General features: G+C 74.5%; 56 protein-coding genes, 1 pseudogene and 1 riboswitch (2 of these 58 cut by a window edge). Of the genes and pseudogenes, 29 read left to right on the top strand and 28 right to left on the bottom strand.

What is annotated here, in order from left to right; genetic code table 11:
- The 3 genes and pseudogenes from EMA09_RS16950 to EMA09_RS16940 form a co-directional block, all read right to left on the bottom strand.
- Positions 1–308, bottom strand: the 5' portion of a protein-coding gene (locus EMA09_RS16950) for a Uma2 family endonuclease (protein WP_240796438.1). The gene continues 274 nt to the left of window position 1, outside the view; the window shows 308 of its 582 coding nt (coding positions 1–308); it begins with the start codon at positions 306–308; its stop codon lies beyond the left edge, outside the window.
- Between the two features lie 190 nt (positions 309–498).
- Entirely contained in the window at positions 499–867 is a 369-nt protein-coding gene (locus EMA09_RS16945; protein WP_129841864.1) for a holo-ACP synthase, read from the bottom strand.
- Between the two features lie 128 nt (positions 868–995).
- Positions 996–1610, bottom strand: a pseudogene (locus EMA09_RS16940) (glutamine--fructose-6-phosphate aminotransferase); the annotation flags it as partial.
- Positions 1611–1644: 34 nt separating this feature from the next.
- Between EMA09_RS16940 and coaA the strand changes: the two are divergent.
- Positions 1645–2601, top strand: a complete 957-nt coding sequence (gene coaA, locus EMA09_RS16935; RefSeq protein WP_240796437.1) for a type I pantothenate kinase — start codon at positions 1645–1647, stop codon at positions 2599–2601.
- 25 nt (positions 2602–2626) lie between these two features.
- On the opposite strand, the gene glmM is transcribed toward coaA, so the two are convergent.
- The 3 genes from glmM to rplM form a co-directional block, all read right to left on the bottom strand.
- Complete coding sequence (gene glmM / locus EMA09_RS16930) at positions 2627–3985, bottom strand: phosphoglucosamine mutase (RefSeq protein ID WP_129841861.1); 1359 nt, start codon at positions 3983–3985, stop codon at positions 2627–2629.
- Between the two features lie 102 nt (positions 3986–4087).
- Positions 4088–4597 (bottom strand): 30S ribosomal protein S9, encoded by a 510-nt coding sequence (rpsI, locus tag EMA09_RS16925; protein ID WP_129841860.1) that lies wholly within the window; start codon positions 4595–4597, stop codon positions 4088–4090.
- Between the two features lie 38 nt (positions 4598–4635).
- Positions 4636–5079 carry a 50S ribosomal protein L13 gene (rplM, locus tag EMA09_RS16920; protein ID WP_129841859.1) on the bottom strand — a complete coding sequence of 148 codons (444 nt, stop codon included), beginning with the start codon at positions 5077–5079 and terminating at the stop codon, positions 4636–4638.
- Positions 5080–5393: 314 nt separating this feature from the next.
- Between rplM and EMA09_RS16915 the strand changes: the two genes are divergently transcribed.
- Complete coding sequence (locus EMA09_RS16915; protein ID WP_129841858.1) at positions 5394–6272, top strand: hypothetical protein; 879 nt, start codon at positions 5394–5396, stop codon at positions 6270–6272.
- Positions 6273–6326: 54 nt separating this feature from the next.
- On the opposite strand, the gene EMA09_RS16910 is transcribed toward EMA09_RS16915, so the two are convergent.
- Positions 6327–6920: an NAD(P)H-dependent oxidoreductase gene (locus EMA09_RS16910; protein WP_129841857.1), complete on the bottom strand. Its 594-nt coding sequence runs from the start codon at positions 6918–6920 to the stop codon at positions 6327–6329.
- Between the two features lie 101 nt (positions 6921–7021).
- Between EMA09_RS16910 and EMA09_RS16905 the strand changes: the two genes are divergently transcribed.
- A complete protein-coding gene (locus tag EMA09_RS16905) occupies positions 7022–7858 on the top strand; it encodes a helix-turn-helix transcriptional regulator (RefSeq protein ID WP_129841856.1) in 837 nt (278 codons plus the stop codon).
- Between the two features lie 21 nt (positions 7859–7879).
- Here the strand turns inward: EMA09_RS16905 and truA are convergent, their stop codons facing one another.
- From truA to EMA09_RS16885, 4 genes are all read right to left on the bottom strand, one after another.
- Complete coding sequence (gene truA / locus EMA09_RS16900) at positions 7880–8728, bottom strand: tRNA pseudouridine(38-40) synthase TruA (RefSeq protein WP_129841855.1); 849 nt, start codon at positions 8726–8728, stop codon at positions 7880–7882.
- Positions 8729–8741: 13 nt separating this feature from the next.
- A complete protein-coding gene (locus EMA09_RS16895; protein WP_129841854.1) occupies positions 8742–9917 on the bottom strand; it encodes an MFS transporter in 1176 nt (391 codons plus the stop codon).
- An 80-nt stretch (positions 9918–9997) separates the two neighbouring features.
- Positions 9998–10582 (bottom strand): TetR/AcrR family transcriptional regulator, encoded by a 585-nt coding sequence (locus EMA09_RS16890; RefSeq protein ID WP_129841853.1) that lies wholly within the window; start codon positions 10580–10582, stop codon positions 9998–10000.
- Positions 10583–10638: 56 nt separating this feature from the next.
- Complete coding sequence (locus tag EMA09_RS16885) at positions 10639–11706, bottom strand: hypothetical protein (RefSeq protein WP_129841852.1); 1068 nt, start codon at positions 11704–11706, stop codon at positions 10639–10641.
- A 493-nt stretch (positions 11707–12199) separates the two neighbouring features.
- On the opposite strand from EMA09_RS16885, the gene EMA09_RS16880 reads away from it, so the two are divergent.
- The 5 genes from EMA09_RS16880 (at position 12200) to pstB (ending at position 17529) form a co-directional block, all read left to right on the top strand.
- The gene (locus tag EMA09_RS16880) at positions 12200–13147 is read left to right on the top strand and encodes a response regulator transcription factor (protein WP_240796436.1); all 948 of its coding nucleotides are present in this window, start codon (positions 12200–12202) and stop codon (positions 13145–13147) included.
- 258 nt (positions 13148–13405) lie between these two features.
- Positions 13406–14527, top strand: coding sequence for a phosphate ABC transporter substrate-binding protein PstS (locus EMA09_RS16875; protein WP_129841851.1), 1122 nt, complete (start codon positions 13406–13408; stop codon positions 14525–14527).
- A 139-nt stretch (positions 14528–14666) separates the two neighbouring features.
- Positions 14667–15608: a phosphate ABC transporter permease subunit PstC gene (pstC, locus tag EMA09_RS16870; RefSeq protein ID WP_129841850.1), complete on the top strand. Its 942-nt coding sequence runs from the start codon at positions 14667–14669 to the stop codon at positions 15606–15608.
- The gene (gene pstA, locus EMA09_RS16865) at positions 15608–16714 is read left to right on the top strand and encodes a phosphate ABC transporter permease PstA (protein ID WP_129841849.1); all 1107 of its coding nucleotides are present in this window, start codon (positions 15608–15610) and stop codon (positions 16712–16714) included. The genes pstC and pstA overlap by 1 nt, the downstream gene beginning before the upstream one ends.
- Before the next feature lie 35 nt (positions 16715–16749).
- Positions 16750–17529 carry a phosphate ABC transporter ATP-binding protein PstB gene (gene pstB / locus EMA09_RS16860; RefSeq protein ID WP_129841848.1) on the top strand — a complete coding sequence of 260 codons (780 nt, stop codon included), beginning with the start codon at positions 16750–16752 and terminating at the stop codon, positions 17527–17529.
- Between the two features lie 75 nt (positions 17530–17604).
- Here the strand turns inward: pstB and EMA09_RS16855 are convergent, their stop codons facing one another.
- Positions 17605–18459 carry a helix-turn-helix transcriptional regulator gene (locus EMA09_RS16855; protein ID WP_129841847.1) on the bottom strand — a complete coding sequence of 285 codons (855 nt, stop codon included), beginning with the start codon at positions 18457–18459 and terminating at the stop codon, positions 17605–17607.
- Between the two features lie 206 nt (positions 18460–18665).
- Here EMA09_RS16855 and EMA09_RS16850 point away from each other — a divergent pair, with 206 nt between their 5' ends.
- Positions 18666–21086, top strand: coding sequence for a helicase-associated domain-containing protein (locus tag EMA09_RS16850; RefSeq protein ID WP_129841846.1), 2421 nt, complete (start codon positions 18666–18668; stop codon positions 21084–21086).
- Here the strand turns inward: EMA09_RS16850 and EMA09_RS16845 are convergent.
- Positions 21076–21531: a PPOX class F420-dependent oxidoreductase gene (locus EMA09_RS16845; protein ID WP_129841845.1), complete on the bottom strand. Its 456-nt coding sequence runs from the start codon at positions 21529–21531 to the stop codon at positions 21076–21078. The two genes, EMA09_RS16850 and EMA09_RS16845, sit on opposite strands and share 11 nt — an antisense overlap.
- 142 nt (positions 21532–21673) lie before the next feature.
- Here EMA09_RS16845 and EMA09_RS16840 point away from each other — a divergent pair, with 142 nt between their 5' ends.
- The 4 genes from EMA09_RS16840 to EMA09_RS16825 all read left to right on the top strand — a co-directional run bounded on the left by EMA09_RS16840 (position 21674) and on the right by EMA09_RS16825 (position 25605).
- Positions 21674–22285 (top strand): TetR/AcrR family transcriptional regulator, encoded by a 612-nt coding sequence (locus EMA09_RS16840; protein WP_240796435.1) that lies wholly within the window; start codon positions 21674–21676, stop codon positions 22283–22285.
- Positions 22286–22310: 25 nt separating this feature from the next.
- Positions 22311–22916, top strand: coding sequence for a dihydrofolate reductase family protein (locus EMA09_RS16835; RefSeq protein WP_129841844.1), 606 nt, complete (start codon positions 22311–22313; stop codon positions 22914–22916).
- A gap of 54 nt (positions 22917–22970) precedes the next feature.
- On the top strand, positions 22971–23855 hold the full coding sequence (locus EMA09_RS16830; protein ID WP_129841843.1) for an aminoglycoside phosphotransferase family protein: 885 nt from the start codon (positions 22971–22973) through the stop codon (positions 23853–23855).
- A 70-nt stretch (positions 23856–23925) separates the two neighbouring features.
- Positions 23926–25605, top strand: a complete 1680-nt coding sequence (locus EMA09_RS16825) for a DNA repair helicase XPB (protein ID WP_129841842.1) — start codon at positions 23926–23928, stop codon at positions 25603–25605.
- A gap of 14 nt (positions 25606–25619) precedes the next feature.
- Here the strand turns inward: EMA09_RS16825 and EMA09_RS16820 are convergent, their stop codons facing one another.
- Positions 25620–25820, bottom strand: coding sequence for a hypothetical protein (locus EMA09_RS16820; RefSeq protein WP_129841841.1), 201 nt, complete (start codon positions 25818–25820; stop codon positions 25620–25622).
- 321 nt (positions 25821–26141) lie between these two features.
- On the opposite strand from EMA09_RS16820, the gene EMA09_RS16815 reads away from it, so the two are divergent.
- Positions 26142–28190 (top strand): AAA family ATPase, encoded by a 2049-nt coding sequence (locus EMA09_RS16815; protein ID WP_129841840.1) that lies wholly within the window; start codon positions 26142–26144, stop codon positions 28188–28190.
- On the opposite strand, the gene EMA09_RS16810 is transcribed toward EMA09_RS16815, so the two are convergent.
- On the bottom strand, positions 28157–29146 hold the full coding sequence (locus tag EMA09_RS16810) for a metal-dependent hydrolase (RefSeq protein ID WP_129841839.1): 990 nt from the start codon (positions 29144–29146) through the stop codon (positions 28157–28159). The two genes, EMA09_RS16815 and EMA09_RS16810, sit on opposite strands and share 34 nt — an antisense overlap.
- Entirely contained in the window at positions 29143–29310 is a 168-nt protein-coding gene (locus EMA09_RS28425) for a hypothetical protein (protein WP_168220747.1), read from the bottom strand. The genes EMA09_RS16810 and EMA09_RS28425 overlap by 4 nt, the downstream gene beginning before the upstream one ends.
- Before the next feature lie 173 nt (positions 29311–29483).
- On the opposite strand from EMA09_RS28425, the gene EMA09_RS16805 reads away from it, so the two are divergent.
- The 4 genes from EMA09_RS16805 to EMA09_RS16790 are packed head-to-tail and all read left to right on the top strand — an operon-like array spanning position 29484 to position 31948.
- The gene (locus tag EMA09_RS16805) at positions 29484–29831 is read left to right on the top strand and encodes a helix-turn-helix transcriptional regulator (RefSeq protein WP_129841838.1); all 348 of its coding nucleotides are present in this window, start codon (positions 29484–29486) and stop codon (positions 29829–29831) included.
- Positions 29828–30517 (top strand): permease prefix domain 1-containing protein, encoded by a 690-nt coding sequence (locus EMA09_RS16800; RefSeq protein WP_129841837.1) that lies wholly within the window; start codon positions 29828–29830, stop codon positions 30515–30517. Before EMA09_RS16805 ends, EMA09_RS16800 begins: the two co-directional genes overlap by 4 nt.
- A gap of 11 nt (positions 30518–30528) precedes the next feature.
- Positions 30529–31260 (top strand): YoaK family protein, encoded by a 732-nt coding sequence (locus EMA09_RS16795; RefSeq protein WP_129841836.1) that lies wholly within the window; start codon positions 30529–30531, stop codon positions 31258–31260.
- Positions 31261–31297: 37 nt separating this feature from the next.
- Entirely contained in the window at positions 31298–31948 is a 651-nt protein-coding gene (locus EMA09_RS16790; RefSeq protein WP_129841835.1) for a metal-dependent phosphohydrolase, read from the top strand.
- Here EMA09_RS16790 and EMA09_RS16785 read toward each other — a convergent pair.
- From EMA09_RS16785 to EMA09_RS28650, 3 genes are all read right to left on the bottom strand, one after another.
- Positions 31911–33140: a Cmx/CmrA family chloramphenicol efflux MFS transporter gene (locus EMA09_RS16785; RefSeq protein ID WP_240796677.1), complete on the bottom strand. Its 1230-nt coding sequence runs from the start codon at positions 33138–33140 to the stop codon at positions 31911–31913. The two genes, EMA09_RS16790 and EMA09_RS16785, sit on opposite strands and share 38 nt — an antisense overlap.
- 227 nt (positions 33141–33367) lie before the next feature.
- Positions 33368–33658: a DUF4031 domain-containing protein gene (locus EMA09_RS16780; protein WP_129841834.1), complete on the bottom strand. Its 291-nt coding sequence runs from the start codon at positions 33656–33658 to the stop codon at positions 33368–33370.
- 7 nt (positions 33659–33665) lie between these two features.
- A complete protein-coding gene (locus EMA09_RS28650) occupies positions 33666–34028 on the bottom strand; it encodes a hypothetical protein (protein WP_129841833.1) in 363 nt (120 codons plus the stop codon).
- A 143-nt stretch (positions 34029–34171) separates the two neighbouring features.
- Here EMA09_RS28650 and EMA09_RS16770 point away from each other — a divergent pair, with 143 nt between their 5' ends.
- From EMA09_RS16770 to EMA09_RS16760, 3 genes are all read left to right on the top strand, one after another.
- Positions 34172–35116, top strand: coding sequence for a MurR/RpiR family transcriptional regulator (locus EMA09_RS16770; protein WP_129841832.1), 945 nt, complete (start codon positions 34172–34174; stop codon positions 35114–35116).
- Between the two features lie 70 nt (positions 35117–35186).
- The gene (gene murQ, locus EMA09_RS16765) at positions 35187–36098 is read left to right on the top strand and encodes an N-acetylmuramic acid 6-phosphate etherase (protein WP_129841831.1); all 912 of its coding nucleotides are present in this window, start codon (positions 35187–35189) and stop codon (positions 36096–36098) included.
- Positions 36091–37071: an aminoglycoside phosphotransferase family protein gene (locus EMA09_RS16760; protein ID WP_129841830.1), complete on the top strand. Its 981-nt coding sequence runs from the start codon at positions 36091–36093 to the stop codon at positions 37069–37071. Before murQ ends, EMA09_RS16760 begins: the two co-directional genes overlap by 8 nt.
- A 91-nt stretch (positions 37072–37162) precedes the next feature.
- Here EMA09_RS16760 and groL read toward each other — a convergent pair whose 3' ends face one another.
- The 4 genes from groL to thrC form a co-directional block, all read right to left on the bottom strand.
- Entirely contained in the window at positions 37163–38791 is a 1629-nt protein-coding gene (gene groL, locus EMA09_RS16755) for a chaperonin GroEL (protein WP_129841829.1), read from the bottom strand.
- Positions 38792–39065: 274 nt separating this feature from the next.
- Entirely contained in the window at positions 39066–39269 is a 204-nt protein-coding gene (locus tag EMA09_RS16750) for a cold-shock protein (protein ID WP_010035953.1), read from the bottom strand.
- A 525-nt stretch (positions 39270–39794) separates the two neighbouring features.
- Positions 39795–40073 carry a MoaD/ThiS family protein gene (locus EMA09_RS16745; protein WP_129841828.1) on the bottom strand — a complete coding sequence of 93 codons (279 nt, stop codon included), beginning with the start codon at positions 40071–40073 and terminating at the stop codon, positions 39795–39797.
- Positions 40070–41359 (bottom strand): threonine synthase, encoded by a 1290-nt coding sequence (gene thrC, locus EMA09_RS16740; protein WP_129841827.1) that lies wholly within the window; start codon positions 41357–41359, stop codon positions 40070–40072. The genes EMA09_RS16745 and thrC overlap by 4 nt, the downstream gene beginning before the upstream one ends.
- A gap of 16 nt (positions 41360–41375) precedes the next feature.
- Positions 41376–41517, bottom strand: a riboswitch (SAM riboswitch).
- Positions 41518–41726: 209 nt separating this feature from the next.
- On the opposite strand from thrC, the gene EMA09_RS16735 reads away from it, so the two are divergent.
- The gene (locus tag EMA09_RS16735; protein WP_129841826.1) at positions 41727–42695 is read left to right on the top strand and encodes a glucosyl-3-phosphoglycerate synthase; all 969 of its coding nucleotides are present in this window, start codon (positions 41727–41729) and stop codon (positions 42693–42695) included.
- A 159-nt stretch (positions 42696–42854) separates the two neighbouring features.
- Complete coding sequence (locus tag EMA09_RS16730) at positions 42855–44285, top strand: trehalose-6-phosphate synthase (protein WP_129841825.1); 1431 nt, start codon at positions 42855–42857, stop codon at positions 44283–44285.
- A 701-nt stretch (positions 44286–44986) separates the two neighbouring features.
- Here the strand turns inward: EMA09_RS16730 and EMA09_RS16725 are convergent.
- Positions 44987–45919: an SIS domain-containing protein gene (locus tag EMA09_RS16725; RefSeq protein ID WP_129844083.1), complete on the bottom strand. Its 933-nt coding sequence runs from the start codon at positions 45917–45919 to the stop codon at positions 44987–44989.
- Between the two features lie 353 nt (positions 45920–46272).
- Here EMA09_RS16725 and EMA09_RS16720 point away from each other — a divergent pair, with 353 nt between their 5' ends.
- Both EMA09_RS16720 and otsB read left to right on the top strand, forming a co-directional pair.
- The gene (locus tag EMA09_RS16720; RefSeq protein ID WP_240796676.1) at positions 46273–46491 is read left to right on the top strand and encodes a DUF3263 domain-containing protein; all 219 of its coding nucleotides are present in this window, start codon (positions 46273–46275) and stop codon (positions 46489–46491) included.
- 22 nt (positions 46492–46513) lie between these two features.
- Positions 46514–47332: a trehalose-phosphatase gene (gene otsB / locus EMA09_RS16715; protein WP_129841823.1), complete on the top strand. Its 819-nt coding sequence runs from the start codon at positions 46514–46516 to the stop codon at positions 47330–47332.
- 142 nt (positions 47333–47474) lie between these two features.
- Here the strand turns inward: otsB and EMA09_RS16710 are convergent, their stop codons facing one another.
- A complete protein-coding gene (locus EMA09_RS16710; protein WP_240796434.1) occupies positions 47475–48761 on the bottom strand; it encodes a beta-lactamase family protein in 1287 nt (428 codons plus the stop codon).
- A gap of 180 nt (positions 48762–48941) precedes the next feature.
- On the opposite strand from EMA09_RS16710, the gene EMA09_RS16705 reads away from it, so the two are divergent.
- From EMA09_RS16705 to EMA09_RS16695, 3 genes are read left to right on the top strand one after another with little or no spacing between them, the layout of a single operon-like run.
- A complete protein-coding gene (locus tag EMA09_RS16705) occupies positions 48942–49901 on the top strand; it encodes an ROK family protein (protein ID WP_129841822.1) in 960 nt (319 codons plus the stop codon).
- The gene (gene nagA / locus EMA09_RS16700; RefSeq protein ID WP_129841821.1) at positions 49898–51061 is read left to right on the top strand and encodes an N-acetylglucosamine-6-phosphate deacetylase; all 1164 of its coding nucleotides are present in this window, start codon (positions 49898–49900) and stop codon (positions 51059–51061) included. The genes EMA09_RS16705 and nagA overlap by 4 nt, the downstream gene beginning before the upstream one ends.
- Positions 51058–51927, top strand: coding sequence for a class II fructose-bisphosphate aldolase (locus EMA09_RS16695; protein ID WP_129841820.1), 870 nt, complete (start codon positions 51058–51060; stop codon positions 51925–51927). Before nagA ends, EMA09_RS16695 begins: the two co-directional genes overlap by 4 nt.
- On the opposite strand, the gene EMA09_RS28415 is transcribed toward EMA09_RS16695, so the two are convergent.
- Together EMA09_RS28415 and cdgB are read right to left on the bottom strand one after the other, a co-directional pair.
- Entirely contained in the window at positions 51908–52855 is a 948-nt protein-coding gene (locus tag EMA09_RS28415) for a hypothetical protein (protein WP_168220745.1), read from the bottom strand. The genes EMA09_RS16695 and EMA09_RS28415 overlap by 20 nt on opposite strands.
- A 103-nt stretch (positions 52856–52958) precedes the next feature.
- The gene (gene cdgB, locus EMA09_RS16685) at positions 52959–54587 is read right to left on the bottom strand and encodes a diguanylate cyclase CdgB (RefSeq protein WP_129841819.1); all 1629 of its coding nucleotides are present in this window, start codon (positions 54585–54587) and stop codon (positions 52959–52961) included.
- Positions 54588–54904: 317 nt separating this feature from the next.
- Here cdgB and EMA09_RS16680 point away from each other — a divergent pair, with 317 nt between their 5' ends.
- Positions 54905–55405 carry a flavin reductase family protein gene (locus tag EMA09_RS16680; protein ID WP_129844081.1) on the top strand — a complete coding sequence of 167 codons (501 nt, stop codon included), beginning with the start codon at positions 54905–54907 and terminating at the stop codon, positions 55403–55405.
- Between the two features lie 18 nt (positions 55406–55423).
- Here EMA09_RS16680 and arfB read toward each other — a convergent pair whose 3' ends face one another.
- A protein-coding gene (gene arfB / locus EMA09_RS16675; RefSeq protein WP_129841818.1) for an alternative ribosome rescue aminoacyl-tRNA hydrolase ArfB crosses the window boundary here: on the bottom strand, positions 55424–55523 show its 3' portion. 341 nt of this gene lie beyond the right edge of the window; the window shows 100 of its 441 coding nt (coding positions 342–441); its start codon lies off the right edge, out of view; it ends in the stop codon at positions 55424–55426.

Genomic DNA, 55523 nt, shown 5'->3' with positions numbered 1-55523 from the left:
CCATGGGCACCGCGGTACGCCTCGTCGAGGTCCGTGAGCGGCCGGCGGAGCACGTAGAGGTCGGGGATGACGAGCGCGACCGTTCCGTCGCCCTCACCCTCCGCGAAGCGGAAACCCGTGTTGGTGCCCACCTCGTCGATCCCGGCGGAGAGCAACTGGGACCCCAGCTTGAGCAACCCCTTGTTGTGCATGTGATCCGGCGTCGGTGACACGACCGGTACCCCCTCGAGGAACTCCAATCGAACCGGCGTCGGATACGCCTTCTCGATCGCGGCCAGCAGTTCGATGGGGTCGTGTTGCTCGTTCATCGGCTCGCTCACGGGATACGAATCGCTCACGGGATGTGCGGGCATTGCCATCGCGTCCCCTCCCTCTCGCTCCGACCAGGCTACGTGCCGGGCTCATCGCCCCGGGGTCATCCTCCGACGGAACAATCGTCCGACGCGCACCCGAACGGCCCATTTCACCCGATCCGATGATCTCTGCCCCGGCGGCTCCTCATGCCTCCGCGATCACCACCGCCGACGCCACGCCCGCGTCGTGGCTCAGCGACACGTGCCACGTCCGGACGCCAAGCTCCGCCGCCCGCGCCGCCACCGTGCCGCGCACCTCCAGCAGCGGGCGGCCCGACGCCTCCTGCCGCACCTCCGCGTCCGTCCACCGCAGCCCCGCCGGCGCCCCCAGCGCCTTCGCCAGCGCCTCCTTCGCCGCGAACCGCGCCGCCAGCGACGCGGCCCCCCGCCGCTCCCCCGACGGCAGCCACAGCTCCCCCGGGACGAACAGCCGCTCCGCCAGCTCGGGCGTCCGCTCCAGCGACCGCGCGAACCGGTCGATCTCCGCCACGTCGATCCCCACCCCGACGATCACGCCCGCACCACGCCCCCCTCGGCGTCCGTGATCTCGCAGCGCGCCTCGTCACCGTCCCGCCGCAGCACGACGACCTCATCGCCGCCCGCCGCGTCGAGCCGCAGCACCTCGCCGACGGACTCGCCGGCGAACGCCGCCCCGTCCGTCGCCACGAACGACTCCCCCGCCCCCACACCCACCACCAGCGGGAGGCCCCGCCGTGCCGCGACCACCGCGTCGGGATCGTCGGCGTGCACCGCGATCAGCGCGAACGAGCCCCGCAGCGACCGGCACACCTGACGCATCGCCTCCCCCGGCTCCCCGCACGACGAGAACGACTCCGCCAGCAGGTGCGCCACCACCTCGGTGTCCGTCCCCGACTCGAACCGGTGGCCGCGCGCCGCGATCCCGGCGCGCAGCGCCGCGTGGTTCTCGACCCCGCCGTCCCGGACGACGGCGACCCGGCCCGCGGCGTCGAGGTGCGGCTGCGCGTCGGTGTCCGCGGCGGGGCCGCCGCCCGTCACGCGCCCCACATGGCCGACGCCCGTGCCCGCCGCGGGGAGGGGCCGGTCGGCGATCAGGGCGCGCAGGTCGGCGAGCGTGCCCGCGCGGCGCGCCGCCGCAAGACCCCCGTCGGCGACGAGCGCGACGCCCGCGACACCGGCGGCGTCGTGGTCCGGGTCGCGGCCCGCGAGTCTGCCGAGGCCGCCGAGCAGCACGTCGAGAGCGGACTGGACCCCTGTGTAACCCACGCACCCGGACATGCGGGCAGATTAGCCCGCCCCGGAGAATGTGCGCGTGGCCACCTCACCCCGCCGGACGACCCCGTACATCGAGCTGACGCGCGCCCAGTGGAGCGCGGCCGGCGAGCGCGCCCCGCTGCCGCTGACGGCGGCCGAGCTGACGGCGCTGCGGGGGCTCGGCGATGTCACGGACCTGACCGAGGTCCGCGAGGTCCACCTGCCGCTCGTGCGGCTGCTGCAGCTGCACATCGAGGCCGCGGCCGGGCTGCGGAGCGCGGTCGGGGCGTTCCTCCACGGCGACGCCGACCCGGGTGCCGCCGAGCGCCGGGCCGGGCCGTTCGTCATCGCCGTGGCGGGCAGCGTGGCCGTGGGCAAGTCCACGATCTCCCGCCTGCTGCGGGCGCTGCTGGAGCGCGGCCCCGGCCGCCCGTCCGTCGCGCTCGTCACGACGGACGGCTTCCTGCTGCCGACCGACGAACTGCGGCGGCGCGGACTCCTGGCGCGCAAGGGCTTCCCCGAGTCGTACGACCGGCGGGCGCTGACCCGGTTCGTCGCCGAGGTGAAGTCCGGCAGGCCGGAGGTGTCGGCGCCCGTCTACTCGCACCTCACGTACGACATCGTGCCGGGCGAGCGGCTCGTCGTGCGGCGCCCGGACATCCTGATCCTGGAGGGCCTGAACGTCCTGCAGAGCGCGCCGCCCGGCCGCGTCGGGCTCGCCGACCACTTCGACTTCTCGCTGTACGTCGACGCGCGGCCGGCGGACATCCGCGCCTGGTACCTGGACCGGTTCCTGCGGCTGCGGGCCACGGCGTTCCGCGACCCGCGCTCGTACTTCAGGAAGTACGCCGAACTGCCCGAGGAGACGGCGCTCGCCATCGCGGGCACCACCTGGCGCACCGTGAACGAGCCGAACCTCGTCGCCAACATCGCGCCGACCCGCGCCCGGGCCACCCTCGTCCTGCGGAAGGGACCCGACCATGCCGTCCGCGCGGTGCGGCTGCGGCACCCCTGACCGGGTGCCGCGCGGCGCGTGCGCGTCAGCCGAGCTGGGACTTCACGACGTCGGCCAGGGTCGCCGCGACGGTCCGCGCCTGGTCGGCGTCGGCCGCCTCCACCATGACCCGGACCAGCGGTTCGGTGCCGGAGGGACGCAGCAGGACCCGGCCGGTGGCGCCGAGCTGCCGCTCGGCCTCGGCGACGGCGTCGGACAGCTCGCGGCAGTCGGCGACGCGCGACTTGTCGACGTCCCGCACGTTGACGAGGACCTGCGGGAGCCGTTCCATCACGCCGGCGAGGTCGGCGAGGGTGCGGCGCGTGGCGGCGACGCGGGCGGCGAGCAGCAGCCCGGTGAGGGTGCCGTCGCCGGTGGTCGCGTGGTCGAGGACGATGACGTGTCCCGACTGCTCGCCGCCCAGCGCGTAGCCGCCGCGCCGCATCTCCTCCAGGACGTACCGGTCGCCCACGGCGGTCTGCCGCAGCCGCAGGCCCTCCCGCTCCATGGCGAGGGTGAAGCCGAGGTTGGACATGACGGTGGCGACGACCGTGTCGTGCGGCAGGCGGCCCGCCTCCCGCAGGGCGAGGCCGAGGACGGCGAGGATCTGGTCGCCGTCGACGTCCCGGCCGGCCGCGTCGGCTGCGAGGCAGCGGTCGGCGTCGCCGTCCACCGCGATGCCGAGGTCGGCGCCGTGCTCCAGGACGGCGGCACGCAGCGCGCCGGGGTGCGTGGAGCCGAAGCCGTCGTTGATGTTGAGGCCGTCCGGCTCGGCGCCGATGGTGACGACCCGGGCGCCGGCCCGCGCGAACGCCTCGGGGGCGACGCGCGAGGCCGCGCCGTGCGCCGTGTCGATGACGACCTTCAGGCCGTCGAGGCGGTTCGGCAGGGCGCCCACGAGGTGGCTGACGTAGGTGTCGAAGCCCTCGTCGTAGTCGGTGACCCGGCCCACGCCGGAGCCGACGGGCCGCTCCCACGGCTCGCCCGCCGCGTGCTCGCGGTAGCCGGACTCGATGCGGTCCTCCAGGTCGTCGGCCAGCTTGTGGCCGCCCCTGGCGAAGAACTTGATGCCGTTGTCGGGCATCGGGTTGTGGCTCGCGGAGAGCATCACGCCGAAGTCGGCGCCCAGCGAGCCCGTGAGGTACGCGACGGCCGGGGTCGGCAGGACACCCACCCGCAGGACGTCGACGCCCGCGCTCGCGAGCCCGGCGACGACCGCGGCCTCCAGGAACTCGCCCGATGCCCGCGGGTCCCGGCCGACCACGGCCAGGGGCCGACCGGCGCCGTCGGTGCCCGGGGAGGCGAGCACGCCGGCCGCGGCCACCGACAGGCCCAGGGCCATCTCGGCGGTGAGATCCACGTTCGCAACGCCCCGTACACCGTCCGTGCCGAAGAGTCGTCCCACAGTGTTTCCTCCGAGTTCCCGAGTGCGACCGACGGCGTAAACCCTATAAAAGGAACGCCCCGGCAGCACGGACGTGCTGCCGGGGCGCCGGGAATGACCCGATCAGCGCTTGCTGTACTGGGTCCCCTTGCGGGCCTTCTTCAGACCGGCCTTCTTCCGCTCGACCGCGCGGGCGTCGCGGGTCAGGAAGCCGGCCTTCTTGAGCGGGCCGCGGTTGTTCTCGACGTCGGCCTCGTTCAGGGCGCGGGCGACACCGAGCCGCAGCGCGCCGGCCTGGCCGGAGATGCCGCCGCCGGAGATGCGGGCGACCACGTCGTAGCGGTCGTCGAGCTCCAGGACCTTGAAGGGCTCGTTGACGGACTGCTGGTGCACCTTGTTGGGGAAGTAGCCCTCGAGGGTGCGGCCGTTGATCTTCCACTTGCCGGTGCCCGGCAGGATGCGGACGCGGGCGATCGCGTTCTTCCGGCGGCCGGTGCCGGCGCCCGGCAGCGGGTCGCCGAAGCGGGCGGTCAGGTCCTCGGCGGAGGCGAACTCCTCCGGGGTGCTCTCGGTCGTGTACTCCTCGACCTCGGGAACCTCGGCGTCCAGGGTCTCAGGGGTGGGCTCGGCCACGATTCTCCTCGGATTCTTTTCTGTGAAGGGTGGCCGGACTACTGCGCGACCTGGGTGATCTCGAACGCCACCGGCTGCTGGGCGGCGTGCGGGTGCTCGGAGCCCGCGTAGACCTTGAGCTTGGAGAACATCTGCCGGCCGAGGGAGTTCTTCGGCAGCATGCCCTTCACCGCCTTCTCGACGGCCTTCTCCGGGTTCTTCTCCAGCAGGTCGCCGTACCGGACGGAACGGAGACCACCGGGGTAGCCGGAGTGACGGTAGGCGAGCTTCTGGGTCCGCTTGTTGCCGGAGAGGTGCACCTTGTCGGCGTTGACGATGATGACGAAGTCACCGGTGTCAACGTGCGGCGCGTACACCGGCTTGTGCTTGCCCCGCAGAAGGGTGGCGGCCTGGGAGGCCAGACGTCCCAGGACGACGTCGGTGGCGTCGATGACGTGCCACTGACGCTGGACGTCGCCGGGCTTGGGGCTGAACGTACGCACGGTCGTAGCCTTCGCTTCTTCAGTGTTGGGTTACCTGACAAGGCCACCCGGCGATCACAACAGAGAAGGCCGCACCCCGGTGACGCAACCGTGGTGCAGGCCCCTGGCAACCATCCTGGTGAACCGGCGCAAGGCCCGTCACGTGAGATCGAGCAAGCCATACGCATAGAGTCTTCAACGATGCAGACTACCGGCCCTCCGCCGGACGGGTCAAAACGGGTCGCCGCCCCCGTACGGTCCCGGGTGTTCACCGTTCCGTCATGTGATCCGACCGCAGGGTCGCCGGCGGGCGCTCTCCCCTTAGACTGCCGCCCATGAGTTACGGGCAGGGGGGACCGGGGTGGGTCCCGGGGGGTTCTCAGCAGCAGCCGCCTGACTGGAACGCGCTCGCGGCCGACGCCGAGCGGCGCCAGGGCCGCAGGCGCGCCTGGATCGTCGGCGGCGCCGTCCTCGGCGCGGTGGCCGTCGGCACCGTGGTCGCCCTCGTCATCGTCGGCCAGGGCGGCGACGGCGACCCGGAGGCGGCCGGCGCGGACACGACCCTGCCGGCCGAGCCGTCGGGGTCGGAGTCGGAGCGGCAGACGTTCGGCCGCACCTCCCTGCCGCCGCTGCCGCAGCCTCGCGAGTTCATCTCGGACGCGGACAAGGACCTCGCGCCGTTCGAACCGGACGGCTTCTTCTCCGGCGACACGATGGAGATCGAGGACCGGGCGTACACCGAGGTCGCGTCGGACGGCACCGAGGGGTGCGGGACGGACGTCCTGTCCGCCGACCTGTCGGCGGCCCTGACCGAGCTGGGGTGCGTGGGCACCGTGCGCGCCACCTACACCGGGGACGGCGTGGCGGTGACGGTGGGCGTCGTCCAGTTCCCGGACGAGGAGACGGCGGCGAGCGCCCGCGCGACCGAGGCCGGGGGCAACCTGCTCGCCCTCACCGGCGGCGACGCCCCCGCGTTCTGCGAGAACGGCGGCTGCCGCACCACGAAGAACCAGGTCGGCCGCTACACCTATTACACGATCGCGGGCAACGCCGACGGCTCCCCGGACAGCGGCGACGCCGACACCCCGGCGAAGCAGGCGTCCCTCGACGGGAACGACCACGCGTTCAACTGCATCATCCGCCGCGGCGAGGAGCAGGCGTCGGCCTCGGCGAGCGCCATCGTCGAGGAGCGCAACCGCGAGCAGGACGGCTGAGCCCCGCGCCGGGGAGGCCGCGGACGGCCTCCCCGGACGGCGCGGTCCCGGCGTTCAGCCCGGGTAGGGCACGGCCTCGCGGGCCGTCCTGAGCGCGCCGGTCCACCAGGCGAGCAGGTCGAGCAGGGTCTTGGCGTACCCGGCGGTGTCCGGGTCGAGCGGCGCGCCGTCCTGCCAGGCGGTGAAGTAGTTCGGGAAGGCGAGCCCGCTCTGGATGGTCACGGCGTGCAGTTCGGTCAGGACGTTCTCCAAGTGCAGCACCGCGTGCCGGCCGCCCGCCGCGCCGCCGTAGCTGACGAAGGCGGCGGGCTTCGCCGCCCACTGGGTGAAGTGCCAGTCGATGGCGGCCTTGAGGGACGCCGGGTAGCTGTGGTTGTACTCGGGCGTGACGATGATGAAGGCGTCGGCCTTCTCCAGCGCCGTCGTGAGGGGTGCCATGCCGGCCGGGCGCGGGTAGGAGTCGCCGGCGTACTTGGGGGGCGCGGCGGGCAGCGCCAGCGGGATGTCGATGTCGGCGAGATCGACGACCTCCACGTCGAAGCCGCCGTGCGCCCTGGCCTGCCCGGCGACCCATGAGGTGACGACCGGGCCGAACCGCCCGTCCCTGACGCTGCCGGTGATGATCGCGAGCCTGTGCTTCTTGTCCATGTCCACCACGATCGGGCGGCGTCCGGGCCGTAGCCAGACCGCGCCGAGGCTGGCCCCCGCAGGGCCACCCTGTCCGCGCCGGGGCGGCATATCGTGGGCGCATGGGAACGCCGTTGGGGGATTTCGTCCGGGCCAAGCGCGACAGCATCCAGCCGGCGACACTGGGGCTGCCCGACCACGGCAGGCGCCGGTCGCCGGGGCTGCGGCGCCTCGACCTCGCCACGCGGGCCGGCATCAGCGTCGAGTACCTGACCCGCATCGAGCAGGGCCGTGACCGCAACCCGTCCGTCGCGGTGCTGAACGCGCTCGCCGACGCCCTCAGTCTCGCCCCGGCCGAACGCGAGCACCTGCGCTACCTGGCGAAGATCACCGGCGGCGAGTGCACCGCGCACGCGCGGCCCGCGCCGCCGTCCCGCGAGGTGCGTCCCGCCGTACGGGAGACGCTGCGCCTGCTGGAGCCGGGCATCGCCGCGGTCACCAACCGGCTGGGCGACATCCTGGCGCACACCGGCGGCTTCGGCGCGCTGATGGACGGCACCGGGCTGCTCGATCCGGACGAGCCGAACCTCACCCGCTACGTCTTCACCGATTCCCGTGCCCGCGGCCTGTTCACCGACTGGGACGACATCGCGGACGAGGTGGCGTTCGACCTGTGGCGCGGGCCGTCCGCCGAGAGCGCCGAGTGGCTCACCGCCGAGCTGGCGCCCGCCGCCGGCCCCGACTTCACCCGGCGCATGAACCGCCACCTGGTCCCGCGGCGCGGGGTCCTGCGGCTCGCCCACCCGTCGGGGCACGCCCTGAGGCTGGACCGCGAGACGCTCGAACTCGCCGGTGACGGGCAGCAGATCGTCGTCCTGCTGCCCGCCGACGAGGCGACGGAACAGGCGCTCGGCCGGCTGCTCCGGCCCGCCCGCGGGAGCCTGCGGGCCATCTCCTGACCGCTCACCGGCCGGGCGGTGTCACGGTCCGACGAGGGTCCGCAGGTTGCGTGCCTCGCGGTTGCGCGCGGCCAGCCGATCGTCCGGCGGGTAGCCCACGGCCTCAAGGGTGAGGCCGTGGGGCCGTACGACGTGCACCGCCGAGTCGCGCACGCGGCCGGCGAGGACGGCGGCCGGCCAGTCCGGTGCCCGGTGGCCGTCGCCGACGAACAGCATGGCGCCGACGAGGGCGCGCACCATGTTGTGGCAGAACGCGTCCGCCTCGACGGTGCACTCGGCCGTGCCGTCGGCGAGGCGCTCCCAGCGCAGGGCGCGGAGGGTGCGGATGGTGGTGGCGCCCTCGCGCCGTTTGCAGTAGGCGGCGAAGTCGTGCTCGCCCAGGAGGCGTTCGGCGGCCTCGTTCATGGCGGGCACGTCGAGGGGCCAGTTGTGCCACAGGATGTGGTTGCGGCGCAGCGGGTCGACGCCGCCGGGGTGGTCGCTGACGCGGTAGGCGTAGCGGCGCCAGATCGCGGAGAAGCGCGCGTTGAAGTGGGGGGGCGCCTGGGTGGCGCGCCATACGCGCACGTCGTGCGGCAGGCGCCCGGCGAGGCGGCGCACGAGCCGGTCGCGCTGCTCGTCCCACACACCGTCCGGCAGATCGACGTGCGCGACCTGGCCGCGGGCGTGCACGCCGGCGTCCGTCCGTCCCGCGACGGTCAGCTCGTACCGGGTGCCGGGCGCGGAGCGCGTGACGACGCGCAGCGCGTCCTCGATCTCGCCCTGCACGGTGCGCCGGGAGTCCTGCCGCGCCCAGCCGGAGAACGCGGACCCGTCGTACGACAGGTCGAGCCGTACCCGGACCTGCCCCTCCTGTGGTTCGTCCTTCACGGCCCCGATCCTCTCAGAGGGCCGCGCCGGCGCCGGCGGCGCGGCGGCGGGCGTCCCGGGGGCGGGCGAGGTCGGGCAGGAGGGTGGCGAGGCCGGCGAGGGCGAGGGCGGCGCCGAGCCAGAGGGGGGCGCGCAGTCCGGCGAGGTCGATGGCGAGGCCGCCGAGCGCGGAGCCGGTGATGACGCCGAGGGTGATGAACGAGGAGTGGACGGTGTTCACGAGGGCGCCGGCGTTCGCCGCCCGCTGGACGCGCGTGACCATGGCCGGGTTCATCGTGACGCCGACCAGGCCGATGCCGAGCAGGCAGGCGACGGCACCGGGGCGGAGGTCGGCGAGGAGGGCGAAGCCGGTCAGGAAGAGGGCGTTGAGGGCGAGTCCGGTGACGAGGACGGGCAGCGCGTGGCGGTCGGCGAGGCGTCCGACGACGGTGTTGCCCGCGACGGTCGCCGCGCCGTACGCGACGAGGATGACGGGGACGGTGCCCTCGGTGAAGCCGGTGACCTCGGTGAGGATCGGGTTGACGTAGGAGAAGGCGGCGAACGTCGCCCCGATCACGCAGGTGCTGGTGGCCAGGCGCAGCCACAGGGTGGGGCTGCGGAAGACGGCCAGCTCGGAGCGGAACCCGCCCTCGGGGGCCGCCCGGTCGAGGCGGGGCAGGCCGGCCAGGGTGGCGAGCGCGGCGACGGCGGCGAGGCCCGTGATGGCCCAGAAGGCGGCGCGCCAGCCGAGGTGCCCGCCGACGAAGGTGGCGAACGGCAGGCCGATGAGGGTGCCGAGCATGAGTCCGCCGAGGGTCGTGGCGACGGCGCGGCCGCGTATGCCGGGATCGACGAGGCGGACGGTGGTGGAGATGGCGACGCCGAAGAACGCCTGGGACGCGGTGCCGGTGATGACGCGGGCCACGAGCATCGTGCCGTAGCCGGTGGCGGTGGCCGCGAGGACGTTGCCGGCGAGGAAGACGGCGAACAGGACGAGGAGCGCGGTGCGGGGCGGCACGCGCAGGAGGGCGACGGTGAGGAGGGGGCCGCCGACGGCCATGGCCACGGCGAACGCGGTGATGAGGTAGCCGATCCTCGGCACGGTGGTGCCCAGTCCTTCGGCCATCTGCGGCATGAGGCCGGCGACGGCGAACTCGCTGGTCACCATGGCGAGGACGCCGAGGGCGAGGAGGTGGATGGCGCGTGGCACGGGCTGCTCCCGGGTGAGGATTCTGGAACGGTCAGTACATAACGTGGGCGTGCGGAGCCGCGGTCCGGGCGCGGCCGGGGTCAGGCGCGGGGCGGGCGGAGGGCGTCGAGCGCGGTGGCGGCGATCGCGGTCAGCGCGGCGCGGTCGGCGCCGCCCTGGCTGGAGATCCTGATACCGCTGATCACGGCGTTCAGGAAGCGGGCGAGGTCGCCCGCTTCCCGGTCCCGGGTGACGGTGCCGTCGCGCTGGCCGGCGGCGACGACGTCGCGCAGGACGGCGAGCCGGTGGGCGTTGTCCCGGTCGAGGACGGCGGCGATCTCCGGGTCGCGGCCGGCCAGTTCGACGGTCGTGTTGACGGTGAGGCAGCCGATGCCGGTCTCCGTCTCCACGATCGAGTCGAGCAGCGCCCGCAGCCGGTCGGCCGGCGGCCGCGCGGTGTCGTCGAGGACGGCGGCCTGCCGCGCGTTCATCACGCTCATGTAGCGGGCGAGCGCGCGGCGGAAGAGGTCGTGCTTGCTGGTGAACGTGTTGTAGATGCTGCTGCGGCCGAGGCCGGTCGCCTCGCACAGGTCCTGGGTGGAGGTGGCCTCGTAGCCGCCCGTCCAGAACGCGCGCAGGGCGGCGTCCAGGGCGCGTTCCTCGTCGAAGTTCCTCGGGCGGGCCATGGACGGCACCCTAGCCGTTCTGGAACGGTCGGTGCAATACGTGGTGGGCGGGCCGGTCAGCCGTTCTCCGGGGGCGGCGCCGGGCGGCGCGCCCGGTGCAGCAGGAACGCCGCGCTCGCCAGGGCGGCCAGCCGCAGCAGCCACGGCCAGTCGTCCCGGAGGACCTCGCCCGCCGCACCCTCGGGCAGCGCCTCGCCCCAGTACCCGCCCGCACGGCCGCCGAGCCACAGGGCGTACGCGGTGGCGACGAGCGCGGGCATGCCGAACGCCGCCCACTGCCCGACGCGGCGGCTGAGGCGCGGCGACCAGTACGCGGCGGCCCAGCCGAGGCCGAGCAGGACCAGCTCACTGAGCACCGCCCCCGCCACCAGCAGGAGCACGCCCCCGAGTTCGACGACGCCACCGACCCGCCGCCCGGCGAACGCGGCGCGCGCCAGCCGCCGGCCGGCCGCCGGCCCCGCCTTCCGGGCCGCGGCGGCCGCCGCCTCGGCCTCGGCGGCCTGCGCCGCGCGGACCTGGGCCTCCCACTCGTCCCTGGTGAGCCGGACCGGGCCGCCGGCCGCCGGGCCGTCCGCCTCGTCCTCGGCGTCCTCGTCGTCCTCGAACCCGAGCGGCGGGCGCAGCATCTCGGGGATCTCGATGCCGCCCCGGAAGGCGCCGATGTCACCGTCGGGCCAGAACGTACGGCCGGGCGGCGCGGGCCGCGGGAACAGCGATGCGCCGCCGTCGCCGGTGCGCTGCGCCGGCAGCGGGACGGCGGGACCCTCGCCGGGCTCCGCCGAACCGTCCGCCGGGCGCCCGGGCTTCGTCAGCGGGACGGCGGGTGACGGCGCGTCGGGCCGCCCGGACGGCGCCGGCGCGGGCGCGCCGGCGCCGGGACGGGGCGCGCCCTGCGTACCGGCCGCCGCGGCGACCACGTCCTCCGGGCTGCCCATGCGGCCGAGGATGCGCCGCACCGAGGCGCGGCTCTCGGCCGTGCCCGCCGCCGCCCTGGCGCGGTGGATGTCGTCGCGCAGCCGGTTCACCAGCGCGGCGCGCTGCGCCGCCGACATGCTGGTGCCGTGCGCCAGGTCGCCGACGCGGCTGAGATAGTCAAGAACGAGCTGTTCGCCTTCGATGCCCACACCAACTGCCCTGCGCCTCGGGGAATCGCCTCCGACCAAACCGCATCGATGCTACTCGCGGGCGGGCCGCCACGCAGGGACGCGCGCGAAGCCGGCGGAACCCATGCGAACGCCGTTGTTCATCGCGGGTTCACCGAACGCCGCACAACCCGCTACCCACGGCTCGTTACATGGTGAACGTCCCTGCCTGATCCCCTTGCCGCGTCCGGGAGTTCCGCCATGCCCGCTGTGCTCGCCGGTCAGGCCGCGGCCGCCCGGCGCGCCGGACCGCGGCGGCCGTGCCCCGCCGGGCGGGCGGAGCGGGACGGGGCCGAGGACAAGCTGAAGAGCGGCGTGCACGCCCGCATCGGCGGCCGGCTCCACCGCCGGCGGTACGCGTTCGCCACCGCGCCGGCCACGCCCGTGGCCGCCACCTCCGCTCCGCGTCGGGGTTCCCGGGCCGCCGACCGTGCCGCGTTCTTCACTGCCGACACCGACAGCGAGGGAGTGCGCCATGGGCGCCTGGTTGAGTCCGACCCAGCCGAGAAGACCGTCCACCGCCCCGCAGCGGCCCGCGTTCCCCGACGGCCTGGACGAACGGTACGGCACCGCCGCGCCCGGCGGTGATCCCGGCACCGCGCCCCGCCTCGGCCCGCACGTGGACTTCGGTGACGACGACGCCGGCGCGGACGGCGGCTTCGGGACCGGCGCCGACGGCTACCGGGACGGCACGGACGGCCTCGGGACGAGCGGCGCCACCGCCCCCGGCATCACCCTCGGCACCAACCCCGTCGTCCTGCTCGCCGACTCCGACGAGCGCATCCGCCAGGGGCTCACGGCGCAGCTCGCCAAGTACCAGGTGTCCGTCGTGCACTGCGCCGACGGCGCGGCCGCCCTCCTGGAGGCCGGGCTGCGCAAGCCGGACGTCCTGCTCGTGTCCGCGGACCTGCCGGTGATCGACGGCGCGACGGTGCTGCGTCTGGTGCGGCGGCGGCTGTCGATCCCCGTCGTTCTCGGCGTGGGACCCGACGACACGGCGCAGGTCGGCCCGGCCCTCGCGGCGGGCGCGAGCGCCTGCGTGGCGCGGCCGTACCGGCCGCGCGAGGTGGCGCAGCTCCTGAGCCTGGCCGACCGGGGGCACCGGGGCTGGGACCAGCCGCTGGTGTGCGGGCCGCTCACGCTCGACCCCTCGACGTACGAGGTCCGGATGCACGGGGTCTCCACGGCCCGCCTGCCGTTGCGCGAGTTCCAGCTGTTGCATCTGCTCATGCTGCACAGTGAGAAAGTGATCACGCGCGACCGCATCAGGACGGAGCTGTGGGGCGAGGGCGCGCGGCGTTCGAACACCATCACCGTTCACATTCGGCGCCTCCGGGAGCGGCTGGGCGACGACCCGCACCACCCGGAGATCATCCAGACGGTGCGCGGCGTCGGATACCGCCTCGTGCCGCCGCAGAGCTGACCGGACGGCCCCTCGGCCCGGCGCGCCGGGAGCCGGCCGGGGGGCGTCCGGGTCTCACCGGGAAGGTCGTTTCCTTAACGATTCCAACTCTTTTTGTGAAACCCGGGGTTCCTTGGAACCTACCTTTCTGTTCACTTTCTGGCCCTCGCTGCTTCGCTGGCCCCTCTTACGTTCTCCTCGACACCTTCAAGTCGACGAACACGTCTCACACACCCGCCGGTCGTCGCGCCGGCCGGGACGCAACGAGGAGCAAAGGCCATGCGCAACTGGCGCGCCACCACCGCCGCGATAGCCGTCGTATCCGCCCTGGCCCTGGCCACGGCGTGCAGCAGCGAGAACGAGGACGACGGGGGCAGCGGCGGTGACAGCGGCGGCTCGGGCGGCGGCTCGACCGCGTCCGAGCTGTCCGGCACGATCGCCGGCGCCGGCGCCAGCTCCCAGGACGCCGCCCAGCAGGCGTGGATGGCGGGCTTCCTGGGCGCCAACCCGGACGTCACGATCACCTACGACCCGTCCGGCTCCGGCGCCGGGCGCGAGCAGTTCATCGCGGGCGGCGCGACCGCGTTCGCCGGCTCGGACGCCTACCTGGACGACGAGGAGCTGGCCGCCGCCACCGAGCGTTGCGGCGAGGTCGTCGAGGTCCCGGTCTACGTCTCGCCGATCGCCGTGGTCTTCAACCTCCCCGGCATCGACTCGCTGAACCTGAGCGCCGAGACCATCGCGGGCATCTTCGACCAGAAGATCACCAAGTGGAACGACGAGGCGATCGCCGCCGACAACCCGGACGCCGACCTGCCGGACCTCGCGATCACGCCGGTCAACCGCTCCGACGACTCCGGCACCACCGAGAACTTCACCGAGTACCTCGCGACCGTCGCCCCCGACGCGTGGCCGCACGAGGCCAGCGACGTGTGGCCGGTCGACGGCGGTGAGGCCGCGCAGGGCACCTCCGGTGTCATCCAGGCCGTCACGGGCGGCGAGGGCACCATCGGCTACGCCGACGCCAGCCAGGCCGGTGACCTGGGCACCGCCAGCGTCCAGGTGGGCGACGAGTTCGTGCCGTACTCCCCGGAGGCCGCCGCGGCCGTCCTGGAGGTCTCCGAGCGCGCCGAGGGCCGCGGCGAGTACGACTTCGCCTTCGACCTGGCCCGTGACACGACCGAGGCCGGCACCTACCCGATCGTCCTCGTGTCCTACGGCCTCGCCTGCACCTCGTACGACGACGCGGACACGGCCGAGCTGGTGAAGGCGTACTTCGACTACATCATCAGCGAGGAGGGCCAGGCCGCCGCCGCCGAGACCGCCGGCTCCGCCCCGATCTCCGACGCCCTCCGCGAGCAGCTCCAGACCGCCGTGGACGCCATCGGCTCCGCCTCCTGACCCGCCCGGCGGGCGGGTCCCGAGCGACCCGCCCGCCGTCCACCCCGATACGGCGGGTCCACCCCGACGGCGGGTGAACGGCCGGCCCCGACCTCGGCCGGCCGCCGTACAACGGCACGGCACGAGAAGGGACAAGAGAGTGCCCCCCACCACCGAGAAGACACGTCGCGCGCCGCAGCGCCCGGGGGACCGTGTCTTCGCCGGCGCTTCCACCGGGGCGGGCGTACTGATCCTCGTCATCCTGGCGGGGGTCGCTGCCTTCCTGGTCAGCGAGGCATGGCCGGCTCTGTGGGCGTCACCGGACGAGATACCCGGGGACGACGACAGCCTCGTGCTGTACGTCTGGCCCCTGCTGTTCGGCACCCTGCTTTCCGCGATCCTGGCGCTGGCCGTCGCCACGCCGCTGGCGGTGGCGATCGCCCTGTTCATCACGCATTACGCGCCGCGGCGGCTCGCCGTGGCACTCGGCTACCTGATCGACCTGCTCGCCGCGGTGCCGAGCATCATCTTCGGTCTGTGGGGCGTCGCCGTCCTCGCGCCGCGCACCGTCGACCCGTCCCAGTGGCTGGCCGACAACCTGGGCTTCATCCCGCTGTTCGAGGGTCCCGCCTCGGCGACGGGCCGGACGATGCTGGTCGCCGTCATCGTCCTCGCGGTGATGATCCTGCCGATCATCACCGCCGTGGTGCGGGAGGCGTTCCTGCAGACGCCGCGGCTGCACGAGGAGGCGTCGCTCGCCCTGGGGGCCACCCGGTGGGAGATGATCCGGATGGCGGTCCTGCCGTTCGGCCGCTCGGCGATCATCGGCGGCGCGATGCTCGGCCTCGGGCGTGCGCTCGGCGAGACCATGGCGATCGCGATCGTCCTGTCGGTCTCCGGCGGCGTGACGTTCAACCTGATCAGCAGCGGCAACCCGTCGTCCATCGCGGCCAACATCGCGCTGCGCTTCCCGGAGTCGTCCGGCATCGACGTGAACGTCCTCATCGCCTCCGGCCTCGTCCTCTTCGCCGTCACGCTCTTCGTCAACATGGGCGCCCGTGCGGTGATCAACCGGCGCCGCGACTTCTCGGGAGCCAACTGATGTCCTCCACGATCCCCGAGCAGGACGCCCCGGGGCGTGAGCGCGACGGCGGCCCCGCGGACGCCGCCGTACTGCCCGCCGTGCCGCTGACGCACGGCAGCCTCCCCCGCCTCGCGCCGCGTCTCACGGTGGCGGGGGCCGTCGTCGTGGCCGTCGCGCTGTGGGCGGTGGGGCTGAACACGGCGTGGGCCGCGATCATCGGCGCGGTCGGGTACACGGCGGTGATCTACGGCCTGTCGGCGTCCGTCGAGGGCCGCAGGCGCGCGTTCGACCGGTTCGTGACGGCGGTCGTCACCTCGGCGTTCCTGCTGGCGCTGCTGCCGCTGGTGTCGGTGGTGTGGACGGTGCTCGACCGGGGCCTCGCGCGGTTCGACAGCGAGTTCTTCACGTACTCGATGCGCGGCGTCGTCGGCGAGGGCGGCGGTGTGCACCACGCCATCTTCGGCACGCTGATCATCACCGGGCTCGGAACGCTCATCTCCGTGCCGATCGGCATGCTGACCGCGATCTACCTGATCGAGTACGGCCGCGGACGGCTGGCGCGGTGGATCACGTTCTTCGTGGACGTGATGACGGGCATCCCGTCGATCGTCGCCGGCCTCTTCGCGTACGCGCTCTTCGAGCTGTTCTACGGCCCCGGCATCCGCATGGGCATCAGCGGCGCGGTCGCGCTGAGCGTGCTGATGACGCCGATCGTCGTGCGGTCCACCGAGGAGATGCTGAAGCTCGTGCCGAACGAGCTGCGGGAGGCCGCGTACGCGCTGGCCGTGCCGAAGTGGCGGACGATCCTCAAGGTCGTGCTGCCCACCGCCCTCGCGGGCATCGCGACCGGCGTGACGCTGGCCATCGCCCGCGTCATCGGCGAGACGGCGCCCCTGCTGATCACGGTCGGCATCACGGCGAGCGACAACTTCAACCCCTTCGACGGCAACATGGCCACGCTCTCCGTCTTCTCGTACAGCCAGTACGCCTCGCCGGGATTCGAGCCCCAGGCCGCCCTGGACCGAGCCTGGTCCGCCGCGCTGCTGCTGATCATCATCGTCATGGTGCTGAACCTCGCGGCCCGGCTGATCTCCCGGCTGTTCGCCCCGAAGACGCGCGGCTGACGGCCGGCGGCTCACCAGAGAGAAAGCGATAGACAGTGGCCAAGCGCATCGAGGTCAAGGGTCTCGACATCTACTACGACAAGTTCCTGGCCGTCCAGGGCGTGTCGATGACGATCGAGCCGAAGTCGGTCACGGCCCTGATCGGCCCGTCCGGCTGCGGCAAGTCCACGTTCCTGCGCACCCTCAACCGCATGCACGAACTGGTGCCGAACGCGCGGGTCGAGGGCAAGGTCCTCATGGACAACGAGGACCTGTACGGCGCGAACGTCGACCCGGTGAACGTCCGCCGGCACATCGGCATGGTCTTCCAGCGGCCGAACCCGTTCCCCACCATGTCGATCTACGACAACGTGGCGGCCGGCGTGAAGCTCAACAGCAAGCGCATGAAGCGCTCCGAGCTGGACGCGCTGGTGGAGCGTTCCCTGCGGTCGGCGAACCTGTGGGACGAGGTCAAGGACCGCCTGAACCGCCCCGGTTCCGGGCTCTCCGGCGGCCAGCAGCAGCGCCTGTGCATCGCGCGGGCCATCGCGGTGGCGCCCGACGTGCTGCTGATGGACGAGCCGTGCTCCGCGCTCGACCCGATCTCCACCCAGGCCATCGAGGACCTGATGCTGGAGCTGAAGGAGCAGTACACGATCGTCATCGTCACGCACAACATGCAGCAGGCGGCGCGCGTCAGCGACATGACCGGCTTCTTCAACCTGCAGGCGGTCGGCGAGCCGGGCGGCCTCGTCGAGATCGACGAGACGACCAAGATCTTCTCCACGCCGAGCAACCAGGCGACCGAGGACTACATCTCGGGCCGCTTCGGGTGACGGGCGGGCGGACCGTCCGGCCCGTACGCCCCCCGCGCGCCCCCGGCACACCCGTCGTGCCGGGGGCGCGCGCCGTCACAGCTCGCGGGCGATGTGGTGGATCAGCTGGCGGGACTCCTCCGGGCCCAGCGAGAACTTCTCGCAGCGCCCGAAGAAGACCCGGTACCGCTCAAGGACGCCCTCCGCGTCGAGGAAGAACCCGCCCGTCGGCACGTCCACCTGCACCGTGTCGAGCTGGGGCACGACACCGAAGGCGTAGAGCACCGGCTGGATCGCCTCGAAGTAGTCCTCGTTGGTGAAGGGGACGACGCGCAGGGTGATGTTGGGCCGCTCCGAGTCGATCATGAGCTGTTCGAGCTGCCGGCGCGCGACCCGGCGGCCGCCGATGCGCATCCGCAGGGCCGCCTCGTGGAGGTAGACCCGGTACGGCGGGGGGTGGTCGCCCTCAAGGACCGTTTTGCGCCGCATGCGGTGCTGCGTGCGCAGCTCGATCTCCTCCTCCGGCAGGTCGACGAGGCCGCCACCGAAGATCGCGCGCGCGTAGCCCTCGGTCTGGAGCAGGCCGGGCACGGACACGGTGTGGAAGATCTGCATGGACACGGCGTGGTGTTCCAACTCGCAGGTGTCCATCCACAAGGGGGCAAGGATGCCACGGTACTCGTCCCACCAGAACTGGCCCCGGTGTTCCCGCGCGATGGCGCACAGCGCGTCGAGCAGGGGGCCGTCGGCGCACTCGTAGAACGTGGCGAGCCGGCGGATGCGCTCCTCGCTGACGCCGATGCGGCCGGATTCTATGTGGCTGATCTTGCCCTGGTCGGTCCCGAGCATGCCCGCGGCCTCGCGGGCGGTCCGCCCGGCCCGCTCGCGCAGTCGGCGCAGTTCGGTGCCCAGGCGGATCTGGCGTGCGGTGGGATTCTCCCTCGGCGGCATCGTGGCGTCCGGCCCTTCCCTCGGCGTGCCCCCGAGTCTGCCGTCACCTCACCCTCCGGGTCCACTCGACTGCGCAGGCGATTGACGCCGCCATTCGGGGGAGGGACAACAATGTTCCGTCTTTCGATGCCTCTTTACCCGAAGTTGTCGCGGAGTGTCACGTGCGGCCGGTGCCACCGGCCGGCCGGCCGGGTAGCGTGGGTGGGATGACCGTTCCGCACGCTGGTTCGCCCCGTACTCTCGCCGACGAGCTGCGCGCCCGCTCCGATGCGGAGCTCGCCGGACTGCTGCGGACCCGCGCCGACCTGCTGTCACCGCTGCCCGGCGACCTCTCCCAGCTCGCCACGCGCGCCGGCACCCGCGCGTCCGTCCTGCGCGCCCTGGAGCGGCTCGACACCTTCACCCTCCAGACCGCCGAGTCCCTCGCCGTCGCCCCCCAGCCCTGCACCACGCGCGCACTGGCCGACCTCATGCCCGGCGCCGGCGACCGGCTCCCCGCCGCCCTGGCCACCCTCCGCGACCACGCCCTGCTGTGGGGCCGCGACGACGCCCTGCGGCTCGTCCGCACGGCCCAGGAACTCCTCGCCCCCTCCCCCGCGCGCCCCGGCTCGACCGGCCTCGGCCCCACCCTCGCCGAGACGGCCGCCGGGATCTCGCCCCGCCGCATCCAGGAGCTGCTCACCGGCGCGGGACTGCCCGCCACCCACGACCCGGTCAGCGCCCTCGCCGCCCTCACCGGCCTGTTCAGCGACGACTCCCGCCTGGCCGCGCTGCTGGAGACCGCGCCCCCCGCGTCCCGCGCCGTCCTCGAACGCCTCACCTGGGGACCGCCCTACGGCGAGGTGTCGGCCCGCCCGGCACCCCACCTGCGCTGGCTGCTCGACCGCGGCCTGCTCATGCCGACGGCGCCCGGCACGGTCGTCCTGCCCCGCGAGGTCGCCCTGCGGCTGCGCGGCGGGCGCGCGCACCGCGACCTGTCCCCCGAACCGCCCGAGCTCATCCCCCTGGCCGGGCCGGGCGAGGCGGGCGCGGACGCGGCGGCGGCCGGCGCCGCGTACACGGCGGTCACCGTCGTCGAGGAACTGCTGGCCGACTGGGAGCGGGAGGCGCCCGCCGTGCTGCGCGCCGGCGGTCTCGGCGTCCGCGACCTCAAGCGGGCCGCCGTCGCGCTCGACCTGCCCGAGCCCGAGGCCGCCTTCTGGATCGAACTCGCCCACGCCGCCGGGCTGCTGGCCTCCGACGGGGAGGCCGACGAGCGGTACGCCCCCACGCCCGCGTACGACGCCTGGCTCGCCGGTCCGCCCGAGGCACGCTGGACCCGCCTGGTCACCGCGTGGCTCGCCGCGACCCGTGTGCCCGCCCTGGTCGGCGGCCGGGACGCGAAGGGCCGCGCCCTCACCGTCCTCGGGCCCGGGCTCGACCGGGGACCCGCGCCCGCCCTGCGGCGCCGCGTGCTCACCCTCCTCGCCACCGCGGGACCCGGTGTCGCGCCCGCGCCGGAGTCCGTCGCCGCCCGTATCGCGTGGGAACTCCCCCGCCGCTGCCCCGCCGACACCCGCGCCCTGCTCACGGACGCCGCCCTCGCGGAGGCCGAGCGGCTCGGCGTGACCGGCCGGGGCGCGCTCGCCGGTTTCGCACGCCCCCTCCTGGCGGCGGCGCACGGCACGGACACGGCCGGCGCGGCCGCCGACGCCGCCCGGCTCCTCGCGCCGCTGCTGCCGCGCCCCGTGGACCACGTGCTCCTCCAGGCCGACCTGACGGCCGTCGCGCCGGGGCCGCTGCTGCGGGACCTGCGGCAGGCCATGGCGGTCGTCGCCGACGTGGAGTCCACGGGCGGGGCGACGGTGTACCGGTTCACGCCCGGCTCGGTGCGCCGCGCGCTCGACGAGGGCTGGACGGCGCAGCAGGTGCACGCGTTCCTCGCCGAACGGTCCCGCACGCCCGTCCCGCAGCCCCTCACCTACCTCGTGGACGACACGGCAAGGCGGCACGGGCAGATGCGGGTGGGCGCCGCGGCCTCCTACGTGTGCTGCGAGGACGAGGCGCTGGTCGCGCAACTGCTCGCGGACCGCCGGACGGAGGCGCTGCGGCTGCGGTTGATCGCGCCGACGGTCCTGGTCTCCCCCGTGGCCCCCGACCACCTGCTGCTGCGGCTGCGGGAGGCCGGCTTCGCGCCGGCGGCGGAGGACGCGGCGGGCACCGTCGTCACCCTCACCGGCGAGCCGCGCCGCACACCGCCCCGCGCCGCCCCCGAACCGGCCCCCGACACCCCGCCCCGAGCGGACGACGCGCTGCTCGCCGCGGCGGTGCGGGCGATCAGGGCGGGGGACCACGCCTCGGGCGCCGGACCCGCCCCGCAGGGCGGCCGCCGTCCCGCGGCCGCCGAGGCGGTCGGCGCGCCGCCGCGCACCCCGGCCGAGGAGACGCTGCGCATCCTGCGGTCGGCCGCGGCGGGCGGGGCGCTCGTACGGATCGGCTACGTGGGGGCGGACGGCATCGCGGCGCAGCGGGTGCTGTCGCCGGTGCGGGTGGAGGGCGGCTTCGTGACGGCCTTCGACCACACGGCGGACGAGGTGCGCACCTACCCGCTGCACCGCATCACGGGCACGGTCGAGGTCACTGACTGACCGACGGCCCGTGCGAGGTCCGGCTCATGGGCTGGTCGCTGTCCCGGAGGGTGCCCCAGCCGTGCCAGCGGTCCACGGTGATGAGCGCGCTGACCCGGGCACGGTCGCGGGTCGGGTACGGGTTGCCGCTGTAGTGGCGCGACAGGCGGTCGATGTCGGCGAGGCCGGTGTCGTCGCGCAGTTCCGTGACGCGCCCGATGATGCTGACGTGCGTGTACCAGTCGTCACCGGCGAGGACGGTGAGGGTGACGCGCGGGTCGTTCCGCAGGTGGGCGAGGCGCCGGCGGCCCTCGTCCATGTTGACGAGGACGCGGCCGTCGTCCTCCCACAGGTACCAGGTGGCGGTGGAGACGGGCGCCCCGTCGGAGCGGACGGTGGCGATCACGCACGGGTTCGGCCGGCGGAGCAGGGCGACGGCCTCGGCGGGCAGGGGCGGCTTGGACACGGGACCTCCACGGGTTCGAACGGGACGGTACGGCCCTCAGCGTAGGTTCCACCACCCCCACGGCATCCCGGGACACGGAGCGGCGTCCCGGGAAGCGCCACCTCTCTGACCACTTCAATTGACGTACTTCAACTGAAGTGGTTTGATCGTCGCACGTCGAACGAGGAGGCGCGAGATCCGCAAGAACCCGGCCCGTCGGGCGGCCCTGCTGGACGCCGCCATCGAGGTCCTGGCCCGCGAAGGAGCGCGCGGACTCACCCAGCGAGCCGTCGACGCGGAGGCCGCGGTGCCCACCGGTACGACGTCCAACTACTTCCGCGACCGCGACGACCTGCTGATCCAGGCCGGCGTCCGCGTCTACGAGCGGCTCGACCCCGGTGAGGACGCTCTCGCCGAGGCGCTGAGCCGGGCACGTGACAGCGCGTCCTACAGCACGTTGCTGCGGGAGACCCTCCACCGGGTCACGGCCTTCCCCACAGGTCACCTGGCGATGCTGGAACTGCGCCTTGAGGCCATCAGACGGCCCGCGCTCCGCGCGCTGCTCACCGAACGGGTCCGCGCCGACATCGACGGCAGCGTCGCCCGGCACCGGGCCGCCGGCCTGCCGGGCGGGGCGACCGACGTCCAGTTGCTGTACCTCGCCATGAACTGGCTGGTGGTCGAGCGGCTCACCCTGCCCGGCGTCCTCACGGAGGCCGAGTGCGAGGCGCTGATCACACGCGTCGCCGCCATGCTCCCCGACACCCCCGCATGACCCGACCGATCGACGGAGAACCGTTTTGCGCAAGCTCGTCCACTTCATCGCGTCCACGCTCGACGGCTTCATCGCCGGCCCCGACGGCTCCGACCCGACCGGCCCCGGCGGCTTCTGGACCCCGTCCGAGGCGTACGTGCGGCACCTCGCCGAGGAGTACCCCGAGACGCTGCCGGGGCCGGCGAGGGCGGCGCTCGGCGTCACCGCAGTCGGCACGCACTTCGACACCGTCGTCGAGGGGCGCGGGAGTTACGCCGTCGGCCTCGCGGCCGGCGTGACCGACGCCTACCCCCACCTGCGGCACATCGTCTTCTCCCGGACCCTGACCGAGAGCCCCGACCCGCACGTCGAGATCGTCGCCGACGACCCGGCGGCGACCGTGCAGGACCTCAAGCGCGGTGCCGGCAAGGACATCTGGCTCGTCGGCGGCGGCGCACTGGCGGGTGCCCTGTACGGCGAGATCGACCGCCTGATCGTGAAGCTCAGCCCGCTCACGATCGGCACCGGCATACCGCTGTTCGGCCGGTCGGCGGCCTCCGGACCCACCGCCTGGGACCTCACCGGCCACACGGTCATCGACGGCGGGGCGATCTTCCTGACCTACGACCGGCAGCCGGGCACGCCGGGCTGAGCGGCCGGCCCGCCGCCGGATGACGGCCGGCGGTGGCGCCCGTACGCTGCCCGGGTGATCAGTGTTCCGGCCGCCCTGGCCGATTCCCATGCCCGGTACAACGGTGACGCGGGCCGCCGCTGGGTCGCGGAGCTTCCCGCGCTCGCCGAGCGCATGCTCGACCACTGGGGGCTCCGCCCGGCAGGCCCCGCCCGGCACGGGGCCGTCGCCCTCGTCCTGCCGGCCGTCACCCGGGACGGCACACCCGCCGTCCTCAAGCTCCAGCCCGTGGACGAGGAGAGCGAGGGCGAACCGGCCGCCCTCACGGCCTGGGGCGGTGACGGTGCCGTCCGGCTCCTCGCCCACGATCCGGCGACCGGCTCGATGCTGCTGGAACGGCTCTCCCACCGCTCCCTCGACAGCGTCGGCGACGAGCGCGAGGCCGTCACGCTCCTCACCACGCTGCTGGCCCGCCTCACCCGCGCCGACCCGCCGCCCGGCCTGCGGCACCTGCGGGACATCACCCACGGCATGCTCGACCGCCTGCCCGGCGCGCTGCGCCACGCGGACCCCGCGCACCACCGGCTGCTGGAGGACTGCGCCGCCGCGGTGCGCGAGGTGGCGGACGAGCCGGGCGACCGGCTCCTGCACTGGGACCTGCACTACGAGAACGTCCTCGCCCCGCTGCCCGGCGCCGACCGCGAACCATGGCTCGCGATCGACCCGAAACCGCTGGTCGGCGACCCGTGCTTCGAACTGCTGCCCGCGCTGAACAACCGCTTCGACCCGGCCCTCGTCCGGCCCCGCTTCGACCTGATGACCGGGATCCTCGGCGCCGACCGGGACCGCGCCCGTGCGTGGACCCTCGGCCGCGTCCTGCAGAACGCCCTGTGGTCCGTCGAGGGCGGCGAGGGCGGCCCCTCCCCCGTCCAGGTGGCGATCTGGGAAGCGCTCCGCTGACCGGCGGCGGGTGCGACACTGGAGGCTTGTCCGCCGCAGACCCCGTGCCCCAGTTCCGAAGGAGACGCGTGTGACCGGGCCGCTCATCGTCCAGAGCGACAAAACCCTGCTCCTTGAAGTCGACCACGAGCGTGCCGAGGAGTGCCGGCGCGCCATCGCCCCGTTCGCCGAGCTGGAGCGGTCGCCCGAGCACATCCACACCTACCGCCTCACGCCCCTCGGCCTGTGGAACGCCCGCGCCGCCGGGCACGACGCCGAGCAGGTCGTGGACGCGCTCGTCACGTATTCGCGCTATCCCGTGCCGCAGGCGCTCCTCGTCGACATCGCCGAGACGATGGCCAGGTACGGGCGGCTCACCCTCGTCAAGCACCCGGCGCACGGCCTCGTCCTGCAGACGACGGACCGACCCGTCCTGGAGGAGGTGCTGCGCAGCAAGCGGGTGCAGCCGCTGGTCGGGGCGCGGGTGGACGCGGACACGGTGGCCGTCCACCCGTCCGAGCGCGGGCAGATCAAGCAGGCGCTGCTGCGGCTCGGCTGGCCGGCGGAGGACCTGGCCGGCTATGTGGACGGCGAGGCGCACCCGATCGCGCTCGATGAGGACGGCTGGGCGCTGCGGCCCTACCAGCGGCAGGCCGTGGACGGCTTCTGGCACGGCGGCTCGGGCGTCGTGGTCCTGCCGTGCGGCGCGGGGAAGACACTGGTCGGCGCCGGGGCCATGGCGCGGGCCGGGTCGACGACGCTGATCCTCGTCACCAACACGGTGTCGGCCCGCCAGTGGAAGTCCGAGCTGGTGCGGCGCACCTCCCTCACCGAGGACGAGATCGGCGAGTACAGCGGCACCCGCAAGGAGATCAGGCCGGTCACCATCGCGACGTACCAGGTCCTCACGACGAAGCGGAAGGGTGTCTACCCGCACCTGGAGCTGTTCGACTCCCGCGACTGGGGGCTGATCGTCTACGACGAGGTGCACCTGCTGCCGGCGCCCGTGTTCAAGTTCACGGCGGACCTGCAGGCGCGGCGGCGGCTCGGGCTCACCGCGACGCTGGTGCGCGAGGACGGCCGGGAGTCGGACGTGTTCTCGCTCATCGGGCCGAAGCGGTTCGACGCGCCGTGGAAGGAGATCGAGGCGCAGGGGTACATCGCGCCGGCCGACTGCGTCGAGGTCCGCGTGGACCTGACCGAGTCGGAGCGGCTGGCGTACGCCATGGCCGAGCCGGAGGAGCGGTACCGCTTCTGCTCCACGACGGACGCGAAGCGGCGTGTCACCGAGGCCCTGGTGCGGCAGCACGCGGGGGAGCCGACGCTCGTCATCGGGCAGTACATCGACCAGCTCGACGACCTGGGCGAGCGGCTCGGTGTGCCCGTGATCAAGGGCGAGACGACCAACACGCAGCGCGAGCGGCTGTTCGACGCGTTCCGGGCGGGCGAGCTGTCCGTCCTGGTGGTCTCCAAGGTGGCGAACTTCTCCATCGACCTGCCCGAGGCGACCGTCGCGATCCAGGTGTCCGGCACGTTCGGGTCGCGGCAGGAGGAGGCCCAGCGGCTGGGCCGGGTGCTGCGGCCGAAGGCGGACGGGCACGAGGCGCGGTTCTACTCGGTGGTGGCGCGGGACACGATCGACCAGGAGTTCGCGGCGCACCGGCAGCGGTTCCTCGCGGAGCAGGGCTACGCCTACCGCATCGTGGACGCGGCCGACGTGCCGACGGTGTCCGGCGAGGAGCGGGCCGGCGAGGAGCGCGACGGCCTCTGACCGGCGCGTCCGGCTCAGGGCCGACGGTGCACGAGGGCGGGTCCCGGGGCGTCCACACGGCCGAGGACCACGATCTCGACGGCGGTGCCCGCGAGGACGCGCAGCGCGTGCAGCGCGCCGGTCACCGGGCCGCGGGGCTTCCGGGCGCCGTGCGCGGAGGCGGTGGAGGGGCGGGAGACGGGAGCGCCCAGGGGGGCGGCGGCAGCAGTGCTCATGTGCTCCAGCGTGCCGTCCGGGCGGGTGCCGGGGCATCGGCCGAAGGTCTGCTTCGCCCCCGGGGTTCCTCCGCCGCGGGGACGGCCGTCCCCTAGGGAGCCGGGGGTCGGGACCCCGACGCCTCCTCCGGGGGCGGCCCCCGGTCCGGTGGGCGGGGGGAATGGATTTGCGCGGCGCCGCGGGCCGGTCCTAAGCTCCCGTGCCTTGCCTCCTCCGGGCGGTCGCCCCGCCGGTAGGAGCCGGCCGGACGGAAACCGGCCGGCACGTCCGCACCGCGGACACCACGGATCCGCCCGCCCGCAGCCGCCGGAGGCACCGCCATGCCCGTTCCCCCCTCGTCGTCCCCGTCCGCCGCGTCGCCCCTGGAGGCGGAGCGGGCGCACCTCGCCGCCTCCCGGGCGGCCCTGCGCGCCATGCGGACCGAGACGGAGGCCCTCAACATCGCCGACGTCACGGCGAACTGGGTCAACGCCGAAGTCCTCGCCGCGGAGATCGAGGCGCGCATCGCCTCCCTGGCCGACCTGGCGGGCACCCCGCTCTTCTTCGGCCGCCTCGACTTCGAGCACGCCATCGACGAGGACGGCGAGCACGGCCGCCGCTTCTACATCGGCCGCCGCCACGTCCACGACGGGGACGGCGACCCGATGGTGATCGACTGGCGCGCGCCGGTGTCGCAGGCGTTCTACCGGGCGACGAAGGCCGACCCGCAGGACGTGGCGCTGCGCCGCCGCTTCGGCTACGACGGCGGCGACCTGACGGCGTACGAGGACGAGCACCTGACCGACCCCGCCGAGGGCGAACGGGCGAGCGCCCTGCTCCAGCGGGAGATCGAGCGGCCCCGCGTCGGCCCGATGCGCGACATCGTGGCGACGATCCAGCCCGAGCAGGACGAGCTGGTCCGCGCGCCGCTCAGCGGCACGGTCTGCGTGCAGGGCGCCCCCGGCACCGGGAAGACGGCGGTCGGCCTGCACCGTGTCGCCTACCTGCTGTACGCGCACAGGGAGCGGCTGGCCCGCGCCGGCACGCTCGTGATCGGGCCGAACAGTTCGTTCCTCCGGTACATCGAGCAGGTCCTGCCGACGCTGGGCGAGCTGGAGGTGCGGCAGACCACGGTGCAGGACCTCGTCGGCCGCGTCGAGGTGCGCGGCACGGACACGGCGGAGGCGGCGGCGGTCAAGGGCGACGCGCGGATGGCGGCGGTGCTGAGGCGGGCCGTGTGGTCGGGCGTGCGGATGCCGGACGAGGGCGTCGTCGTGGTGCGGGGCTCGCGGCGGTGGCGCGTCGCCGCGGAGCGGGTGGCGGAGCTGGTGCGCGAGCTGATGGAGCGTGACATCCGCTACGGCGCGGCCCGCGAGGCGCTGCCGCAGCGGATCGCGCACCTGGTCCTCGTGCAGATGGAGCAGGCGGGCGAGGCCCCGGACGACCGCGTGCAGAACGCGGTGGCCCGCACGCCGGCCGTGAAGGCGGCGGTGAAGGCGGCGCTGCCCCCGGTCGATCCGGCGAAGCTGGTGCTGCGGCTGCTGACCGACGCGGCGTTCCTCGCGGAGCAGGCAGACGGTGTCCTCGACGCGGACGAGCGGCGCGCCCTGCTGTGGGACCGGGCGCCGCGGAGCGTGAAGTCGGCCCCCTGGTCGGCGGCGGACGCGGTGCTCGTGGACGAGGCGCACGACCTGGTGGAGCGCACGCCGTCCCTCGGCCATGTGGTGCTGGACGAGGCGCAGGACCTGTCGCCGATGCAGTACCGGGCGGTGGGGCGGCGGTGCAGCACGGGGTCGGCCACGATCCTCGGCGACATCGCGCAGGGCACCACGCCGTGGGCGACGGACAGTTGGGCGGCGGCGCTCACGCACCTCGGGAAGCCCGACGGCCGGGTCGAGGAGCTGACGCAGGGATTCCGCGTGCCGCGCTCGGTGATCGCGTACGCGTCGCGGCTGCTGCCGTCGATCGCGCCGGACCTGTCGGAGGCGACCTCGGTCCGTGACGCGGCCGGCGCGTTCGGGATCAGGCAGGTGGCGGGCGTCGGGGACGTGGTGGCGGCGTGCCGGGAGTTCCTGGAGCGGGAGGGCTCCGTCGGCCTGATCGCCGCGGACACCCGGGCGCCGGCGCTGGAGCAGGCGCTGAAGGAGGCCGGGCTGCCCTGCCTCACGCCGGGCGAGGAGACGACGTCGGGCGCGCGGCTGACGCTCGTCCCCGCGTCGCTCGCGAAGGGTCTGGAGTACGACTGGGTGGTGCTGGACGAGCCGGCGGCCGTGGTGGCCGGCGAGCCGGACCGCCGCACGGGCCTGCGGCGCCTGTACGTCTGCCTGACGCGCGCCGTTTCCGGCCTGACGGTCACTCATGCCGAACCCCTCCCCGAGGAACTGGACTGATCCGCGACGGGGACCGGCGAACCGGACGTCTCCGTCGATCCCCGACTCTCCCACCCACCACTGACAATCGCGTCCTGACGCCCCATCACGGGCGTTCCGCCCGTCTCCGCCGGTCCCGCCGCACGCCACAGCCGCCGCACGAGAAGCACCCACAGCAGCCACAGCGTGACGGCGAGACCGGTGGCGCCGACCGCCGTGTGGGCGAGCAGCGTGGTGGGCGCGACCGGATCGAGCGTCACCTTGTCCACCCAGTACGGGCCGCCCCAGGACCAGTCCATCGGCGCCCCCTCGACCAGCCGCGCCCACAGCGTCCATGCCACGATGCGGCACGCACCGTAGACGAAGTACGCCCTGTAGCAGGCGAGGAGCACCCGGTCGGACAGGTGCAGCCGGCGCCGCAGCCATCCCCACGCGGGGTCGGACGGCACCACCTCGGTGAAGAAGTACCGTGCCCGCAGCACGCGGAAGCCGAGCAGCGCGAGCGCGAGCCAGAACAGGTCCCAGGCGAGACCGAGGCTGCCGTAGTAGGCGGCGGCGTCCCCGTACCGTCCGGCCTGGGCCGCGTACGCCCACATGCCGGCGCTGTAGTGCTGGGTGGTGAAGGGGAAGAACACCATCGTGCCGACGCTGTCGAACACGTCGGTGAGTACATGCGCGGTCGTCCCGGCGAAGAGGCCGAGCGCCCACGTTCGGCTGCGGAACAGCCACAGCACGAGCACCCCGAGGACGACGCCGAACATCAGCGAGTGCGTCGGTCCGGCGCCCGGCCAGCCCCGGTGGTAGTCCCACGGCCGGTCCGGCGCGATGACGAGGCTGCCGAGGCGTATGCCGTACACCGGCAGCTTGGTCAGCATGTCCGGCGCCAGCGAGCCGGTGAGGATCGCGAGGAACGAGACGGGCGCCTTGATGTGCTTGTGCAGGAGGTAGCTCTCCAGCTCGTGCGCCGCCCAGCTCATCGGGACCGCCGCCCGGCCGCCGCGACGCACACGACGGTGACCGCCGGGCCGACGAGCCAGTTGAGGACGGCCGAGGTCAGGAACACGCCGCCGCCGATGAGGACGAGGACGGCGGCCGCGTACCCGGCCGCCTCGGCCGCGCTCGTGCGCGGGGTCGCTTCCATGGGGTCTTCCGTTCTGCCGCTGTCGGACGTGCCGGTGCCGAACGGTAGGAGCGCGAGCGTGTACCGGGCGTCCCGCGCGCCGGTGATCACGCCCCGTCCGCCGGCGGGAGGACGGGGACGACGGGGTGGACGGGGCGACCTCCGCCCACCCTGGACGTGTAGGCTGCCCACTCATGAAGGCGGACGCGGTACGGGGGCACCTCGACGGCGTGCTGCTGGCGGTCCTGGAGGACGGCCCGCTGCACGGGTACGCGATCATCACGGCCGTCCAGCGGCGGAGCGGCGGCGCGCTGGAGCTGCGCACCGGCACGGTCTACCCGGCCCTGGCGCGGCTCGAGCGTCTCGGTCTCCTGCGCAGCCACTGGCAGACGTCGGCCGGCGAGCGCCGCCGCCGCGCCTACGAGCTGACCGGCGCGGGACGGCAGGCCCTGGCCGGGGAGCGGGCGGCGTGGCGGGAGTTCACGTCCGCCATCGGCGCCGTCCTGACCCCCGGCGCACCCGGTCCCGGGCTGCCCGCGTGACCCCGCGGGACGCCGTGGACGAGGCCGGCGAGGCGGCCGACCGGTACGCCGCCGCGCTCGACGCCGCCCTCCTCGGCCCGCCGCGCGCCAAGGCCCGCCTCGTCGGCGAGATCAGGGACGGCCTCGCGGACACGGTGGCCGGTCACCTGCGCCGGGGCCTGCCGCGCGGGCACGCCACCCGCGCCGCGCTGCACGAGTTCGGCGCCCCCGCCGACCTCGTCCCCGACTGCCAGCGGGAGCTGACCGCCGCCCAGATCCGCCGCACGGCCGTGTCCGCGGCGGCCGTCCTGCCCGTGCTCGTCCTGTGCGCGCTGCTGGCCGCCCGGACCCCGGGGGGCGGCGCGCACCGTCCGCTCTCCGTCGTCCTCCTGACCGTGACCGCGGCCGTGGTCGCGGCGCTCGCGGCGGCCACCCTGGCCGTCGTCACCGGCCCGGTCGCACGCCGTGTGCGCACCCCGCGCGGGCTCCCGCTCGCCGTCGCGTGGACGGGGACCGCAGCCGCCGTCACCCTGGGGATCACGTCCCTGCTGCTCGCCGCCGGCGCGGTCGTGGCCGGCGACTGGCCCCGCGCGGCGGCGGCCGGCGCGCTCACCGCCGCGTCGCACGCCGTCCTCGCGTCGTCCGCCCGTGCCTGCCGCCGCTGCGCCCGCCTCGCCTCGCGCCCCGTCCCGGCGGACAGCGCCTAAGCTCACTGCCCGTGAGCGCCGCCCCCGCACCGCCCGCCGCCCCACTGCCCGCCGCGTACCCCGGCGCGCTGCTCGTGCTGACGGCCGCCGCCGGCATGGTGGACGCCGTCAGCTACCTCGCGCTCGACCGCGTGTTCACCGGCAACATGACGGGGAACGTCCTGCTCCTCGGCTTCGCCCTGGCCGGCGCCGACGGGCTCCCGGTACTGCATCCGCTGGTGGCGTTCGCCGCCTTCGCCGCCGGGGCCGCGCTGACGGGCCGGCTGGTGCGCCGCACGGGCGGCGTACCCCGGCTGCCGCGCGTCGCCCTGTTCGTGCTGGCCGGCGAGCTGTGCCTCGCCGTCCTCCTCGCGGCGCTGTGGCCCGGCGCAGGACCCGGCGAGCCGGCCGCCACGGTCCTGACGGCCGTGCTCGCGCTGATGATGGGCGCGCAGACGGCCGCCGTGCGCCCCCTCGGCCTCACCGACCTCAGCACCGTCGTCATCACCTCGACCCTCGTCTCCCTGGTGACGGGCGCGGGTCCCGGCGACCGGGCCACCGTGCTGCGACGCGCCGGCGCCCTCGCGGCCATGACCGGCGGCGCACTGCTCGGTGCCCTGGCCACCACCCGCGCCGATCCCCGCGCGGCGCTCGCGCTCACCGCCGTGCTCATCACCGGCGCCCTGCTGCTCCTCCTCCGCGCACGCGCCGCCGACCGCGCGCGGGGTCGTGCTCCCGGCGCGCTGCCCGGGACACGCCACTGACCCGCCGGCCGGCCCGCCCCGCGCGAGAATGGTCGGCATGGCCGCCACCCCTCCCCCGGACTCCCCGCCCTCCGACCAGGAGGCGGCGCTGCTCCGCCGCTTCACCGCCCTCCCCGGGAACGCAGGACCCGCCGGCGAACGCCTCGGCCGCGAGCTCCTCGCCCGCTGGGCCGAACCCCACCGCCGCTACCACACGACCGCCCACCTGGCCGCCGTCCTCGGTCGCCTCGACGAGCTGGCCGGTCACCCCACCGATCCGATCGCCGTGGAGCTGGCCGCCTGGTTCCACGACGCGATCTACGACCCGTACTCGCCGGACAACGAGGAGATGAGCGCCCGCCTCGCCGAGGACCTCCTCGGTGCCGGGCGCCGCGCCGCCGAGGTCGCGCGGCTCGTACGCCTCACCGCCGGGCACGACCCGGACCCGGACGACCGCAACGGCGCCGCGCTCTGCGACGCCGACCTCGCCGTCCTGGCGGGCTCACCGGAGCAGTACGCGGCGTACGCGGCGGCCGTGCGCCAGGAGTACGCGTACGTGGACGACGACGCGTTCCGCGAGGGCCGCGCCGACGTGCTGCGCCGCCTCCTCGCGCTGCCCTCGCTGTTCCACACGCCCTACGCCGGTGAGCACTGGGAGCCGGCGGCACGCTTCAATCTGCGGGGTGAGCTGCAGCTTCTGACCGCCTGACCGGCCGCCCGGCCTCGTCCGCGACCGCCGCGCCGCGACCGTCGCCGGACGTCCGCGCCTGGAGCCACGCCCCGGTGAACGCCATCAGGAGCAACAGGGCGCCGAGCCACGCCGTCCACGTGTAGCCGAGTCCCGCGTCGATGACGACACCGCCGGCCCACGGGCCGAGCGTGTTGCCGGTGTTGAACGCGGAGGTGGTCGTGGCGCCGGCCAGCGTGGGCGCGGCCGCCCCGGCCACGTTCAGGATGCGGGTGTTCAGGCCAGGCGCGCACAGGAACGTGGCGATCCCGAGCAGCCCGGACAGCACGGCCACCGCGACGGCCGATTCGGCGGTGACGGCGACGGCCACCAGCACGGCGGCGGACGCGAGCAGCCCGGTGTACAGGGTGCCGAACATGTGCGCGTCCGCCAGCCGCCCACCGAGCAGCGTCCCGGTGAACGCGCCCACGCCGTACAGCACGAGCACGAGCGGCACCCAGTCCTCGTCGAGCCCGGAGACGTCGGTCAGCAGCGGGGCGAGGTAGGAGAAGAAGCAGAACGTGCCGGCCGCCATCAGCGCCGTGGTGCCGATCGCGAGCCACACCCGCAGGTCGCGGTAGACGCGGACCTCGTCCCGGAGCGACGTGCGTTCGCCCTCGGGCGCGGCCGGGGTCGCCGGCACGAACAGCAGGACGCCCACCAGCCCGATGACGGCCAGGGCGCCGACGGTCCAGAACGCGGCGCGCCAGCCCAGCGTCTGCCCGAGGGCCGCGCCGCCGGGGACGCCGGTGACGTTGGCGACGCTGAGGCCGCCGATGACGACGGCCATGGCCCGCGCGCGGGCCTCCTCGGGGACCAGCGAGACGACGACGGCCGCGCCGACCGCCCAGAAGCCGGCGCACGCGAGCGCGCTGACGACACGGCAGGCGAACAGCAGGGCGTAGCCGGGCGCGAGGGCGCCGACGACATGGCCGAGCGCGAAGACGGCGAGCAGTCCGGCGAGCGTCAGCCGCTTCGGCAGCCGCCGGGTGGCGACGGCGAGCAGCGGCGCGCCGACGACCATGCCGATGGCGAACGCCGAGATCAGCAGCCCGGCGGTCGGTATGGAGACGTCGAGGTCGCCGGCGACCTCGGGCAGCAGGCCGGACAGCATGAACTCGCTCGTGCCGAGCGCGAAGACGGCGGCACCGAGCACATGGACGGCGAACGGCAGCCGGCCGCGCGCCGCGGGTGCGGCGGACGGCGGCGCTGACGGCGTGGGGGCGTTGCGTGCGGAGGTGTCGGACACGGGGGACGGAACACCGCGTCGCCGCTCCCGCATTCCCAGCCGGGATGACATTCACATGAACGCCTGGCGGTGTCCGCCCCGGACACGCCGCCCATCGCTCCGCGCGCCCGCCGGTGAGCCGGGTGTCGCGGTCCCGGACCAGCGCTGACGTGCTACGGCCCGCTCCCCCTGCCACCCGGCCGGGTGCCGCTCTTGCGGCGGCGCAGGCCCGCCGCGTACAGGCGTTCGACCAGTTCGCGGGAGCGGACCGGGACGGCGCCGAGGCGCAGCGCGTCGGCGTACCGCTCGGCCGGGACGTCGTAGTGGTCCCGCTCGAACGCGCGGGGCGGCGAGCCGAGCCGCGCCGCGAACGCGTGCAGCTCGTCGTACGACACGTCGCTCACCAGGTGGGACCACAGCCGCCCGTGGCCCGGCCAGGCGGGCGGGTCGATGTAGACGGTCATCCGGCGCTCACCGCCGGGCCGAGGCGAGCGAGCCGACCGGCGCGGCGGCGCGCCCGGTGCGGCCGCAGACCCAGTGGGGGTCCTCGCCCAGCTCGGGCTCGACGTCCAGCGGGTGCGGCTCGTCGGCGCAGTACGGGCAGCGGGGCCACGGGCCGTGGGTCTCCAGCAGGGCGTCCTGCATGTCCTGGGCCAGCAGCCCGGGCACGAACACCGCGCCGCGCGGCCACTCGCCGGCCCACCACCGGCGGTGCGACACCGCCTCCTCCAGCCGGGAGACCTCGTCGGGTCCCGCCAGCCCGTCCGCCGCCAGATCGGCCAGCACCAGGGCGCGGCCGCGCTGGACGGCCTCTTCCGTTGTCGGCTCGTCCATGCCGACCATTGCACCAGAGAACGGCGGGGAACCCGCTCCGGGTACGGCCCGGACGTCCCGTCCACCGGCACGACGGCACCACTCCTTCGGGGCCTTGACGGCCCATCGGCATCGAAAATATGTTTCAACATGTGAGGAATGCGATGAAGGAAAATTTCGCCCGCCGGGCCGGCCGCCCGCGGCCCGTCCCCGTCGCGCCCCGCCCCGCGCCGCCCGAACCGGGCGCGCTCGCCGCCAAGGTCCGCACCATGGCCCCGTCCATGACCCGCTCCATGCAGCGCGTCGCCGAGACGGTCGCCGGCGACCCCGCGGGCTGCGCCGCCCTCACCGTGACCGGCCTCGCCGAGCGCACCGGCACCAGCGAGGCCACCGTCGTCCGCACGGCCCGCCTCCTCGGCTACCCGGGCTACCGCGACCTGCGCCTCGCCCTCGCCGGCCTCGCCGCGCAGCAGGCGTCCGGCGCCGCCCCCGCCGTCACGGCCGACATCTCCGTCGACGACCCGCTCGGCGACGTCGTCGCCAAGCTCGCGCAGGACGAGCGCCAGACCCTCACCGACACCGCGGGCGCCCTGGACGTGGCCCAGCTCGAAGCGGCCGTCGGCGCCCTGGCCGCCGCCCGCCGCGTCGACGTGTACGGCGCCGGCGCGTCCTCGCTCGTCGCCCAGGACCTCGCGCAGAAGCTCCTGCGCATCGGGCTCGTGGCCCACGCCCACGCCGACCCGCACCTCGCCGTCACGGGCGCGGTGCAGCTCCGCACCGGGGACGTGGCCGTCGCCGTCACCCATTCCGGGAGCACGGTCGACGTCATCGAGCCGCTCCAGGTCGCGTTCGACCGCGGGGCGACGACCGTGGCGATCACCGGGCGGCCCGACTCCGTCGTCACCCAGTACGCCGACCACGTCCTGACCACGTCCACGGCCAGGGAGAGCGAGCTGCGGCCGGCCGCCATGTCGAGCCGGACGAGCCAGCTCCTCGTCGTCGACTGCCTGTTCATCGGCGTCGCGCAGCGCACCTACGAGTCGGCCGCGCCCGCCCTGCACGCGAGCTACGAGGCCCTGGCCCACCGGCACGCCCCCCGCGAACGCTGACCGGGCCGCCCTGCCCGGTCACGTCCCCCCACACCACCCGCACCATCGCCCAGGAGAGAGCCGCTCCTTCATGTCCACCGACTTCGAGACGCTGACCACCGAGGCGTACCGTCCGGAACTGGCCGACATCGACCGGCAGCCCACCCTCGACATCGTCCGCCTGATGCACGCCGAGGACGCCCGCGTCCCGGCCGCCGTGGCCGGTCAGCTCCCCCGGATCGCCGACGCCATCGACGCCGTCGCCGACCGCATGGCGCGCGGCGGCCGCCTGCTCTACCTGGGCGCCGGCACGGCCGGCCGGCTCGGTGTGCTCGACGCCAGCGAGTGCCCGCCCACGTTCAACACCGCGCCCGGCGAGGTCGTCGGCCTCATCGCCGGCGGCCCGGCCGCGATGGTGGCGGCGGTCGAGGGCGCCGAGGACAGCGCCGAGCTGGCCGCCGCCGACCTGGACGCCGTCGGCCTGACGGCTGACGACGCGGTCGTCGGCGTGTCCGCGTCCGGCCGCACCCCGTACGCGGTCGGCGCCGTCACGCACGCCCGGGCCCGCGGCGCCCTCACGATCGGCCTGGCGTGCAACGCGGGCTCCCCGCTGGCCGCGGCGGCCGAGCACGGCATCGAGGTCGTCACCGGCCCCGAGCTGATCGCGGGCTCCACCCGGCTGAAGGCCGGCACCGCCCAGAAGCTCGTCCTCAACATGATCTCGACCGTCAGCATGATCCGCCTCGGCAAGACCTACGGGAACCTGATGGTCGACGTGCGCGCGTCCAACGAGAAGCTGCGTGCCCGCTCCCGCCGCATCGTCCAGCTCGCCACCGGCGCCCCGCCCGAGGAGGTCGAGCAGGCCCTCGGCGCCACCGACGGCGAGGTCAAGAACGCCATCCTCACCATCCTGGGCGACGTGGACGCCGGCACGGCCGACCGGCTCCTCACCCAGGCGCACGGCCACCTGCGGGCCGCGCTCAAGGCGGCCGCCCATGCCTGAGCCGACGCACGTCCCGCCGCCCGTCCTGGCCGCGGCGGGCATCGACCCGGAGTCCGTGGCCGCGTACGAGCCGCTCGGCGGCGGCACGTACAACACGGTCCACCGCATACGCCTGGCCGACGGCACCCGCCTCGTCCTGAAGCGACCGCCCGCGCCCCACCGGCCGCGCATGACGTACGAGGACGGGCTCATCGCGGCCGAGGCCGTCTTCTTCCGCGAGGCGGCGGCGCACGGCGCGGCGACCGTGCCGCGCGTCGTGTCGGCCGACGACGACCACCTGCTGATGACGGAGCTGCCCGGCGCGCCGTGGTTCCGGCCGGACGACGCGCCGGCGCCCGTACCGGCCGCGCTCCGCCCGCGTCTGCGGTACGAGCTGGGCGCAGCCGTGGCCCGGCTGCACGCCGTCACCGGCAGCCGCTGGGGCTACCCGGGCGGTGCCGTTCCCGCGGCGGCGGACTGGACGGGGACGTTCGGCGGCATGCTGGCGGCGCTGCTGGCCGACGCGGACCGCTACGACGCGCCGCTCCCCGTGGCCACCGACCGGGTGCGGGAGCTGGCGGCGGCGGCCTCGCCGGCGCTCGCGGAGGTCACGGTGCCGGCGCTCGTCCACTTCGACCTGTGGGAGGGCAACATCCTGCTGGACGGGGAGGGGCTGAGCGGTCTCATCGACGGTGAGCGGATGTTCTGGGGCGATCCGCTGGCCGAGTTCGCGTCCCTCACGCTGCTGTCCGCGCCCGAGCCCGACGACGCCCTCATCGCGGGGTACGCGTCCGAGGGCGGCCGCACGGACTTCGACGCCCCGGCGCGCGCCCGGATGGCGTTCTACCGCGCCTACCTCTACCTGATCATGCTGGTCGAGAGCGTCCCCCGCGCGTACCCGCCCGAGCGGACGGCGTACACCGTGGAGCGGGTGACGCCCCATCTGACGGCCGCTCTCGACGTGCTGGCCGACTTCGCCGGCACCGGCTCCTGAGCCCGCCGGCAACGCCGGGAGCCCGGCCCCGGGCGGTCCGATGACCGCCGGGGCCGGGCTCCCGGGATGTGCGGTGGTGCGGTGGCGGGACTCAGAAGTCCATGCCGCCGCCCATGCCGGCCGCGTCGGCGCCGGCACCGGCGCCGCCCTTCTCCGGCTTGTCGGCGATGACGGCCTCCGTGGTGAGGAACAGGGCCGCGATGGAGGCGGCGTTCTGCAGCGCGGAGCGGGTCACCTTGGCCGGGTCGATGATGCCCTCGGCCAGCAGGTCGACGTACTCGCCGGTCGCGGCGTTCAGGCCGTGACCCGGGGTCAGGCCGCGCACCTTCTCGACCACGACGCCGCCCTCGAGGCCGGCGTTCACGGCGATCTGCTTCAGCGGGGCCTCCAGGGCCAGCTTGACGGCGGCGGCACCGGTGGCCTCGTCGCCCTGCAGGTCCAGCTTGTCGAAGACCGAGGCGGCCTGCAGCAGGGCCACGCCACCGCCGGCGACGATGCCCTCCTCGACGGCGGCCTTCGCGTTGCGCACCGCGTCCTCGATGCGGTGCTTGCGCTCCTTCAGCTCGACCTCGGTCGCGGCACCGGCCTTGATGACGGCCACGCCGCCGGCCAGCTTCGCGAGGCGCTCCTGGAGCTTCTCGCGGTCGTAGTCCGAGTCGGAGTTCTCGATCTCGGCGCGGATCTGGTTGACCCGGCCCTGGACCTGCTCGCTGTCGCCGGCACCGTCGACGATGGTGGTCTCGTCCTTGGTGATGACGACCTTGCGGGCGCGGCCCAGCAGGTCGAGGGTCGCGTTCTCCAGCTTGAGGCCGACCTCCTCGGAGATGACCTGGCCGCCGGTGAGGATCGCGATGTCGCCCAGCATGGCCTTGCGGCGGTCGCCGAAGCCCGGGGCCTTGACGGCGACGGACTTGAAGGTGCCGCGGATCTTGTTGACGACCAGCGTGGACAGGGCCTCGCCCTCGACGTCCTCGGCGATGATCAGCAGCGGCTTGCCGGACTGCATGACCTTCTCCAGCAGCGGAAGGAGGTCCTTCACGTTGCTGACCTTGGAGTTGACGATGAGGATGTAGGGGTCCTCGAGCTCGGCCTCCATGCGCTCCATGTCGGTCGCGAAGTAGGCGGAGATGTAGCCCTTGTCGAAGCGCATGCCCTCGGTGAGCTCCAGCTCGAGCCCGAAGGTCTGCGACTCCTCGACGGTGATGACGCCTTCCTTGCCGACCTTGTCCATCGCCTCGGCGATCAGCTCGCCGATCTGCGTGTCACCGGCGGAGATGGAGGCGGTGGAGGCGATCTGCTCCTTGGTCTCGACCTCCTTGGCCTGGCCGAGCAGGGCCTCGGAGACCTTCTCCACGGCGGCCTCGATGCCCCGCTTCAGGGCCATCGGGTTCGCGCCGGCCGCGACGTTGCGCAGGCCCTCGCGCACCAGCGCCTGGGCCAGGACGGTCGCCGTGGTCGTGCCGTCACCGGCCACGTCGTCCGTCTTCTTCGCAACTTCCTTGACCAGCTCGGCGCCGATCTTCTCGTAGGAGTCCTCGAGCTCGATCTCCTTGGCGATCGACACACCGTCGTTGGTGATGGTGGGGGCGCCCCACTTCTTCTCCAGGACGACGTTCCGGCCCTTGGGGCCGAGCGTGACCTTGACGGCGTCGGCGAGCTGGTTCATCCCGCGCTCGAGGCCGCGCCGCGCCTCCTCGTTGAACGCGATGATCTTGGCCATGTGAAGTGGTCCTCCCAGAACAGGGGTGGATTGCGCCGGACCGCGCTGGCGCCCGCGACGGACGGCCCCACTCGCCCCGCGGTTCCTTGCTCCGCCTGGCTCCGGGACCTCACCGAACCGGTCCTTGCTGTCACTCTCACCTCTAGAGTGCTAACCCCATGATTAGCACTCTCCCCCGGCGAGTGCAAACCCCCCGGGCGTGTGACGCGCCAGGGTCCGCACCCCCCGGGAGGTGCGGACCCTGGTCGTCTCGTCGTGCGGAACGTCCGGCGGTTCAGGCGCTCACCCGGACCATGTCGGCCTGCGGCCCCTTCTGGCCCTGCGAGATCTCGAACTCGACCCGCTGTCCTTCCTCAAGGGTGCGGTAGCCGTCCATCTGGATCGCGCTGTAGTGCACGAAGACGTCCGCACCACCGTCTACCGCGATGAAGCCGTAGCCCTTCTCCGCGTTGAACCACTTGACGGTGCCCTGAGCCATTTCCTAACTCCCCATTTTGCCGGCCCTTTCACGGGGCCGCACTCCGCGGACCCGGGTCAGACCTGTCAGACCCCACCCCCGGCCGTAGGGGGTGTGCGCCGGAACGCGTGACCGCCGCTGAATGTATCGGGACGGACGCCCAGCGCAACAGGCCATTCGAGGGAGAATTCTTGGACCCGCGATCCGGGCAAATACCGTACGGGTGGCCATAGTTGGAGATTCCGCCAGGCACCAAAAGTGCCAACCCGACAATTGGTGCACGACTTTTCGGCGGGAGATTCGCGGGATGTGTCGCGAATTCATGTGTGCGTGACACGGGGGACAACGGGGAGCGCAGGCCACTTTAGCGCCCCCCGCGCGCGAATCCGCCCCGGAACCCGAGGTTCCGGGGCGGATCGCACACTTTTACGAACATCCGCCGGGCGCCGACCCGGTCTTTTTCCAACGGATCCGAACGTCCGCGAACACCGCCCGATCGCCGTCCGGACGCCGGCCCGGCACGGTCCGGTCGGAAACCGGACCGGTTCAGCAGCCGCCGGCGACGGCCGGGATGATCGAGATCCCCGTGCCGTCCGGTGTCGCCGTGTCCAGGCCCTCGGCGAACCGGACGTCGTCGTCGTTCACGTACACGTTCACGAAACGGCGGAGCCTGCCCTCGTCGTCCAAGACCCGGCCGGCGATGCCGCTGTGGCTGCGGTCGAGGTCGGACAGCACCTCGCGCAGCGTCGCGCCCTCGGCGGGCACCTCGGACCGGCCGCCGGTGTAGGTGCGGAGGATCGTGGGGATACGGACGGTGACACTCATGCCAGGCCAGCCTCTCGGAAGGCGTCCAGGGACGGACGGATGGTCGCGGTGGGACCGGTGGTGGGCGCCACCGCGTCCAGGGTCTTCAGGCCGTCGCCGGTGTTCACGACGACGGTGGTCAGCGCCGGGTCGAGGACGCCGGCCTCGATCAGCTTGCGGGTCACACCCAGCGTCACGCCGCCCGCCGTCTCCGTGAAGACGCCCTCGGTCCGCGCCAGCAGCTTGACGGCGGAGACGATCTCCTCGTCCGTGACGGACTCGACCGCCCCGCCCGTGCGCCGGGCGATGTCCAGGACGTACGGGCCGTCCGCCGGGTTGCCGATGGCGAGGGACTTGGCGATCGTGTCCGGCTTCACCGGCCGCACCACGTCGCGGCCCTCGCGCCAGGCGCGCGCCACCGGGGAGCAGCCCTCGGCCTGGGCGCCGAAGATCCGGTACGGCCGGTCCTCGACGAGTCCGACCTCGATCAGCTCCTTGAGGCCCTTGTCGATCTTGGTGAGCTGCGAGCCCGAGGCGATGGGGATGACGATCTGGTCCGGCAGCCGCCAGCCGAGCTGCTCGCAGATCTCGAACGCCAGGGTCTTCGAGCCCTCGCCGTAGTACGGGCGCAGGTTGACGTTGACGAAGCCCCAGCCCTCGCCGAGCGGGTCGCCGATCAGCTCGCTGCAGAAACGGTTCACGTCGTCGTAGGTGCCGTCGATGGCGACCACCTGGCCGCCGTAGACCGCGGCCATGACGACCTTGCCCGCCTCCAGGTCGTGCGGGATGAAGACGCAGGAGCGCAGGCCGGCCCGCGCGGCGGCGGCGCCGACGGCGCCCGCCAGGTTGCCGGTGGAGGAGCAGGACAGCGTGGTGAAGCCGAAGGCGCGGGCGGCCTCCAGGGCCTGGGCGACGACGCGGTCCTTGAAGGAGTGCGTCGGGTTGCCCGAGTCGTCCTTCACGTACAGGCCGCCCGTGACGCCGAGCTCGGCGGCGAGCCGGTCCGCCCTGATGAGCTGGGTGAAGCCGGGGTTGAGGTTCGGCTTGTCGGCCACGTCGGCGGGGACGGGCAGCAGCGGCGCGTAGCGCCAGATGTTCTTCGGCCCGGCCTCGATGCGGCGGCGCAGGCCCTCGGGGTCCCCCGTGGGGAGGTCGTAGGCGATCTCCAGGGGGCCGAAACAGGAGGAGCACGCGAAGATGGGCGCGAGGGGGAAACGTTCCCCGCACTCCCGGCAGGACAGCGCCGCGGCGGGTCCGAGATCGACGGTGGCGGCGGGTGACTGATCGGATTCGGTCAGCACGGACATGGGTGCGAGGCCCCTCTCCTCATCTTCCCCGCGGGCGGACTTCGCCCCGGGACGGAATTGGCACCTTCCCCACCGGGCGCCCCGCGTGCGAACGCGGAACCGGCGGAAGGGTTGCCGGGGCTTCAACGGGCCGTTCCCTCTGCCCCTCTGGATGAGCGGTATGCGGTTGTCGGCGAGGGACCCCCGATATGCGGAGGACACCTGCGCTGTTCGAGACTGTAACGGACGACCTCCACAATGGCTCGGGCCGTCCGATCCGCGAGACGCAGGGCAAAATCCGGCGCGTGAGCGGGTTCGGCTCCGCCCGGAAAGGGCAGACACGGCCATATGGAGTAAAAGTGGCCGAACGCGAACAGGAGCGACATTCGTGCTGGAAGAGGCAAGGACGTGGCTGCACCGCCGGTCCTGGAGCGCCGCTGACCGCCCGCTGCCGCAGCTGTTGAACGCGAAGCGGGCAGCAGGCGCGGCAGGGAGCATCAGCGTGGTCCTCCCCGCGCTCAACGAGGAGGCGACCGTCGGTGCCATCGTGGAGGCGCTGCGGCGCGACCTGATGGAGACCGTGCCACTGATCGACGAGCTGATCGTGGTGGATTCCGGATCCACCGACCGCACCTCCGAGACCGCCGCCGCGGCGGGCGCCAAGGTCGTGCACCGCGACGAGATCCTCCCGCGCATCCCGGCGGCCCCCGGCAAGGGCGAGGTGCTGTGGCGCTCACTGCTCGCGGCGAGCGGCGAGATCATCGCCTTCGTGGACGCCGACCTGCGGGACTTCGACTCGCGGTTCGTGTCGGGCATCCTCGGCCCGCTGCTGACCGAGCCGGACGTCCAGCTCGTGAAGGCGATGTACGACCGCCCGCTCGGCGACAAGCCCACCGGCGCGCACCAGGGCGGCCGCGTCACGGAGCTGGTGGCCCGCCCCCTGCTGAACCTGCACTGGCCGCAGCTCGCCGGCGTGGTGCAGCCCCTGGGCGGCGAGTACGCGGCCCGCAGGTCGCTCCTGGAGCGGCTGCCGTTCCCCGTCGGCTACGGCGTGGAGCTGGGCCTGCTCATCGACACGCTGCACGTCGCGGGTCTCGACGCGGTGGCCCAGGTGGACGTCGGGGTGCGCAAGCACCGCCACCAGGACGGGCAGGCCCTGGGCCGCATGTCCACGGCGATCATGCGGACCGCGCAGAGCCGCCTGCCCGGCACCGTGCTGCCGAAACGCGTGGGGCTCACCCAGTTCGAGCGCACGGAGGAGGGCGCCTTCTCCCCGCGCACGCACCCGATCGACGCCGACGAGCGGCCCCCGATGTGCGGGGTGCCGGAGTACGCGGCGCGCCGGCAGGCCGCGTGAGGCGGCTGCCGTGACGGCGCGCGGCGCGGGTCACGCGCCGGTACGCCCGGTCGCGGGGACGCGCGGGCGGTGTGACGGTTCCCACGTTTCGCCGGCCGTGCGGTCGGTTAGCCTCCGCCTCACCGGGGGCGTACGCCCGTGCCGAGCGCTGGAGGACCGATGACCGCGAAGCAGGTACTGGTCGCCTCGAACCGTGGTCCGGTGAGCTACTCCCCGGCCGACGACGGGTCCCTGGTCGCGAAGCGCGGCGGCGGCGGCCTCGTGTCGGGCCTGAGCGCGCTCGGCCCCGAGGCGGGTACCTGGGTGTGCGCGGCCCTCGGCGAGGGCGACAGGGAGGCGGCGGGGCACCACGGCGGGCGGCTTCCCGAGGCGGACACGGGCGGGCAGGCGGTGCGGATGCTGGACATCCCCGCCGAGACGTTCGACGCGGCCTACAACGGCGTCGCGAACTCCGTCCTGTGGTTCGTCCACCACCTGCTGTACCAGACGCCGTTCGAGCCGGTCTTCGACGCCGCCTTCGAGAAGCAGTGGGCCGGGTACGAGGCGTACAGCGAGGCGTTCGCTGACGCGCTGGCGGACGAGGCCGAGCGGGGCGCTGCCGTCCTCGTGCAGGACTACCACCTGTCGCTCGTGCCGGGGCTGCTGCGTCAGCGGCGCCCGGACCTGCGGATCGGCCACTTCTCGCACACGCCGTGGGCGCCGCCCGAGCTGTTCCGGATCCTGCCGGACGCCGTGGCGCGGCAGGTCCTGACGGGCATTCTGGGTGCCGACCGCGCGGCGTTCCTGACGCGGCGGTGGGCGGACGCGTTCGCGGCGTGCTGCGCGGACGTGCTGGGCGCCGAGGTCGGTCCCGACGGGTCGGTGACGTACGGGGGCCGTACGACGCGGATCGGTGTGCACAGGCTCGGCGCGGACGCCGGGTTCCTGCGGGAGCGGGCGTTCCGGCCCGACGTGGACGAGCGGCTCGCTGGGCTGCGGAAGCAGGTGGGCGACCGGCGCACCGTCGTGCGGGTGGACAGGACGGAGCTGTCGAAGAACATCGTGCGGGGCCTGCACGCGTTCCGACGGCTGCTGACGGACTCTCCCGAGTGGCGGGGCAGGGTGACGCATGTGGCGTTCGCGTACCCGTCGCGGCAGGACCTGGAGGTGTACCGCGCGTACACGGCCGAGGTGTCGCGGGTCGCGGACGGCATCAACGCGGAGTTCGCCGAGGGCGACTGGACGCCGGTGGTCCTGCATGTGCGGGACGACTTCGCGCGGTCGCTCGCCGCGTACCGGATGGCGGACGTGGCCCTCGTCAACCCGATCCGTGACGGCATGAACCTCGTCGCCAAGGAGGTGCCGGTCGTCTCGGAGCGGGGCGTGGCCCTCGTCCTGTCGACGGAGGCGGGCGCGGCGGCCGAGCTGTCCGATGACGCCATCATGGTCAACCCGTACGACATCCGGGGCACGGCGGAGGCGCTGCACCGCGCGCTGTCGATGCCGGCCGACGAACGGGAGCGGCGCACCAAGCGCCTCGCGGCGGCCGCGACGGCACTGCCGCCGTCCCGCTGGTTCCTCGACCAGCTCACGGCCCTGCGCGAGGGCTAGGGTCTGCCCGGCGGATCTTGGCGCGGCTCGCGGCGTCGGATGCGGTGCATCGCAAGGCGCCGGATCGCAGCTCATACCCGACCGTATTCGCGCGATACGGCAACGCAGCGAGGTGCCGTAGCCGGCGTCGCGAGACAGGCAAGACCCGCCGGACAGCCCCTAGGGCCTGCCCGGCGGAACTCGCGACGCCGGCAGCGGCACCTCGCCGCATCGCGCGCTTACGGACGGGCCTGAGCTGCCGTCCGGCACCTTCCGACGCACCGCGTCCCACGCCGCGAGCCCGCGCCATGACCCGCCGGACGGACCCCGAGGGCCGCGCCAGGCGAGGTCCGCCCCGTCGCGTCGCCCGGCACGGCGCGGCGTCTCGCCGCGTTGCCGCATCAGCCAAGCGCGCCCAGTACAACGACGACCCGACGCCTTCCGATGCACCGCCCCGGACGCCACGCCTCGACGGGCGACCCCGCCTGCCCCGGCACCGGGGTCCACCCGGCGGAACGTGCCCGTCCCGCGACGCCGGCAGCGGCACCTCGCCGTGTTGCCGGATCGCGCGCGAACGCCGCCCACCGGCACGCCTGCCACGGGGAGTCCCCGCACACCCCCGTGCCGGCGACCCGTACCGACGGCGTGCCACCGATCGCGGACGGCCGCACACCGGCGCGTTCCGCGGACGGACCGCCCGGCAGGGCCGGCAGCGGTGGGGGTCAGCGCAGGATGACCGACCGCCGCAGGTTGCGCGGGCGGTCCGGGTCGAGGCCGCGCCGCCGCGCGATCTCGACGGCGAGCCGCTGGGCGCGGACCAGCTCCGCCATCGGGTCGAGCCGCCCGCGCACCACCGAGACCCCCGTCCGTCCGATCTCGGCCGCGAAGCCGTCCGGCGCGCCGCCGAGCAGCCACACCACCCGCCCGGGCGCCGCGATGGCCAGCGGCCCGTGCCGGTACTCCGGCAGCGGGTACGCCTCGGTCCACGCGCCCGCCGCCTCCCGCAGCTTCAGCGCCGCCTCCTGCGCCAGCCCGTACGCCCACCCCGTGCCGAGGAACGTCCACTGCTCCGCCGCGACGGCCTCCGGGGGCAGGTCGTCGTCGAGCGCCGTGGCCGCGTCGGCGGCCGCGCGCTCCACGGACGCCACCCCCTCGGGGAGCGGCCCCTCGGCCTCCAGCGCCGCCCGCAGGAACGCCAGGGCGCTGGTCGCGAACCGCGTCTGCACGACCGACCACTCGTCCGCGTAGTCGAGGACCGCGACGTGCTGCGCCGCCCGCATCACCGGGGAGGCCGGGTCGGCCGTCAGCGCCAGGACCGGGACCGCGGGCCATGCCGCCCTGACCGCGCCGACCGCGTCGAGCACCTCCGTCGTCGTGCCCGACCGCGTGATCGCCACCACGCGGTCGTAGGCACGGGCCACCGGGAACTGCGACGCCGCGAACGCGTCCGTGACGCCCTGCCCGGCCCTCTCCCGCAGCGCCGCGTACGCCTGCGCCACGAACCAGGACGTCCCGCAGCCGGTGACGGCGACGCGCTCCCCCGGCCGGGGCAGCGCGGAGGCGCCGAACCCGGCCTCCCCGGCGGCGCGCGCATCGAGGGCGGCGCGCCGCCAGCACTCCGGCTGGGTCGCGATCTCGCGGGCGGTGAGCGGGATTTCGGTCATGCGCCATCCTCCTCGTCCCCCGCGCGGGGGACACGGTCGCCGGGTGCGTGAGGGAGCCCTGCCCGACGCGTGCCCGTCCACACCCCGGCGGACGGGGACTCCCCCGCACGGCCGCATCCCGCCTCCTGTCGGAGCCGCCGCCCGGGGTCTGTCCGGCGGGTCTCGGCGCGGGCTCGCGGCGTCGGACGCGGTGCATCGCAAGGCGCCGGACCGCAGCTCATACCCGTCGTGTCCCGCCGGGCAGACCCTAGACTGAACGGGTGAGCGCGGACGAGGACGAACGGGACACGGACGGCGAGCCGGACACCGGCGCCGGCCGCCCGCCGGAGTCCGCGCCCGGCGGCCTGACCGCCCGTGAGCGGGCCGTCCTCGCCGTGGAGCGCAGGGGCTGGCCCCGCCCCGGGCTCAAGGAGCGCGCGATCCGCGAACAGCTCGACCTCACCCCCACCCGCTACTACCAGCTCCTCAACGCCCTGCTGGACGATCCGCGCGCCCTCCGGCACGACCCGGTGACGGTCAACCGCCTCCGCCGGGTCCGGGACGCCCGCCGCGCCCGCCGCTGACCCCGCCGGTACAGTCGGGGCCATGGGCACCCTTCCCGTACCCGCAACCGACGAGGGACGCGCCGGGCTCGCCTCCCTCCTGAACCGTCCCGACCGCGCCCTCCTCGCGTTCGACTTCGACGGGACCCTCGCACCGATCGTGGCCGACCCCGCGCAGGCCCGCGCCCATCCGGACGCCGTCCCGGCGCTGGCCCGCATCGCGCCGAAGATCGCCGCGCTGGCCGTCATCACCGGGCGCCCCGCCGACACCGTGGTGCGGCTCGGCGGCTTCGACGGCCATCCCGAACTGGCCGGTCTCACCGTCCTCGGCGCCTACGGCGCGGAGCGGTGGGACGCCGCCACCGGTGAGCTCATCGCCCCCGAGCCGCCGCCCGGCATCGCCGCCGTCCGTGCCGAGGTCGACGAACTGGCCGCCCGTACCGGCTCCCACGTCGAGGACAAGCGCATCGCCCTCGCCGTCCACACCCGCCGCGCCGCCGACCCGGAGGCGGCCTTCGAGGAGCTGAGCGCGCCCCTGCGCCGTCTCGCCGACGACCACGGCCTCACGCTCGAACCGGGCCGCATGGTCCTCGAACTGCGCCCGCCCGGCATGGACAAGGGCACCGCCCTCACCGAACTGGCGCGGGCCACCGGCGCGGAGTGCGTGCTCTACGGCGGGGACGACCTGGGTGACCTGCCCGCCTTCGAGGCGATCGCACGGCTGCGGGCGGTCGGCATCCCGGGGCTGCGGGTGTGCAGCGGCAGCCAGGAGGTGGCACGGCTGGCGGCCGCGACCGACCTGACGGTGGACGGCCCGGAGGGCGTCGCCGCTTTCCTGGTGGCACTGGCCGAGCGCATCTGACCGCTCGATCCCGCCCGGCGGGCCTCTCCCGTCCCACGACGCCGACCACGGCACCTCGCGAGCACCGCATCCGAACGCCGCGGGCCTTCGGCACGGTCCGTGCGGCCCCGGGGCCGCACGGACCCGGCCGGCGCGCCGCCGCTCAGTCGCCGGTGCCGCACAGCGCGTGCTCGACGAGGTGCCGCGTCGCCGCGCTCAGCTCCTCCTGGGCCTGCGCGTCGGCGAAGCTCAGCGTGTAGACCCCGGCCTCGGCTGCGGCCCTGCCGTCGTCCGTGACGGCGCCCTCGGAGGACGTGCCGAACGACGTGCCGCCGTGGAACCATATGCCGCCGTCGCAGCCCTCCATGGGGCTCCAGGCCAGGCCGAGGCCGTAGCGGGTGCCGGGCCTGGCGGAGAAGTCGGGCGCCGGGACGGTCGTGCGCATCTCGGCCAGCTCCGCCGGGCCGAGGAGCCGGCCGTCCAGCAGCGCCCGGTGGAACGCGGTCATGTCCTCGGCGGTGCTGATGATCCCGCCGTCGGCGCCGCCCTCGACCGCCAGCGTCGTGTCGGTCAGCTCCTCCTGCCCCGGGAACTGGAGGTACGCCGTCGCGGTCGGCTGCGGGACGTAGGCCGAGGTGCCGGAGGTGAGGGTGTGGTCGAGCCCGAGCGGGGCGATGACACGCTCGTGCACCTCCCGCTCCCACGAGTGGCCGGTGACGCGTTCGACGATCATCCCGGCGAGGATGTAGTTCGTGTTGGAGTAGGACCAGCGGGTCTCGCTCCCGGGCGACGCGGCGTCCGGCAGCCAGCCCGGCTCCCGGGTCATGGCCAGGGCCACCTTGTCCTCGGGCGTCAGCACGTCGAACCGCCCCTCCTCGTACGCCTCGGGCGTGAGGGCCCCGGGGTCGCCGAACAGGATGTCGGTGTAGTTGGCGATGCCGCTGGTGTGCTGGAGGAGGTTCCGGACGGTGACGCGGCTGCCGTCGTTCCCGTGGCCGGTGACGACGCCGGGAAGCCACCGCTCCACGGTGTCCCCCAGGTCGAGCCGCCCCTCGGCGACGAGCTGGAGGACGACCACGGCCGTGAACGTCTTGGTGTCGCTGCCGATGCGGTAGTACGACCCCGGATCGACGCGCCGGGGGTCGTCGAGGTCGGTCACACCCGCCGCCGCGCGCTGCCCGCGCTCCCCGGCGACCGAGGCGGCGGCCACCACGGCCGTCGCGCCGGAGTCCACGACCGCCCGCGCGTCCCGTTCCAGGGAGCCGTGCCCCCTCGCCCCCGCGGCCGCCGCCGCATCACCTCCGACGACGCCACCCGCCGCCGCCCCGGCCGTGCACGCCACCGCCACGCCCACCGCGGTCAGCCCCGCCAGCGCCGTCAGACGCCACCTGTTGCCCTTCGTACCGGTACTGCCCCGTGTCACCTTCATGCTGTCCCGCCTCACGTTCATGACTGCAACGCTACGCAGCGTGACGACCCCGGTCCATCCGGTGAGCCGGAGAAAACGATCTCCGGTTTTCTCCACCCGCCTCCGGGGGCTGTCCCCACCCTCCGGCCCCACCCCCCGCCGGCGACCGACCTCCCGTAGTGGACTAGACCTCTTGGCGTCCTTCGGGCCAGACTTGCGCCTGTGACGCGCACCGAAGACGCACAGGACCACGTCATCGCCCTCGATGTGGGCGGTACCGCCATCAAGGCGGCGCTCTACGACCCCGGGTTCCGGCCGCTGGTCGAGATCCGCAGGCCCACCGGCGACCCGGCCGGCGCCGTGGACACCGTGCTCGGCGTCGCCGCCGAGCTGTACGACGCCGCCGTCACCCGCCTCGGCCGGCCACCCTCGGCGGCCGGTGTCTGCGTCCCCGGCCTCGTGGACGCGGCGGCTGGCATCGCCGTCTGGTCCGCCAACCTCGGCTGGCGCGACGTGCCGCTCCGCCGCCTCCTGACGGACCGGCTGGACGGCCTGCCCGTCGCCATCGGGCACGACCTGCGCACCGCCGGCCTCGCGGAGGCACGGCTCGGCGCGGGCGCGGGCCGCTCCCGCTTCCTGCTGGTCGCGCTCGGCACAGGCATCGCCGGAGCGATCGGCATCGACGGCGTGATCGAGGCCGGCGCCCACGGCGGGGCGGGCGAGATCGGGCACCTGATCGTCCGGCCGGGCGGCGCGCTCTGCGGCTGCGGCCGGCGCGGCTGCCTGGAGACCGTCGCCTCCGCCGCCGCCGTGGGCCGCGCCTGGGCGGCGGCCTGCGGCGACCCGGCCGCCGACGCCGCGCACGCCGCGCGCGCCGTCGCCGCGGGCGACCCCCGGGCCGCGGCCGTGTGGCGGACGGCGGTCGACGGCCTCGCCGACGGCCTGCTGGCCGCCGTCCGCCTGCTCGACCCGGGCACCGTCCTGCTCGGCGGCGGCCTCGCCGAGGCCGGGGACCTGCTCCTCGCTCCCGTGCGGGAGGCCCTCGCGGAGCGGATCGCCTTCCAGCGGATGCCCGAGATCCTCCCGGCGGCGCTCGGGGACTCCGCCGGCCGCCTGGGCGCCGCCCTCCTCGCCCACGACGCACGCCCGCTCCCCCTGACCGCGGAGGTAGACGCGCGATGAGCAGCACCACCACGCCCCGGCGCACCGTCCTGACCGGCGCCGGCGTCGTCCGCCCCGAGGGCGTCGTGCCCGGCGGGCGCGTGACCGTCGAGGGCACCCGGTTCGCGGCCGGTGCCCGCGACGAACCCGACGGCACCGAGGTGCTCGACCTGGCGGGCCACTGGATCGTGCCCGGCTTCGTCGACCAGCACGTGCACGGCGGGGGCGGCGCCTCGTTCTCCGCGGGCGACGCCGACGAGGCCCTGCGGGTCATCCGCACCCACCGCGCGCACGGCACGACGACGATGGCCGCATCCACCGTGACCGGCGCCCTGGACGACCTCGCGGCACAGGCCGGCGTCCTGTCGGAACTGGTCGAGCAGGGCGACCTCGCCGGACTCCACTTCGAGGGGCCGTTCATCTCCCCCGCCCGGCGCGGCGCCCACGACCCGGCGCTGCTGCGCGAGCCCGGCACGGCCGCCGTCCGCCGCCTCCTCGACGCCGCGCGCGGCACCGCCGTCATGGTGACGCTGGCCCCCGAGCTTCCCGGCGGCCTCGACGCCGTGCGGCTCCTGCGCGACCACGGCGTCACCGCGGCCGTCGGGCACACCGACGCGTCGTACGAACTGACGCGGCAGGCCGTGGACGCGGGCGCGACCGTGGCGTCCCACCTCTTCAACGCCATGCCGGCGCTCGGGCACCGCGCGCCGGGTCCGGTGGCCGCGCTGCTGGAGGACGAGCGGGTCGTCGTGGAACTCGTCGGCGACGGCGCCCACCTCCATCCGTCGGTCGTGAGCGTCGCCTTCCGCTCCGCAGGACCGGAGCGGGTCGCGCTGATCACCGACGCGATGGGGGCCGCGGGCATGGGCGATGGCCGGTACCCGCTGGGGCCGCTCGAGGTCGACGTGGTGGACGGGGTGGCGCGGCTGACGGAGGGCGGCGCGATCGCCGGTTCGACGCTGACGCTCGACATGGCGTTCCGGCGGGCCGTGACGGTGAACGGGCTTCCCGTGCCGGACGTCTCGCGCGCGCTGTCCGGCACGCCGGCGCGGGTGCTCGGGGTGGCGGACCGCACGGGCTCCATCGAGGAGGGGAAGGACGCGGACCTCGTGGTGCTGACGGAGGAGACCTTCGAGGTGGCGGGCGTCATGCGGCGCGGGGAGTGGGTGGTGCGGCCATGACCCTCGCGCCCGGCGCGGACTTACTCGAGGCGGCGCGCGCGGCCGGGCGCGCGCTGCCCGCCTTCAACGTGATCACGCTGGAGCACGCCGAGGCCGTCGTCGCGGCGGCCGAGACGGCCCGCGCGCCGCTGCTGCTCCAGGTCTCCGAGAACGCGGTCGCCCACCGGGGCGGGCGGCTCGCGCCGGTGGCGGCGGCGCTCGTCGCGCTGGCGGAGGCGGCGGCCGTCCCGCTCGGGCTGCACCTGGATCATGTGACGCGCCCCGAGCTGCTGCGGCAGGCACCGGGGGCGGGCTTCGGCTCGGTCATGTTCGACGGGTCGCGGCTGCCGTGGCGGGAGAACGTCGCGGCGACCGCGGCGGCGGTGGCGTTCGGGCACGCGCACGGGCTGCTGGTGGAGTCGGAGCTGGGCCGGGTCGGCGGCAAGCCGGGGGACGCGCACCTGCCCGGCGCGCGGACCGATCCGGCGGGCGCCGCGGCGTTCGTCCGGGCCACGGGGGTGGACGCGCTGGCCGTGGCGGTCGGCAGCCGCCACGCGATGACCGAGCGCACCGCCGTACTCGACCACGCGCTGATCGCGCGGCTGCGGGCCGCGGTGCCCGTGCCGCTCGTGCTGCACGGCTCGTCGGGCGTGCCGGACGGGGAGCTGCGGCGGGCCGTGGCCGCCGGCATCGGGAAGATCAACTTCGGCACGGTGCTGAACGCCGCGCTCACCGGGGCCGTCCGGGCGCACCTGGCGGCCGTGCCGCCGGACCGGGTGGACCCGCGGCCGTGGCTCGCGGACGGGCGCACGGCCATGACGCGGGCGGCGGTCCGGCTGCTCGGCGTGCTGGGGACGGCGGGGCCGCCTACTCCTCGTGGTCGCTGAGCCAGACCCGGTCGATGAGGACGTCGCAGGAGTCGGAGCACGTCATCTGGATCGTGTTCTCGCCCTCCTGGAGGTTCACGTAATTGAACGTCTTCACCCAGCTGTCGGCCCACTCGTCGGACCCCGTCGCCCAGTCCTTGAGATCGACGGCGTCGTCACGCTGCTCCCCGTTGACCGAGAAGGACAGCGACTGACCGTCCGAGACCGCGGAGTAGCTGACGTAGAACCAGTACTGATCGAGCGGTTCCCCGTCCAGCTCGAAGCTCCACGTGATGGTGGAGTTCTTCGCGTTGTGGAGGGCGATGTAGCTGCCGTCGTCGGAGCTCGCGTTCTCGACGGAGTCCTCCCAGCCGGCACCGGAGACCTGCAGGTTCTCGCGCCCGGCCGTCGGCAGCTCGCCGGCCTCGTCCTCGTCCTCGGTGGGCTCGTCGGACGGTTCGTCGTCGCCGCCCTGGCCGTCGCCGCCGGTGTCGCTCGGCGCGGTCGTCGGGTCGTCGCCGGCCCGGTCGTCCTCGTCACCGCCGCCGCTGAACGCGATGGCGCCGATCACACCGAGCAGGACCGCGCAGGCGACGGCGATCGCGCCGATCAGCAGTCCGTTGCGGCGCGGCGGCGGCGCCCCCCGGCGGCCGGCCGGCGGCGGGGTGTGCCGGGGGCCGCCCGGCATCGCCTGGGTCTCGGGAGCGGCGTACCTGGCGTCGGGACCGGCGCCGTTCGGCGGGGTCTGCGGCCGCTGCTGCTGCGGCGGGTAGCCGTAGCCGCCCTGCTGGCCACCGAAGGTCCGCTCGCCGACCGGGCGCACCTGGTTGTACGACGGCTGGCGCGGCGTCTGCCGCTGCGGGGCCGAGCCGTCGGCCGGCCGGTAGAGGTAGGCGAACGGGTCATCGCCTTCGTCGGGCGTTCCCGCGCCGGTGTGCCCCGAACTCATCGACTACCGCTCCTTCGATACGGGTGTACGCCGGCCGAGCCTACCGCGTTCGGGTGAAGGTCCGGCGCCTTCCGGACGGGCGGCGACGCCGGCCCGCCCCGTCTCATCCCGCCCGCCGGCGGCCTTGCGACCGGGAACGTTTCTCCACGTACATGCGCTGGTCGGCCGATTCCAGGATCTCCTCCGTCGTCATGCCGCAGGACGCCCACCCGATGCCGAAACTCGCCCCCACCCGCACCAGGCGGCCCTCCACCCGGATCGGCGGGATGATCGCGCTGCGCAGCCGCACGGCCAGGTCGGAGGCGTCCGCCGGGCCGAGGCCCTCGGCGAGCACGACGAACTCGTCACCGCCGAGCCGGGCGACCGTGTCGTTGTCCCGCACCCCCTGTTCGAGGCGGCGGGCCACCTCGACGAGCACCGCGTCGCCGCAGCCGTGACCGAACCGGTCGTTGATCGACTTGAAACCGTCGAGATCGCAGAAGAGAACGGCCAGCCCCTTGCCGTCGCCGCCCGGCATCTCGGGGGACCTGACGTGCTCGTGGTGGTCGTACGGGCGGTGGTCGTACGGCCGCCCGCCCGCCGCGCCGATCCCGCGGAACGCCTCCGCCGCGCGCGCCGCCGCCCCCTCGGCCCGGCGGCCGGCGAACCGCTCGGGCGGCACCTCGCAGACGCGGGCGCCGAGGCGGGCACGCAGCTCCGCGCTGTTGGGCAGGCCCGTGAGCGCGTCATGGCTCGCGCGGTGGGCGAGGGCCAGCTCGTGGCGCTTGCGCTCCTCTATGTCCTCGACGTGCGTGAGCTGCACCTGCGGCCCGTCCGCCGCGTCGGCGACGACCGAGTTGCGCACACTGACCCACACGTAGGAGCCGTCGCGGCGCGCGAGGCGCAGCTCGGCCCTGCCGCCCTCGGCCGAGGTCCGCAGCAGGACGCCGGTGTCCTCGGGGTGGACGAGGTCGGCGAAGCTGTAGCGCCGCAGCACGGCGACCGGGCGGCCCAGCAGGCGGCACAGGGCGTCGTTCACGCGTATGAGGCGGCCGGGGTTGTCGCCGCCGACCTCGGCGATGGCCATGCCGCTCGGCGCGTACTCGAACGCCTGCCGGAAGCTCTCCTCGCTGGCGCGCAGGGCCTGCTGCTCGCGTTCGAGGCGGACGAGGGCGCGCTGCATGTTGCCGCGGAGGCGGGCGTTGCTGATGGCGATGGCGGCCTGGGTGGCGTAGAGCTGGAGCGCCTCGCGGCCCCAGGGTCCGGGGCGCCGGCCGTTGCGGGGGCGGTCGACCTCAAGGACGGCGAGCAGTTCGCCGTCGGAGGCGTGCAGCGGCGCGAAGAGGCGGTCCATGGGGTGCCACTCGTCGGGGTAACGGGGGGCGGGTCCGGTGGTGTGCCACTGCGGCACGTCGTCGTGGTCGAGGACCCAGCCCTCGGTGTAGGGGATGAAGCGCAGCTCGCCCCAGCGCTCCCCCATGGCGAGGCGGCGCTCCCACGCCTCGCGGGGGCCGGTGCGGCCGGCGAGGGCGGCCTCGGCGCGCTCGTTGCCGGCGACGGCGGCCACCAGGAGATCGCCGTCGGGCCGGACGACGTTGACGGATGCCAGCTCGAACCCGAGCGCGGCGACGGCGCCGTCCGCGATGGTCTGGAGGGTGTCCGCCATGCTGCGGGCGGCGCTCAACTGGGTGACGACCTGGTGCAGCTCCCGCAGTGAGGCGAGGCGCACGTACGGCTCGGTCTCCGTTTCCATCACTCCCCCGGATGCGCGAAATGCACGTGCAGATACACCGGCTACTGAATCACAGCGAGCTGCTCGCCCGGTACACAGTGTCAACAATTAAGTGTCGAGTGTGATTCTTGTCACAGTGCGAGCCGGGTCGGTCGCGGGACGTAGGACGGGGCGGGAGAACACCCTCGTCCCCCCGCCCGATGCGGGTGGCGGGGTCACCCGGTTAGCGTTCAGGGGTGTCCACGTCACCTCACCCCAGGTCCCTGTCGTCGTCACCCTCCGTGTCCAGCGCCGCTCGCCCGCCCGACCCCGTCCCCACGCCGGACGACAGCGGCGGGATCGGTCCCGACGACTTCCGGGCGGCCATGGCGCGGCTGGCGGCGGGGGTGGTCCTGGTCACGGCGCACGACGACGAGGACGGCCCCCGCGGCGCCCCCGCCGGCATGACGGCGACGGCGTTCCTGTCCGTCTCGCTGGACCCGCCCCTGGTGCTCGTGAGCGTACGCACGGGCTCCCGCATGGACGAACTCCTCGAACGTCAGCCGCTGTGGGCCGCCGCCGTCCTCGGCGCCGGGCAGCGGACGACGGCGGCGCGGTTCGCGATGAAGGGACGGCTGAGCGACCGGCTGCTGTTCCAGGACGTGCCGCACACCCTCGGCGGGACGACGGGCGCGCCGCTCGTGAAGGGCGCCCTGACCGCGCTGGAGTGCCGTACCGAGCAGCGCGTCCCCGCCGGCGACCACACGCTGGTGATCGGCCGCGTCCTGACGGCGCTGCTGCCGCCGCCGGCCGACGGGCCGCTCCTCTACTACCGGGCCGGGTACCGGGTCCTCGGCTGACACAAGGCGGCCGCCGGGTCAGTCCCAGCCGCCCTGCCGGCCGCGGCCCCGCTTCACCTCCGCGCGGTGGTGCTTGGCGCGCAGCCGGCGCTCCGTGACCCCGCGCGGTGTCCTGCGC

Source organism: Streptomyces sp. RFCAC02, from assembly GCF_004193175.1.
Classification (GTDB): Bacteria; Actinomycetota; Actinomycetes; order Streptomycetales; family Streptomycetaceae; genus Streptomyces.
This window is presented reverse-complemented; position numbering and strand designations above follow the sequence as displayed.

Excerpts from the sequence above, each read along its gene's own strand:
- EMA09_RS16915 (WP_129841858.1), top strand. The coding sequence starts at position 5,394 with ATGAGTTACGGGCAGGGGGGACCGGGGTGGGTCCCGGGGGGTTCTCAG.
- EMA09_RS16910 (WP_129841857.1), bottom strand. The coding sequence starts at position 6,920 with ATGGACAAGAAGCACAGGCTCGCGATCATCACCGGCAGCGTCAGGGAC.
- EMA09_RS16905 (WP_129841856.1), top strand. The coding sequence starts at position 7,022 with ATGGGAACGCCGTTGGGGGATTTCGTCCGGGCCAAGCGCGACAGCATC.
- EMA09_RS16890 (WP_129841853.1), bottom strand. The coding sequence starts at position 10,582 with ATGGCCCGCCCGAGGAACTTCGACGAGGAACGCGCCCTGGACGCCGCC.
- EMA09_RS16880 (WP_240796436.1), top strand. The coding sequence starts at position 12,200 with ATGGGCGCCTGGTTGAGTCCGACCCAGCCGAGAAGACCGTCCACCGCC.
- EMA09_RS16875 (WP_129841851.1), top strand. The coding sequence starts at position 13,406 with ATGCGCAACTGGCGCGCCACCACCGCCGCGATAGCCGTCGTATCCGCC.
- pstA (WP_129841849.1), top strand. The coding sequence starts at position 15,608 with ATGTCCTCCACGATCCCCGAGCAGGACGCCCCGGGGCGTGAGCGCGAC.
- EMA09_RS16855 (WP_129841847.1), bottom strand. The coding sequence starts at position 18,459 with ATGCCGCCGAGGGAGAATCCCACCGCACGCCAGATCCGCCTGGGCACC.
- EMA09_RS16850 (WP_129841846.1), top strand. The coding sequence starts at position 18,666 with ATGACCGTTCCGCACGCTGGTTCGCCCCGTACTCTCGCCGACGAGCTG.
- EMA09_RS16820 (WP_129841841.1), bottom strand. The coding sequence starts at position 25,820 with ATGAGCACTGCTGCCGCCGCCCCCCTGGGCGCTCCCGTCTCCCGCCCC.
- EMA09_RS16815 (WP_129841840.1), top strand. The coding sequence starts at position 26,142 with ATGCCCGTTCCCCCCTCGTCGTCCCCGTCCGCCGCGTCGCCCCTGGAG.
- EMA09_RS16810 (WP_129841839.1), bottom strand. The coding sequence starts at position 29,146 with ATGAGCTGGGCGGCGCACGAGCTGGAGAGCTACCTCCTGCACAAGCAC.
- EMA09_RS28425 (WP_168220747.1), bottom strand. The coding sequence starts at position 29,310 with ATGGAAGCGACCCCGCGCACGAGCGCGGCCGAGGCGGCCGGGTACGCG.
- EMA09_RS16805 (WP_129841838.1), top strand. The coding sequence starts at position 29,484 with ATGAAGGCGGACGCGGTACGGGGGCACCTCGACGGCGTGCTGCTGGCG.
- EMA09_RS16790 (WP_129841835.1), top strand. The coding sequence starts at position 31,298 with ATGGCCGCCACCCCTCCCCCGGACTCCCCGCCCTCCGACCAGGAGGCG.
- EMA09_RS16780 (WP_129841834.1), bottom strand. The coding sequence starts at position 33,658 with ATGACCGTCTACATCGACCCGCCCGCCTGGCCGGGCCACGGGCGGCTG.
- EMA09_RS28650 (WP_129841833.1), bottom strand. The coding sequence starts at position 34,028 with ATGGACGAGCCGACAACGGAAGAGGCCGTCCAGCGCGGCCGCGCCCTG.
- EMA09_RS16770 (WP_129841832.1), top strand. The coding sequence starts at position 34,172 with ATGAAGGAAAATTTCGCCCGCCGGGCCGGCCGCCCGCGGCCCGTCCCC.
- murQ (WP_129841831.1), top strand. The coding sequence starts at position 35,187 with ATGTCCACCGACTTCGAGACGCTGACCACCGAGGCGTACCGTCCGGAA.
- EMA09_RS16760 (WP_129841830.1), top strand. The coding sequence starts at position 36,091 with ATGCCTGAGCCGACGCACGTCCCGCCGCCCGTCCTGGCCGCGGCGGGC.
- groL (WP_129841829.1), bottom strand. The coding sequence starts at position 38,791 with ATGGCCAAGATCATCGCGTTCAACGAGGAGGCGCGGCGCGGCCTCGAG.
- EMA09_RS16750 (WP_010035953.1), bottom strand. The coding sequence starts at position 39,269 with ATGGCTCAGGGCACCGTCAAGTGGTTCAACGCGGAGAAGGGCTACGGC.
- EMA09_RS16745 (WP_129841828.1), bottom strand. The coding sequence starts at position 40,073 with ATGAGTGTCACCGTCCGTATCCCCACGATCCTCCGCACCTACACCGGC.
- thrC (WP_129841827.1), bottom strand. The coding sequence starts at position 41,359 with ATGTCCGTGCTGACCGAATCCGATCAGTCACCCGCCGCCACCGTCGAT.
- EMA09_RS16730 (WP_129841825.1), top strand. The coding sequence starts at position 42,855 with ATGACCGCGAAGCAGGTACTGGTCGCCTCGAACCGTGGTCCGGTGAGC.
- otsB (WP_129841823.1), top strand. The coding sequence starts at position 46,514 with ATGGGCACCCTTCCCGTACCCGCAACCGACGAGGGACGCGCCGGGCTC.
- EMA09_RS16710 (WP_240796434.1), bottom strand. The coding sequence starts at position 48,761 with ATGAACGTGAGGCGGGACAGCATGAAGGTGACACGGGGCAGTACCGGT.
- nagA (WP_129841821.1), top strand. The coding sequence starts at position 49,898 with ATGAGCAGCACCACCACGCCCCGGCGCACCGTCCTGACCGGCGCCGGC.
- EMA09_RS16695 (WP_129841820.1), top strand. The coding sequence starts at position 51,058 with ATGACCCTCGCGCCCGGCGCGGACTTACTCGAGGCGGCGCGCGCGGCC.
- EMA09_RS28415 (WP_168220745.1), bottom strand. The coding sequence starts at position 52,855 with ATGAGTTCGGGGCACACCGGCGCGGGAACGCCCGACGAAGGCGATGAC.
- cdgB (WP_129841819.1), bottom strand. The coding sequence starts at position 54,587 with ATGGAAACGGAGACCGAGCCGTACGTGCGCCTCGCCTCACTGCGGGAG.